Annotated in this window: 45 protein-coding genes and 1 pseudogene (1 of these 46 running past the window's edge); 14 read left to right on the top strand and 32 right to left on the bottom strand. The window is 39.2% G+C overall.

What is annotated here, in order from left to right; all coding sequences use genetic code 11:
- The 11 genes from KHY58_RS06550 to KHY58_RS06500 all read right to left on the bottom strand — a co-directional run.
- Positions 1 to 1,215, bottom strand: partial view of a CTP synthase gene (locus KHY58_RS06550; RefSeq protein ID WP_004695015.1) — the 5' portion only. Its footprint begins 396 nt before the window's first position; 1,215 of the gene's 1,611 nt are visible here — the first part of the coding sequence; the start codon lies at positions 1,213 to 1,215; the stop codon falls past the left edge of the window.
- A gap of 15 nt (positions 1,216 to 1,230) precedes the next feature.
- Entirely contained in the window at positions 1,231 to 2,964 is a 1,734-nt protein-coding gene (gene argS, locus KHY58_RS06545) for an arginine--tRNA ligase (protein ID WP_278472600.1), read from the bottom strand.
- Positions 2,930 to 3,388 (bottom strand): DUF1934 domain-containing protein, encoded by a 459-nt coding sequence (locus KHY58_RS06540; RefSeq protein ID WP_004695011.1) that lies wholly within the window; start codon positions 3,386 to 3,388, stop codon positions 2,930 to 2,932. The genes argS and KHY58_RS06540 overlap by 35 nt, the downstream gene beginning before the upstream one ends.
- Before the next feature lie 51 nt (positions 3,389 to 3,439).
- Positions 3,440 to 3,691, bottom strand: coding sequence for a GIY-YIG nuclease family protein (locus KHY58_RS06535; RefSeq protein ID WP_012864827.1), 252 nt, complete (start codon positions 3,689 to 3,691; stop codon positions 3,440 to 3,442).
- Positions 3,692 to 3,815: 124 nt separating this feature from the next.
- Positions 3,816 to 4,457 carry a peptidylprolyl isomerase gene (locus tag KHY58_RS06530; RefSeq protein ID WP_008602382.1) on the bottom strand — a complete coding sequence of 214 codons (642 nt, stop codon included), beginning with the start codon at positions 4,455 to 4,457 and terminating at the stop codon, positions 3,816 to 3,818.
- Between the two features lie 212 nt (positions 4,458 to 4,669).
- The gene (locus KHY58_RS06525) at positions 4,670 to 5,578 is read right to left on the bottom strand and encodes a DUF3829 domain-containing protein (RefSeq protein ID WP_101928489.1); all 909 of its coding nucleotides are present in this window, start codon (positions 5,576 to 5,578) and stop codon (positions 4,670 to 4,672) included.
- Between the two features lie 136 nt (positions 5,579 to 5,714).
- Entirely contained in the window at positions 5,715 to 6,491 is a 777-nt protein-coding gene (locus KHY58_RS06520) for an HAD family hydrolase (protein WP_004695003.1), read from the bottom strand.
- An 8-nt stretch (positions 6,492 to 6,499) separates the two neighbouring features.
- Positions 6,500 to 6,736, bottom strand: coding sequence for a DUF1653 domain-containing protein (locus tag KHY58_RS06515; RefSeq protein WP_004698254.1), 237 nt, complete (start codon positions 6,734 to 6,736; stop codon positions 6,500 to 6,502).
- 44 nt (positions 6,737 to 6,780) lie between these two features.
- Positions 6,781 to 7,854 carry an iron-containing alcohol dehydrogenase family protein gene (locus KHY58_RS06510; protein ID WP_278472599.1) on the bottom strand — a complete coding sequence of 358 codons (1,074 nt, stop codon included), beginning with the start codon at positions 7,852 to 7,854 and terminating at the stop codon, positions 6,781 to 6,783.
- Positions 7,855 to 8,003: 149 nt separating this feature from the next.
- Entirely contained in the window at positions 8,004 to 9,341 is a 1,338-nt protein-coding gene (brnQ, locus tag KHY58_RS06505) for a branched-chain amino acid transport system II carrier protein (protein ID WP_278472596.1), read from the bottom strand.
- Between the two features lie 204 nt (positions 9,342 to 9,545).
- Complete coding sequence (locus tag KHY58_RS06500) at positions 9,546 to 11,549, bottom strand: molybdopterin-containing oxidoreductase family protein (protein WP_278472594.1); 2,004 nt, start codon at positions 11,547 to 11,549, stop codon at positions 9,546 to 9,548.
- Positions 11,550 to 12,129: 580 nt separating this feature from the next.
- Here KHY58_RS06500 and KHY58_RS06495 point away from each other — a divergent pair.
- The 3 genes from KHY58_RS06495 (at position 12,130) to KHY58_RS06485 (ending at position 16,779) form a co-directional block, all read left to right on the top strand.
- The gene (locus tag KHY58_RS06495; protein WP_004698291.1) at positions 12,130 to 13,269 is read left to right on the top strand and encodes an Ldh family oxidoreductase; all 1,140 of its coding nucleotides are present in this window, start codon (positions 12,130 to 12,132) and stop codon (positions 13,267 to 13,269) included.
- 295 nt (positions 13,270 to 13,564) lie between these two features.
- Positions 13,565 to 15,202, top strand: a complete 1,638-nt coding sequence (locus tag KHY58_RS06490) for an L-lactate permease (RefSeq protein ID WP_008602367.1) — start codon at positions 13,565 to 13,567, stop codon at positions 15,200 to 15,202.
- A 389-nt stretch (positions 15,203 to 15,591) separates the two neighbouring features.
- Complete coding sequence (locus KHY58_RS06485) at positions 15,592 to 16,779, top strand: multidrug effflux MFS transporter (RefSeq protein WP_278472592.1); 1,188 nt, start codon at positions 15,592 to 15,594, stop codon at positions 16,777 to 16,779.
- A 719-nt stretch (positions 16,780 to 17,498) separates the two neighbouring features.
- Here KHY58_RS06485 and KHY58_RS06480 read toward each other — a convergent pair.
- The 8 genes from KHY58_RS06480 to KHY58_RS06445 all read right to left on the bottom strand — a co-directional run bounded on the left by KHY58_RS06480 (position 17,499) and on the right by KHY58_RS06445 (position 30,570).
- Positions 17,499 to 21,755 (bottom strand): 2-hydroxyacyl-CoA dehydratase, encoded by a 4,257-nt coding sequence (locus KHY58_RS06480; RefSeq protein WP_278472589.1) that lies wholly within the window; start codon positions 21,753 to 21,755, stop codon positions 17,499 to 17,501.
- A 514-nt stretch (positions 21,756 to 22,269) separates the two neighbouring features.
- Positions 22,270 to 23,103, bottom strand: a complete 834-nt coding sequence (locus KHY58_RS06475; protein ID WP_008714880.1) for a MetQ/NlpA family ABC transporter substrate-binding protein — start codon at positions 23,101 to 23,103, stop codon at positions 22,270 to 22,272.
- A gap of 371 nt (positions 23,104 to 23,474) precedes the next feature.
- Positions 23,475 to 24,788, bottom strand: a complete 1,314-nt coding sequence (locus KHY58_RS06470; RefSeq protein ID WP_008602314.1) for a DUF389 domain-containing protein — start codon at positions 24,786 to 24,788, stop codon at positions 23,475 to 23,477.
- A gap of 9 nt (positions 24,789 to 24,797) precedes the next feature.
- Positions 24,798 to 25,835: a nicotinate-nucleotide--dimethylbenzimidazole phosphoribosyltransferase gene (locus tag KHY58_RS06465; RefSeq protein ID WP_024060229.1), complete on the bottom strand. Its 1,038-nt coding sequence runs from the start codon at positions 25,833 to 25,835 to the stop codon at positions 24,798 to 24,800.
- 285 nt (positions 25,836 to 26,120) lie between these two features.
- Entirely contained in the window at positions 26,121 to 27,440 is a 1,320-nt protein-coding gene (locus tag KHY58_RS06460; protein ID WP_024060228.1) for a dicarboxylate/amino acid:cation symporter, read from the bottom strand.
- A gap of 197 nt (positions 27,441 to 27,637) precedes the next feature.
- Positions 27,638 to 28,501, bottom strand: a complete 864-nt coding sequence (locus KHY58_RS06455) for a hypothetical protein (RefSeq protein ID WP_278472586.1) — start codon at positions 28,499 to 28,501, stop codon at positions 27,638 to 27,640.
- Between the two features lie 41 nt (positions 28,502 to 28,542).
- The gene (locus KHY58_RS06450) at positions 28,543 to 29,373 is read right to left on the bottom strand and encodes a hypothetical protein (RefSeq protein WP_221741227.1); all 831 of its coding nucleotides are present in this window, start codon (positions 29,371 to 29,373) and stop codon (positions 28,543 to 28,545) included.
- A 24-nt stretch (positions 29,374 to 29,397) separates the two neighbouring features.
- A complete protein-coding gene (locus KHY58_RS06445; protein WP_278472583.1) occupies positions 29,398 to 30,570 on the bottom strand; it encodes an iron-containing alcohol dehydrogenase in 1,173 nt (390 codons plus the stop codon).
- A gap of 147 nt (positions 30,571 to 30,717) precedes the next feature.
- Here KHY58_RS06445 and KHY58_RS06440 point away from each other — a divergent pair, with 147 nt between their 5' ends.
- The 3 genes from KHY58_RS06440 (at position 30,718) to KHY58_RS06430 (ending at position 36,019) form a co-directional block, all read left to right on the top strand.
- On the top strand, positions 30,718 to 32,277 hold the full coding sequence (locus KHY58_RS06440) for a hypothetical protein (RefSeq protein WP_278472581.1): 1,560 nt from the start codon (positions 30,718 to 30,720) through the stop codon (positions 32,275 to 32,277).
- Positions 32,278 to 32,559: 282 nt separating this feature from the next.
- Positions 32,560 to 34,842: a ribonucleoside-diphosphate reductase subunit alpha gene (locus KHY58_RS06435; protein ID WP_278472579.1), complete on the top strand. Its 2,283-nt coding sequence runs from the start codon at positions 32,560 to 32,562 to the stop codon at positions 34,840 to 34,842.
- A gap of 148 nt (positions 34,843 to 34,990) precedes the next feature.
- Positions 34,991 to 36,019 (top strand): ribonucleotide-diphosphate reductase subunit beta, encoded by a 1,029-nt coding sequence (locus KHY58_RS06430; RefSeq protein ID WP_004694963.1) that lies wholly within the window; start codon positions 34,991 to 34,993, stop codon positions 36,017 to 36,019.
- A gap of 382 nt (positions 36,020 to 36,401) precedes the next feature.
- Here KHY58_RS06430 and KHY58_RS06425 read toward each other — a convergent pair whose 3' ends face one another.
- Both KHY58_RS06425 and KHY58_RS06420 read right to left on the bottom strand, forming a co-directional pair.
- The gene (locus tag KHY58_RS06425) at positions 36,402 to 36,860 is read right to left on the bottom strand and encodes a DIP1984 family protein (RefSeq protein WP_004694959.1); all 459 of its coding nucleotides are present in this window, start codon (positions 36,858 to 36,860) and stop codon (positions 36,402 to 36,404) included.
- A 101-nt stretch (positions 36,861 to 36,961) separates the two neighbouring features.
- On the bottom strand, positions 36,962 to 37,378 hold the full coding sequence (locus KHY58_RS06420) for a GNAT family N-acetyltransferase (protein ID WP_004694957.1): 417 nt from the start codon (positions 37,376 to 37,378) through the stop codon (positions 36,962 to 36,964).
- 473 nt (positions 37,379 to 37,851) lie between these two features.
- On the opposite strand from KHY58_RS06420, the gene aroF reads away from it, so the two are divergent.
- From aroF to KHY58_RS06390, 6 genes are all read left to right on the top strand, one after another.
- The gene (gene aroF, locus KHY58_RS06415) at positions 37,852 to 38,865 is read left to right on the top strand and encodes a 3-deoxy-7-phosphoheptulonate synthase (protein WP_004694956.1); all 1,014 of its coding nucleotides are present in this window, start codon (positions 37,852 to 37,854) and stop codon (positions 38,863 to 38,865) included.
- A gap of 74 nt (positions 38,866 to 38,939) precedes the next feature.
- Positions 38,940 to 39,992 carry a 3-dehydroquinate synthase gene (gene aroB / locus KHY58_RS06410; protein WP_024060220.1) on the top strand — a complete coding sequence of 351 codons (1,053 nt, stop codon included), beginning with the start codon at positions 38,940 to 38,942 and terminating at the stop codon, positions 39,990 to 39,992.
- Positions 39,993 to 40,010: 18 nt separating this feature from the next.
- Complete coding sequence (gene aroA / locus KHY58_RS06405; protein ID WP_024060219.1) at positions 40,011 to 41,279, top strand: 3-phosphoshikimate 1-carboxyvinyltransferase; 1,269 nt, start codon at positions 40,011 to 40,013, stop codon at positions 41,277 to 41,279.
- On the top strand, positions 41,269 to 42,363 hold the full coding sequence (gene aroC, locus KHY58_RS06400; protein WP_278472574.1) for a chorismate synthase: 1,095 nt from the start codon (positions 41,269 to 41,271) through the stop codon (positions 42,361 to 42,363). Before aroA ends, aroC begins: the two co-directional genes overlap by 11 nt.
- The gene (locus KHY58_RS06395; protein WP_004698197.1) at positions 42,350 to 43,489 is read left to right on the top strand and encodes a bifunctional chorismate mutase/prephenate dehydratase; all 1,140 of its coding nucleotides are present in this window, start codon (positions 42,350 to 42,352) and stop codon (positions 43,487 to 43,489) included. The genes aroC and KHY58_RS06395 overlap by 14 nt, the downstream gene beginning before the upstream one ends.
- 124 nt (positions 43,490 to 43,613) lie before the next feature.
- Positions 43,614 to 44,849 (top strand): shikimate kinase, encoded by a 1,236-nt coding sequence (locus KHY58_RS06390; RefSeq protein WP_008714852.1) that lies wholly within the window; start codon positions 43,614 to 43,616, stop codon positions 44,847 to 44,849.
- Positions 44,850 to 45,051: 202 nt separating this feature from the next.
- Here KHY58_RS06390 and aroD read toward each other — a convergent pair whose 3' ends face one another.
- The 3 genes from aroD to KHY58_RS06375 form a co-directional block, all read right to left on the bottom strand.
- The gene (aroD, locus tag KHY58_RS06385; protein ID WP_004698106.1) at positions 45,052 to 45,846 is read right to left on the bottom strand and encodes a type I 3-dehydroquinate dehydratase; all 795 of its coding nucleotides are present in this window, start codon (positions 45,844 to 45,846) and stop codon (positions 45,052 to 45,054) included.
- Between the two features lie 159 nt (positions 45,847 to 46,005).
- Positions 46,006 to 47,262 carry an MFS transporter gene (locus KHY58_RS06380; protein ID WP_278472569.1) on the bottom strand — a complete coding sequence of 419 codons (1,257 nt, stop codon included), beginning with the start codon at positions 47,260 to 47,262 and terminating at the stop codon, positions 46,006 to 46,008.
- Positions 47,263 to 47,523: 261 nt separating this feature from the next.
- Positions 47,524 to 47,943: an RrF2 family transcriptional regulator gene (locus KHY58_RS06375; protein ID WP_008602288.1), complete on the bottom strand. Its 420-nt coding sequence runs from the start codon at positions 47,941 to 47,943 to the stop codon at positions 47,524 to 47,526.
- A gap of 146 nt (positions 47,944 to 48,089) precedes the next feature.
- On the opposite strand from KHY58_RS06375, the gene KHY58_RS06370 reads away from it, so the two are divergent.
- Positions 48,090 to 49,457, top strand: coding sequence for an NCS2 family permease (locus KHY58_RS06370; protein WP_278472566.1), 1,368 nt, complete (start codon positions 48,090 to 48,092; stop codon positions 49,455 to 49,457).
- A 248-nt stretch (positions 49,458 to 49,705) separates the two neighbouring features.
- Here KHY58_RS06370 and KHY58_RS06365 read toward each other — a convergent pair whose 3' ends face one another.
- The 5 genes from KHY58_RS06365 to KHY58_RS06345 all read right to left on the bottom strand — a co-directional run bounded on the left by KHY58_RS06365 (position 49,706) and on the right by KHY58_RS06345 (position 53,555).
- Positions 49,706 to 51,013 (bottom strand): hypothetical protein, encoded by a 1,308-nt coding sequence (locus KHY58_RS06365; protein ID WP_278472563.1) that lies wholly within the window; start codon positions 51,011 to 51,013, stop codon positions 49,706 to 49,708.
- A 130-nt stretch (positions 51,014 to 51,143) separates the two neighbouring features.
- The gene (locus tag KHY58_RS06360) at positions 51,144 to 51,905 is read right to left on the bottom strand and encodes a hypothetical protein (RefSeq protein WP_278472561.1); all 762 of its coding nucleotides are present in this window, start codon (positions 51,903 to 51,905) and stop codon (positions 51,144 to 51,146) included.
- 238 nt (positions 51,906 to 52,143) lie between these two features.
- Positions 52,144 to 52,656: a pyridoxamine 5'-phosphate oxidase family protein gene (locus tag KHY58_RS06355; protein ID WP_004694934.1), complete on the bottom strand. Its 513-nt coding sequence runs from the start codon at positions 52,654 to 52,656 to the stop codon at positions 52,144 to 52,146.
- Positions 52,657 to 52,691: 35 nt separating this feature from the next.
- The gene (locus KHY58_RS06350) at positions 52,692 to 53,081 is read right to left on the bottom strand and encodes a MarR family winged helix-turn-helix transcriptional regulator (RefSeq protein WP_229039606.1); all 390 of its coding nucleotides are present in this window, start codon (positions 53,079 to 53,081) and stop codon (positions 52,692 to 52,694) included.
- A 66-nt stretch (positions 53,082 to 53,147) separates the two neighbouring features.
- Complete coding sequence (locus tag KHY58_RS06345; RefSeq protein ID WP_004694930.1) at positions 53,148 to 53,555, bottom strand: polyketide cyclase; 408 nt, start codon at positions 53,553 to 53,555, stop codon at positions 53,148 to 53,150.
- A gap of 281 nt (positions 53,556 to 53,836) precedes the next feature.
- On the opposite strand from KHY58_RS06345, the gene KHY58_RS06340 reads away from it, so the two are divergent.
- Complete coding sequence (locus KHY58_RS06340; RefSeq protein ID WP_155085894.1) at positions 53,837 to 55,279, top strand: amino acid permease; 1,443 nt, start codon at positions 53,837 to 53,839, stop codon at positions 55,277 to 55,279.
- Positions 55,280 to 55,311: 32 nt separating this feature from the next.
- Here KHY58_RS06340 and KHY58_RS06335 read toward each other — a convergent pair whose 3' ends face one another.
- The 3 genes and pseudogenes from KHY58_RS06335 to KHY58_RS06325 all read right to left on the bottom strand — a co-directional run.
- Positions 55,312 to 55,884 (bottom strand): immunity protein YezG family protein, encoded by a 573-nt coding sequence (locus KHY58_RS06335; protein WP_278472559.1) that lies wholly within the window; start codon positions 55,882 to 55,884, stop codon positions 55,312 to 55,314.
- 48 nt (positions 55,885 to 55,932) lie between these two features.
- On the bottom strand, positions 55,933 to 57,057 hold the full coding sequence (locus KHY58_RS06330) for a cation diffusion facilitator family transporter (RefSeq protein ID WP_123138134.1): 1,125 nt from the start codon (positions 57,055 to 57,057) through the stop codon (positions 55,933 to 55,935).
- A gap of 257 nt (positions 57,058 to 57,314) precedes the next feature.
- A pseudogene (locus tag KHY58_RS06325) lies at positions 57,315 to 57,671 on the bottom strand (RluA family pseudouridine synthase); the annotation flags it as partial.

Below are 57,671 nucleotides of genomic sequence, written 5' to 3'. Positions count from 1 at the left end.
GGTTGCTCCTTCCATGCCACATACGTTACGAGCAAATTCCATAACTGCAGATTGCATGCCAAGGCATAGGCCGAGATATGGAATATTGTTTTCACGAGCATATTGGATTGTACGAATTTTACCTTCTACACCACGAGACCCAAATCCACCAGGTACGATGATACCTTCAACACCTTCAAATACCTCTTTAGGATCTACAGATGTATCATCAAGTTCTTCAGAGTCAATCCAACGAATATTCACTTTAGTACCCGTAGCAATACCAGCATGATCTAGAGCTTCAACTACGGATAAATACGCATCATGCAACGCTACATATTTACCAACGATAGCAACTGTAATATCTTTATTAGGATTCAAGATCTTATGAACCATTTCTTTCCATGCAGTCATATCGCAAGGACGATCTTCAAGGCCTAATTTTTTGATAACAATATCGTCAAGGCCTTGATCTTGCATCATCAATGGCACTTCATAGATGGAGCTACAAGTTTGATTTTCAATAACTGCTTCAGGTTCTACGTCGCAGAATAAAGCAAGTTTTTCTTTCATATCATCAGAGATATGTTTCTCACTACGGCATACCAAAATATCTGGTTGAATACCAATGCTGCGCAATTCTTTTACACTATGTTGTGTAGGTTTTGTTTTCAACTCGCCTGCGGCATTGATGTAAGGCACTAATGTAACGTGAATGTAAAGTACGTCGTTACGACCTACTTCTTTTTTCACTTGGCGAATAGCTTCCATAAATGGCAAGCTTTCAATATCACCTACGGTACCACCAATTTCAGTAATAACTACATCAGCATTATCCTCTTTACCTACACGGTAAACATTTTGTTTAATTTCATTTGTAATATGTGGAATTACTTGTACAGTGCTACCTAGGTAATCACCTTTGCGCTCTTTATTGATTACAGACCAATATACTTTACCAGCTGTAATATTGGAACGTTTACTAAGGTTAATATCGATAAAGCGTTCATAATGGCCCAAATCAAGGTCCGTTTCGGCGCCATCATCTGTTACAAATACTTCACCATGTTGGTAAGGGCTCATCGTACCCGGATCGATATTAATGTATGGGTCAAATTTTTGAATCGTTACATTGAAACCACGGTTTTTTAGTAAACGACCCAAAGATGCTGCTGTAATTCCCTTCCCAAGAGAAGAAACAACGCCGCCAGTTACGAAAATATACTTAGTTGCCATGATGCCTCCCACCTATTACATTTTTTCCGGAGCGGAAATACCTAAAATACCCAAGCCTTGACGAAGAACGAGGGCAATCGCTGTAATTAATCCAAGACGAGCTTGTTGTAATGCTGGATCTACGCCAATGATACGACCTTGACGGTAGAACGAATGGAACATGCTTGCCAAATCGTATAAGTACCGAGCAATACGATGAGGTGCACGATGTTCAGCAGCTTGAACGACCTCTTCCGGATATTCAGCTAATTTCTTAATTAATTCTAATTCCATTTCACTTGTAAGCGTTGTGAAATCAGTTTCACTATAATCGCCAAATGCAATGCCAGCTTCACGCACTTGGTTGTAAATGCTGTGAATACGAGCATGAGCATATTGGATATAATACACTGGGTTGTCATTACTACGAGATTTTGCCAAGTTAATATCGAAATCAAGTTGGCTATCCAAGGAACGCATCAAGAAGAAATAGCGAGACGCATCTACGCCAACCTCTTCGATCAATTCATCTAATGTAACACTATCGCCACTACGTTTAGACAATTTAACAAGTTGTCCGTCACGGAACAATGCTACCATTTGTAATAACAATACTGTTAATTTATCAGGGTCATAACCAAACGCCGCCATAGCCGCTTTTACACGACATACATAGCCATGATGGTCAGCGCCCCAGATATCAATCATTTCTTTGAAACCACGATCATATTTATTGCGATGATATGCAATATCTGCCGCTAAATACGTAGGAACCCCATTATCACGAATAACTACACGGTCTTTATCATCACCGTAATCAGTGGATTTTAACCACAATGCACCGTTTTTTTCATAAACTTTGCCAAGGGCCTTTAATGCCTCTACGGAATGATGAATCTCATCCGTTTCATGAACTGTACGTTCAGAGAACCAATTATCAAAAGTAACGCGGAAGTTTCTTAATGTTTCCTCTAAGCGAGCTAATTTTTCTTTTAAGCCCTCTTCCTTAAACAAGGCTACACGATCTGCTTCGTTCATAGCATTTAATTTATCAAAGCCTTCGCGTTCTGCAATCGCTTTCGCTGTTTCAATAATATCTGGGCCACGATAGCCATTTTCAGGGAACACTAAAGCCCCTTCTGGAATATCGAACTCAGGCATAGAACCGTCTTCATTGCGTTTAGGTGGGAATACTAATGTAGCACCTTGTAACTCTTGGAAACGGTACTCAATGGAAATAGCCATGTTGTCGATTTGATTACCTGCATCATTGATATAGTACTCGGATTGTACATTATAACCCGCTGCACGTAACAAGTTTACAAGAGCACTACCGTACGCAGCACCGCGACCATGACCAACATGCAATGGACCTGTTGGGTTTGCACTTACGTACTCTACTTGAATTGTATCGCGCGCACGCAATGGTTGAACACCATACTCAGTACCAGCATTCAAAATGGCTTTTAACGTATCGTACACCATATCAGATTTCAAAAAGAAATTAATAAAACCTGCGCCGGCAACCTCAGCACGTTCAAGCCAATCAAAATTCATATGACTAATCAAAGCTTCAGCAATGGCTCGAGGATTTTGACGAGCTACACGAGCGGATTGCATAGCGATGTTTGTAGAAAAATCACCGAATTCCTTTTGAGGTGGCACTTCGAGAACGATTTCTGGATATTCCCCAGCCGGCAAATCACCGCTGTTAATCGTATCTTGTAATGCCTGTTCAATCCCCGATTTCAGGATTTCCTTCATGTCCATGCTCTATATCCTCCCGCACGTCTATATCTAACTGATTATAAAATTGCCATTCACCTTCAACGGAAATATCATATCCTAAATGAACATGACCTACGCCATCATGAAAGTCTACTGTTAATTCATGAGTATTTACAGCCATATGTAAATCACCATATGGTGTTTCATATACGGCTTCACGTTCTTCACCACGGACGTATTGATGACGCATATTGACAGCCCCTGTTCGGAGCAACACGATAGAATCATCATGAATTTTAATGGTCGTCTTAACCCCATCCAATCCAGTCACACTAGATTCTTCATAACGCACATATTGAGCATTACCTTTTTCATGTGACGTACCTGGGGAAATCAGTTCCACTACGGTATCCTTGCCATCCATATCTCGTTGTACACTCTTTACGGACACTAGAACCCGCTTCATTTTCAACCTCCGTGGTAGTAATTAATCATCATATTATACCATAATCAAGGACTATTTTGCACCCTTAATGAGTCTCAATTTCTTAGTCTTCGTCATCCGTTTAATAGCATATTCCCTGCGTTGTGCTTCTTGTTTTTGGTGAAAGCTTTCAGCATATACCAAGGTCACAGGACGACGTCCTCGCGTATATTTTGCACCGCCTGGGATATGTCCATTGTGAGCATCTATTCGACGTTTGAGATCTGTAGTCCATCCACAATACAAAGAATCATCAGAGCAACGCACTAAGTAAATATAGTGCATTTCTTTTGATTCATCGCCTTGAACACTAGCGTCGTTCAAGATTGTATCACAATCTACAATTATACCTTGTACCTCTTGTGTAGATGCGCATTCACCAGAAAGAGACTCTTGAGAAGTACTTTTCTTATTTGCCATTTTTCGCATCATCAGTAATCGGCTCCAATGTAATGGTATTGATGATTACTGGTTCTACTGGCTTATCATTGCGACCGGTTTTAACCTTGCCGATTTTTTCAACTACATCCATGCCTTGTACTACAGTACCAAAGATGGTGTGTTTATTATCTAACCAATCCGTAGGTCCCAAGGTAATAAAAAATTGAGATCCTCCTGTATTAGGACCACGGTTAGCCATGGCTAGAACGCCCATTTTATTGAAGTGTAAATCATTGGAGAATTCATCAGGAATTGTATAGCCTGGGCCACCAGCACCTGTGCCATCAGGATCTCCACCTTGAATCATAAAGCCTTCGATAACACGGTGAAATGTCACACCATTATAGAAGCCTTTTTTCACGAGATAATCAAAATTTTTGACCGTAATCGGCGCTTTAGACCCTAACAAACGAACCTTAAATTGACCATAGTTTGTATCAAAAATAGCATATTCATCTGCAATTGGCGCATTCGTAAAATTAGGCATCGCCACAGTTTCTGCTTTCACAGTATTACCTTGTGGTTGCTCCCCAGTTTTGGTACTACATGCTGTTGTACTAAGTACTGTAATCCCCAACATTGCGCATAAAGCCAAGCGTTTCCAGTTCATATGTCCCCCAAAATACTAATATTATATTTAACTAAATGTAGATTTAAAATTTACATAGAAAAACCGCTCAACCCATGAGCGGCTCTTTTTTAGTATATCATATTATGGCGCTATTGAGATTAAAAATATAAAAAAATAATATAACAACAAAAAACAGAGCTTCAAAGGAGCTCTGTTTTTGTAGGCCTCAACTAATCACTTAGTTAATTTGATTATTTAGAGTCAAATTGGTCTGGAGTTGTATTATTATAAGACTCAATATAATTATTGAAATTCTCAATCATGTCGTTAAGATTATTTTCATTTGCATCAGTAAGTACTTGACGTACAGAACCAACTACAGAGTTATAAGAGTTAACAAGCACTTCTCCACGATCATTATTTATGCTCTTAAGCAATGTTTGAATTTCATTAAGTTCTTTTTCTACAGCTTGTTTGTCTGCATTTTTAGGAGCTTTTTCTACATTTTCTACAAGAGTAGTCAAGCGAAGCGTAGATTCCATTGCTGCTGCATAGCCTTTTTTACCGTCTTTTTTCAATTTTTCGATTTGTTTCTTAGTTTGTTCAGTGTTAGCTTTGTTAAGAGCATCATTGAACTTCGCATAAGCTGCATCAAATTTTTCTACTTGTGCTACGTATTTAGCTGCTAGTTCTTTACCTTTAGCACCACCATCGTTCATGTAGGCTTTAGAGTCATCATAAGCTTTCAAATCTTTGAATGTTGGTACTAATTCATTAAGAATATTTAATACATTATCGCGTTCTGTGTCAACTTCTTTAAATGTAGAACCTTCTTTTTTAGATTTTTCCAAAGCATCTTTTAAAGTATCATAGTGAGGTTGACGACCAATAGCACCTTCTTGGAAACCACCCTTTAATTTAGCCAAACTATCTGCATAGTTTTGACCCCAAGTTGCATTGTCACCATTGAAGCGATTTGTTGCATCAATAAGTGTATTAAGCTTAGCAGCTGCTTTCTCATCGCTACCGCCATCAACTACTGAGGATACTACGGAGCCAATGCCACCCGCTTTATCACTGCCGCAACCAGAAACAAATAAACCTGCTGTCAATGCCGCTACACAAAGTAAAGTTGAAAATAATCTGCGTTTATTGTTCATATCTTCTCTTCTCCTTTTAACACATAAATATTGAACTAAGCGCATTATACTAACTATACTACACCAATTCTGTAGCCACAGCTACAAAAATAAATCTTCATATAAACTTCACCTGGCTTAGGGGAATTAGCGATAATTAATCAATCCATTTAAAATGCTTACACGCATTATAAATGCCATCTTTATCACAGTCTGTAGTAATATAATCAGCCTTTGCCTTTAATTCAGGGCGCGCATTACCCATAGCAATATTTAGCCACTCAGGCCTAAACATAGACAGATCATTATACCCATCACCAAATACAACAGCTTGATTCGGCTTCATTCCAAAGTGTTCAAGCATATTACGAATACCCAACGCCTTTTCCATAGGCTCATATAGAACACAGCCATCACCATAACGAATGAGCTTATGTGTCATATGCTCGATATCTTTCTCCTCTTCCTCTCCTTCCTTGAAAAACACATAAATCTTATAAAATTCTTCAACACTATGAAAGTCAAAATTAGGGTCTACAGTTGTTTTAAATACATCCCAATTTGGATGCCACTCTAAAATTTCCTTATACGGCGTAATACGACCGAGTTTATTACGGTCAGTTACGGCCCAAGGAATATTATGTGATTCTAAATACTCTAAATATTTAATACATGCATCACGATCCATACCTATCATGGATACCAATTCATTATTAACAGTGATACTGTGACCACCATCTGCTACGAAATCAGTAAGGCCTGCTTGCTCTGCGAAACGCTTAGCATCCACTTGAATACGACCAGTTGCTAAGGCTACACGGTGACCACGACGCTTTAACTCATCTAAACTGTATTGAGCACTTTCAGGGATTTTACCTTCAGGCCATACAGCTAAGGTATTATCGATATCGAAAAAGAAAAACTTCTGCTCCACAGGCCCTCCTAATCACGTCCACTCATCAGCTTAAACCGCTCTTTTTGTTTTACATCTGGATATTTTTCATGGTCCACATCACTCAAAAACATATCTAGTGGTCGTACATATAAGTCACGTTGATCATATAATTTTTGATATACCACAAACTGTTCACTCGTTTCCGAATGAGTTGCAACATCTAACACGTAATAGTACATGCCTTTAAAATGACGATATAAGCCACCCTTTACAATTTCTTGCATTTATAACCTCATCACATAACATACACAAATAGTTACAAACCATATTAATCAAGAGATTCCATATATTGAATAGCCTTAGTCAACATATCTGCTGTAATTTTATATGGAGATACATCAATATCATGAACAGATGTAGCCTTTTCAACAATTTGAGGAATATGCGATGCAGTAAGATCTAATTGTGAAAGTTTAGTAGGCCAACCTAATTCGCGATATACTGGCAACCACCGTTGTAACTCATCCATTTGTTGGTCAACGGTTAACAAAATAAGTAAGCCATAAGCTACTATTTCACCATGCAAATGATTTTCTTCTGTTTCTTTATTAGTAACACAGCCATAACATACAGCATGAGCCATGTTGCTATTATATGCCATAGGAACACAACCTGATACAACACCGGTAGTAAAGATAACAGTCATAGCAATGGTATCAAAGGCATCACTACGTTTATTAGCTTGACTATCTTTATAGGCTTGTATACCATGTGCTAAAATTGGTTCACTACACATAGAAGCTAGAGTAAGGCCTAACTGAGTATTATAGTCTTGCTCGCGATTGCGAGCAGAAAGATGAGTTTCATAGTGTTTTGCAATAGTATCTCCCATTCCTGCCCACAAGTAACGGCTTGGTGCTTCTACGAGAATATCAGCATCAATAAAGCAGTGCACAGGAGGATGATTTACAAAAGCTACGTCATCAAAAGTATGATCTGCCGTGTATACAGCTGCCACTTCTGACGTTGCCGCACAAGTAGATGCAATGGTTGGAATTGTAAAGAATGGTTTATCATCTAACTCTATAGCTACTACTTTTACTGTATCCATGGCCTTACCACCACCAACAGCAAACAAAAAGTCCGCATTTTTTACAGATGCCATTTGTGCAATTTCCTTGCCTCGAGCAAAAGTACATTCTCCACCAAAGTGGATAATATCTAGCACCTTAATCCCCGCTTTATCAAGCACTGGACGAATGTGTGGCAAAGCTTTAGAAAGAGCTGTTTCGCCACCGATGATAGCTACAGACTTGCCATATAATTTTGTAAACTTTGGAATAGCGTCAAATACATCATGACCTCCAAAACTATAACTAGGTAAACAATGAGTACTACGCATAAAATTTCCTTCCTTCTTTTATCATTTATATCCTTATTTATCCTTATTATAGAAACTTCTACACACAAAATCAATTTTATATGACAACAATCAAAACATAAAAAGGCTCTATACTCTCACAAAATGAAAGCATAGAGCCTTTATCTTTATTACTTATTATCGGAAGCAAGACCTTTATGGATAAGACCTACAACGAAGCCTAATACCGCAAAGCTCACCCAGCCCATACCAGCACTTTGGAATGGAATATATTGAGCAAAGAGCTGTTCCAAAGCTATAGGTGCAATACCTGCAGTTTCAAGACCAGTCATGAGGGCAGAAATCATTGTGAAAGCCATAGTCCATGCATATACGCAACGACGACCACCGAACACATTATGAAGAAGTGCCAACAAAATGATTACGATAGTCAACGGATACAAGAGCATCAACACAGGGATTGCTGCACTGATGATTGTTTTCAAGCCAAACATACTGAGGCCAAAGGCCGCTAGAGAGAAAATTACTACATATAATTTGTAGCTAATCTTTGGGGTCAACTTGTGGAAGTATGTGCCGCAAGAAGTGATAAGGCCAATACTTGTAGACAAGCAAGCTAGCAGAACGATGATAGCCAAGATGATTTGACCGAACTCACCAAACAAATAGTTAGCACTTACGGACAATACAGGAGCCCCTGTCTCGAACAAACCAAAACGTTCAACACTTGTAGCACCGATATTAGCGATAAATACATACACGATACCAAGAAGGCCTACCGCAATTGCACCTACCTCCATTACTGTTTTTGTAATCACAGCACGAGATGTAGCACCACTGAGGCGTACAAAATCGATTACAAGAATAGCAAATACTACGGAAGCTAAGGCATCCATTGTATTGTAGCCATCTAAGAAGCCTTGTAACACAGCCGTTGGTGCATCACCATATGCCGGTTGTGGTACCGCATACCCACCAAGTGGAGTAATAAAAGATTTAACAATCAACAACAGAATTACAAGTAGTAAAGCTGGTGTCAAAATATTACCGATACGGTTAACAAGTTTTTGCGGACTAATAGATAACCACAAAGAAATACCAAAGAATAATGCCAAGAAAATTGGTTCCATATTCATATTCATGCTTAAACCTTCAGCAAAAGGTTTAATTGCGATTTCATAAGCTACAGTACCAGTACGCGGCGTCGCAAACATTGGACCAATACTCAAGTATAAAGAAATTGTGTACAACAAGCCATAAATCGGATGCACACGACTTGCAAGTTCTTCAACATCTTTACAGGAAGAGTAACCCATAGCTGCAACCCCTAAGAGTGGAAGTCCTACACCAGTTAATACGAAACCGAGCAATGCCCAACCGACATTATCACCAGCTTGTTGACCTAAGGCCGCTGGGAAGATCAAGTTCCCTGCCCCAAAGAATAGAGCAAATAACATCATGCCTATAGCCAGATAAGCACGGGTCGACAGATTATCGTTACCATTCATAAATGTAACCCCCTTTAGGTTATATAAAAATAATATTACTATTATAATCTAAAGGGGCTTGGGTATACAAGAAAAATATCCTCACTATTCTATATCCGTATAGAGTTATTCCCATAAGTAACAGACTTTAACTTTTACTTATAGAAATAAGTAGATAAATTCCTATTTTACAGTAATCATTACAGACTATTAATTGGTCATTCACTACAAAAGATTTCTTATATGAACTTGTACATCATAAAAGGTGCTCCCCCATCCCTGATCGGTAGGACGAGCTGCGGTAAGCGCATTGATTGCCACGTGAGGATCACTCGATTGAGATTGCCACCATACACCTAGTGTTACCAATGTCCCTCTCTGTACTTCATCGTCGTAGTATGCTTTAATTTTTACACTGCCACGATCGTTATAGATTTCTACCTCAGCACCATCGTTTATGTTATACATTTTTGCATCTTCTGGATGGATGCGAAGTTTCATCAACTCAGGATCATTAAAGTCTAATTCGCAGAAGCTAGAGTCCAAAATTCGAATATCATTACCATTTATAAGCCAAAACGGTGCATTATCACCATATGGAGGCATATACCGAATTAATGGTTCTACATCCTGCGGATTATATAATTCAATTTTTCCAGACGGTGTTTTGAAATCCATCTTATAACTCTCAGGTACCGTCATCTCCACAGGCTCACCATTTAAAATCAACTCTTGGTCCCTCTTGGATATACGACTCGAAGTCCGCACAATTTGTTCAATAAGATCTTTTTCACTAAGGTCAAAAAAATCATCCTCCAACCCCATGCGTTTTGCTAACTCAGCAATAACTTGCCAGTTGGAACGAGATTCACCAATTGGCTCAATCAATTTGTAACCCGTCCCAATTGTGTAATGACCATAAGAATTATAAATATCATCATGCTCCACAGATGTTGTGGCTGGTAAAATAATATCAGCATACTTACAAGTATCCGTAAAGAAACGCTCATGTACCACAGTGAATAAGTCATCGCGCATCAACCCTCTACGTACAACATTCTGGTCAGGAGCTGTGATAGCCGGATTTGAAGAGAAGATATATAAACTATGAACTTTAGTTCCTTCAGGGTTTATAAGCATTTCACCCAGTTTAATCATAGGCATCAATCGTTTAGCTGGCGCATGAACATGAGCCTGTTGCATCACATCTTTGCCAATAAATTTACTACCACTAGCACTCGACAACAATCCACCCCCAGGATATTGCCATGCTCCAACCACAGCAGGCAAGGCATTAATAGCACGGCATGTCATAGCACCATTGCCATATCGAGATAGTCCACTGCCGAGACGAATAAACGGCGCTTTTGACTTTGCATAAGCATGAGCAAACTCAGTCATCCGCTCCACAGAAACACCGCAAATTTCAGCCGCTTTTCCCGGCGTAAAGTCAAGCAACACCTCTTTTACCAACTCATCGTAGCCTTGGACATGCTTCTTAATAAAATCTATATCTGCCAAGCCATCACGATGAATGATATGGAGCATCCCTAAAGCTAGTGCCCCATCACTTCCTGGTTTAACGTAAATATGTTCATGAGCTTGGCTAAAAGTATAAGTTTTATGAGTGTCGATAATCCAAACGCGAGCCCCCTTCTTTTTCGCAATGTTCACATCATGTAAAATATGAACATCTGTGGCTGTCGCATTTATCCCCCACAAGACGATAAGATCACTATGTTGCGCCTCTTGTGGTTTAATCGCTAAGGTATCACCGTAAACAGAACGGAACCCCGCTTGTTTAGCAGGAGAGCAAATACCTCGATCTTGGTCTGTAGCACCAATACAACGGAAAAAATAATCTGCTGCAGGACTCTGAATAACCCCCATTGTTCCTGCATAAGAGTAACGCAAAATACTTTCACTGCCATAATTATCAATAGTTTCTTTGAAATTATTGACAATTGCATCAAGGGCTTCATCCCAACTAATACGAGTGTACTGATCTTCACCAATTCCCTTTTTACCGACACGCTTCATAGGGGACTTCAAGCGCAATGGAGAATGGATTACCTTTTCATAATGTGCCATCTTAGGGCATAGTGTACCTCTTGTGAAAGCATGTGCTCTATCCCCTCGAACAGATATTACTTTATTATTATCGACTGATACAATGAGACCGCATGCATCGGGACAATCGTATGGGCATACAGATTTATATTCTTTCATGATAAGCACCTCGCTTATAAATTGTATAAACTATAGGATGTATATTTATATTATATTATAGTATGACTCGTATAAGTATAACCTTTTGCACATCTTCTGAATTAAAAAGGTTTTAGAAATGATTATTTTATGTATATCAATGCATTCGATTATCACATTACATTTATGACCTCATCATTTATTTTGATATATATAGTTAGACATTTCAAGTTTTATCGATATCTATCCATTATCATTCTTGTCCAATGCCTAAACAGATATACTAATAAGTTCTATAAAAATACCAAAATTCTTCAAAAAAATCATGTAATCATTACTAAAAGTCATAACCATATAGTTTTAGGTATAATCAGACATTTTAATAGTGTCGTATAGATTATGTGACAAAAATCACCGGTACGTATGCGTATTTAGTAATGTCGTTCAGACTGTAAGACTATTCAATCTCACTTGTTTCTGTGCTATACTGACAGTGTCATTTGAGAGGATATAGAACTCACAAGAAATCATTTTGAATTCATGGTTATCTAATGTGAAGTAGCTATATCAGGTACATATTTTCTGAAAAGAGGTTTTAACGATGGCAGACGCAAAAAACACTGTGTTATTCCCTTATGAAACACTAAAAAAATTGAGCATGGACGCTTTCCAAAAATTTGGTTTCTCCGAAAAAGAAGCTGACATCATCCAAGACGTACTTTTGACTTCTGACTTGTTCGGTATTCAAAGCCATGGTATGCAACGTATGGTTCGTTACCATAAAGGTATCACTAATGGCTTGATTAAAATCGACGCTAAACCTGAAATCGTAAAAGAAACTCCAATTTCTGCAGTTATCGACGGTCATGACGGCATGGGTCAATTATTGGGTCATAAAGCTATGGAAATGGCTATCGAAAAAGCTAAAAAATCCGGTGTTGGTATCGTATCCGTACGTAACTCCAACCACTACGGTATCGCCGGTTACTATGCTAAAATGGCATCCGACCAAGGCTTAATCGGTTTCTCTTGTACAAACTCCGAAGCAATCATGGTTCCTACATATGCTCGTAAAGCTATGCTTGGTTCTAACCCTATCGCTTGGACTGTACCAGCTGATCCTGTTGACTTCTTCTTCGATTGCTCCACTACAGTAGTAACTCGTGGTAAACTTGAAATGTACAATAAAATGGGCAAAGCTACTCCAGATGGTTGGGCTGTTAATAAAGACGGCGTTCCTTCCACTGATGCAGCTGAAGTATTGGGCAACATCTCCCGTCATGAAGGCGGCGGTATCCTTCCTTTAGGTGGTGCTACAGAAGTTCTTGGGGGCCACAAAGGTTATGGTAACGGCATGATTGCTGAATTATTCTCCTCTATCTTGTCCCAAGGTGGTACTTCCAACAAATGTATGGTTGGTGGTAAATCCAATATCTGCCACGGCTTCATGGCTATCAACCCTGAATTCTTCGGTGACCCTGCGGAAATCAAAAAACACTTCTCCCAATTCTTACAAGAATTACGTGAAGCACCTAAAGCTCAAGGTCAAGATCGTATCTATACTCATGGCGAAAAAGAACATGAATCCGTTGAAAAAGTTAAAGCTGAAGGCATCCCTGTACTTAACGGTACAATGCTTGAAGTTCAAGACCTTTGCAATGAATTAGGTCTAGACTTCAAATCCTACTTCGGCGATTATGTACCAGAAGCTCCTGCTACAATGTTCAAAGGTAACTACTAATACCTAAACTTAGTAATGGCCCTAACAAGGACTTGTAGTTAGTACAGAAGGGGACATAAACACTGTTTATGTCCCCTCTCTTATGTTTTTGACCTCATAGGCTATGAGGTTAAAAAATTTTATGTACTATATCAATTTTTATGATAAGTATATCTGTTATTTTATTGTAAGCTTTTATTTTAACTGAACTTTTACAAATTAACATCATAGCGATTTATTCATCAATTAAATTGATTAAACTACGTCGTCCTGTTGAGCATATATTTTTGTTTTACTTGAAAGGATGATCTTAGAAATGAGTGCTATCACCGTTCTATTAGCGCTATCTCCAATCATTTGGTTGATTGTAGCGTTATCCATCTTGAAATTACCTGCATGGCAAGCAACAAGTGTTGCTGCGATTGGTTCTTTCATTATCGCTATTACAGCATTCCAAGCTGACCCATTTATTATGGTCACTGGTGCCCTTGAAGGTGCCGCATTGGCAATCTGGCCAATCCTATTAGTTATTACAGCTGCTATCTTCGTTTATAACTTGGTAGTACATACGAAAGCAATGGAAACTATTAAAACCATGCTTTCTTCTGTAACATCTGATACTCGTGTACTTGCATTACTACTTGCATGGGGCTTTGGTGCCTTCATGGAAGGTATGGCTGGCTTCGGTACTGCCGTTGCAATTCCTGCAGCTATGATGGTTGCCGTAGGTTTTGACCCACTTAAATCTATCATCGCATGTCTCGTTGCAAACTCCGTACCAACAACATTTGGTTCTATCGGGATTCCAACAACTACATTGGCATCCTTAACAAACCTTGATCCAAGCCATTTAGGTACATTCATTTCCGTACAATTGTTCTTGCTTAACCTTATCGCTCCATTCTTTGTTGTTATGATTATTGGTGGCGGTATTAAAGCGTTAAAAGGCGTATTCCTTGTAACATTGCTTTCTGGTTTAGCATTAGCAGTTCCTGAAACTGTAATCAACGCTGTAATGGGTCCAGAATTATCCGTAATTTCTGCATCCATCGTTATCATGGCAGTTATCATTGGTTGTGCAAAAATCATGCCTCCTAATGATCCTAAATACGCAGTTAAACAAACTGGCGAAGTCCCTAAAGTTTCTGGTGGCGAAGGCCTTGTAGCTGCAATGCCATTCATCTTAATCTTCGTATTATTGTTATTAACTTCTAAATTGTTCCCTGCAATTAATGGTCCTCTTGCGTCCATTAAAACATCTGTACCTATTTATCAAGGTGCCGGTGCAAAACCTTACACATTCGTATGGATTGCAACTCCTGGTATTATGATATTTATCGCTGGTATTGTTGGTGGTTTCATCCAAAAAGCAAAAGCTGGCGAAATCTTCGGTACATTGGGTAGCACAGTTAAAAACTTGAAATTCACATACCTTACAATCATCACAGTTGTTATGACAGCTAAATTGATGACTTACTCTGGTATGACTGCAGATATTGCAAAAGCAATGGTTGCTGGTACAGGTACATTGTACCCTCTATTCGCACCTATCGTAGGTGCGTTAGGTGCCTTCTTGACTGGTTCTGGTACAAACTCCAACGTATTGTTTGGCCCACTTCAAATTGCTGCAGCCCAAGGCTTAGATCCTACAAACTTCGAAGACCTTGGTTTCTGGTTGGCAGCAGTTAACTCCGGTGCAGCTGGTATCGGCAAAATGTTGTCCCCACAATCCATCGCGATTTCTATTGGTGCCGTAGGGCCTGCTTTGAAAGCATACCTAGAAAACCACAAAGAAATCAGTGCTGAAGAAGCTCATAAACTAGAACATGAAATCGAAGCAAGCGTTATCATGAACAGTGCCTTCAAATACTTCATTGTATTTATCGTAATGCACGGTTGTATTTCCTTCTTCGGTCAACATTTCATCCATGAAATTCACCACTTTTTCTTCTAAGAACTGGTAACAAAAAAAGAACAGCTCTTCACGAGCTGTTCTTTTTTGTTGCCACATATGAGAATACTACATATAACATGGTTTAATGATATTGCTTCTACAGATGAAACCGTAGCTGTCCCGATTACTACTATTGCAGCTAACACAAAACCTTTTAGTTAATATTTCATATAATTCTCCCATCGCCAATAAACACATTGATATTTTTAGATATAATTAATATACTAATTGTAATCTATAAATAGAGATATAGCAAACTCAATATTTCATATAGATATTTTTTCTCAATCATGGTAAAATACATCGTATCAAATAGAAAAAATTAAATGCAGTCTGCGAAGTGCGATTCGCAGACTTTTATTTTTCTCACTTTAGTATAGGAGGGTTTTATGACTCAAGAAAATTCTGCTAAGGTCTCTTTCATCTTAGTAGTATTCCTTTGTCTGTTGACAGCCATCACACCACTTGCAACAGATTTATATTTACCAGCATTACCAATTATGCCTAGTGAACTAAATACATCTGCATCAAATATTCAAATGACCATTGGTGTGATGACTTTTGGTGTTGCATTAGGTCAATTATTTGGAGGTCCTATTAGTGATACTATGGGCCGCAAGTTGCCTCTTATAACAGGCAACTTACTTTGCGTTATCTCTAGCATAATCTGTGCTTATGCACCAAGCATTGAAATACTTTTACTCGGAAGATTTCTACAAGGTTTAACAGGATCTGTGGGCGTTGTAATTGCTAAGGCCATCGCTCGAGATTTTGCATTTGGTCAAGAATTGACTAAACTCTTTGCATTGCTCATGATGGTTAACGGTTTGGCGCCAGTAATCGCTCCGCTCATCGGCGGTCAATTATTACTATTCACTACATGGCGCGTTATCTTCGTTATTTTAGCAATATTTTCTGCTATTCTATTAGCGGGATCTCTTCTCTTCCGTGAAAGCTTACCTAAAGAAAAACGCGTTACAGGTGGCGTTGCAACTGCTACAAAGAACTACATTACGCTTATTAAAGATAAGCGATTCCTTGGGCAAACACTAATCCAATTCTTTGCTTTTGGTGGATTCTTTGCGTATATCTCAGGTTCATCCTTTGTATACCAAAACATCTTCCAACTATCTGCACAAGAATTTAGCTATCTCTTTGGTATCAATAGCTGTGGTATTATCTTAGCTAGTGCCATAAGCGCTAGATTAAGTAATGTAATCACAGTTCGACAATTACTAACATTTGCCCTCTGGCAACTAACAATCGGCTCCTTGCTATTCTTAATAGCTATGCTTTTCGAATGGCCACTTATTCCTGTAACGGCCATTCTATTCTTTACCGTATGTACAGTATCCCTATTTGGCTCTGCCTCTTTCTCTATGGCAATGGCTAAATACGGTAAAATGGCTGGAAGTGCCTCTGCAGTACTTGGCTTTGCTAGCATGTTCTCTGCAGGAATCGTATCTCCATTAGTTGGTATTGGTGGGGAATATACGGGGATTCCCATGGGGATTACAATGCTAGTATGTGCAGCGCTTTCCTTATTGTGCCTATATAGTTTGGTAGAGAAAGAATAATCTCTTTTAAGCATTTGTGTGAGCCCTACAATGGGGCCCCTTTACAACAGCATATTTTAGTATATAAATAAGATACCCCTTTCCTTGCTCAGTACGGCGCTACGCTTCGTAAAATCGCTTTGGAAAGGGGTATCTTATTTATATTAACACTACCCGTAGAGACGTCCCATTGTAGGGCTAACAAACTATATCTAAAATATATTAATTCTTTCTTCCTACAACATTCTAAGCACAATAAAGGAACTCTCCTGTCCAACGGATTATGAGAAAAAGAGATGTGCCATAGGCACATCTCCTCTCCCTATCCACTGTACTAGTTATATATTTTCAATGGGACATCTTCATAACGGTTGTATATAGAAAAAAACACAGCCCTCTCCCCCCATCTCCGTTAGGTGTATTACTAATTTTTTGTAACTAATAAGATAACAAACTCGATGGAGCTATTAAAGATATAGTAGATTGGATTACTTACATTTTATAATGGGACGTCTTCATATCCAGGTGTATATAGAAAAGAATACAGCCCTCTCTGCAGCGATTTTACGGAACGTAGTAACGTACTGAGCCAAGAGAGGGCTGTATTTTTTCTATACTAGTAATATGCAGTTGTATTCGGGCCCCATTATAAAATGTAAGGGACCTTATCACTTATTTACAGTAGCTCCATCGAGTTACACAACTATTAGTTTAGCAAAAATTCGCAATACACTAACTACTTACTCGAACATTGTCGATAGTAGTAGTTTCAATCGGTTTGCTTGGTTCACCGCACTGGAGCCTGGATCGTAGTCGATAGCTGCAATTCGCACGTCTGGGTATGCAGCGGATAGTGTTTTTACCATGCCTTTACCTGTTACGTGGTTTGGTAAACATCCAAATGGTTGTAAACATACGATTTGTTTGGCCCCTTTTTCGATAAGGTCAATCATATCACCTGTGAGGAACCAACCTTCACCACATTGGTTACCAAGTCCGATGAATTGAGCTGCTTCTTTCGCTACTTCTGTCATACGTTGTAACGGGTCAAAGTGTTTTGACGCTGCTACGGCTTTTGCATATGGCAAGCGGTAGAGTTCAAGGGCTTCACGAGCCAATGTACCGAAGAAGCCAGATAGCCATGTACCATCAAGGTGTTTAGCACGGTATGTGCTATCCATTGCACAATACAAGAAGAAATCTAGCAAGCCAGATGTAACAACTTCGCCGCCTTCCTTTTCGATAAGCTCATTAATATGATTGTTAGCACTTGGATGGAATTTAACGTAAATTTCCCCTACGACACCAACACGAGGTTTTTGTACATCTTTATTAATTGGCAAGTTATCAAAATCATGGATGATTTCTTTGATGTACTTATTATATTGTCGAAGACTAGCAGATGTAATATTATCACGTAATTTTTTAATCCAGTAGTCACATAGTGCATCGGTAGAACCAGGATTTGTCTCGTATGGACGTGTGGCAAGAACACATTGCATGAGCGCATCACCGTATACAACGGCTTGAATCATGCGATGCAAGAAGCCTTTTGTCAACTTAAAGCCTGGTTGACGTTCCATATCACTCGCATTGAGAGATAGGATTGGTACTTGTTTCATACCCGCATCAATTAATGCTTTACGTAAGTAACCGATGTAGTTTGTAGCACGACACCCACCACCAGTTTGAGAGATGATAACAGCCGTCTTATCTACATCATATTTACCGGATAACAGTGCGGACATGAGCTGCCCTACAACGATAATCGCTGGGTAACATGCATCATTATTGATATATTTCAAGCCCACTTCAATATCATCGCGTGTTGGAGCTGGCAACATTTCAAAATTGTAACCTTCATGTTGAAGAACAGGCTCTAAAAGGCTGAAATGCAATGGTGACATTTGTGGCACCAAGATTTTATATGTCTTACGCATTTCTTCTGTGAAGACAACGCGATTGTAATCGTAAGTTGGTAATTTTTCTACCACTACTTCTTCCGGCGCCTCAGGATTATGATGACGACGCAAGCTACGTTCCATTACAGATTGTAAGGAACGCAAACGGATTGTCACGGCTCCAAGGTTTGTACCTTCATCGATTTTGAGCAAGGTATGGATTTTGTGATTTGCTGAAAGTATATCTTTTACCTGATCTGCTACGATGGAATCGAGGCCACAACCAAAGGAGTTAAGCTCTACAATTTGGAATCCTTCAGTTCTACTTACGAATTCAGCGGCACGATATAGGCGACTATGGTAGGACCATTGGTCTACAACACGTAAATGCTTGATTTCATTGCCTAATGGTGCAACGCCATCTTCTGTAAGAACAGCCATACCAAGAGATGTGATAAGTTCAGGAATACCGTGGTTAATACCGGAGTCCAAATGATATGGACGGCCAGCCAATACGATTGTAGGAATTTGTTCTACCACTAGGCGAGACACGGTTTTCTTTGTCGTTTCACGGTAAGACGCTTTACAGTTTTCCTGCTCTTCCCAAGCGAGGTCTACAGCCTTAGCAATATCCTTCTTCTTTAAGCCTAAGAAATCCAATGCTTTCACAAGGGCCAGAACAAGGGATTTTTTATCAGCTAGCGGCAAGAATGGTGTGTGGAACGGAGTATCGCCCAATACCTCTTGCATATTATTTTTGATAAGTTCTGGATAGGAAATAACCATTGGACAATGGTAATTATTGTCGCGGCTAAATTCCTTAGGGCCATGTTGAATACAAGGGTACCAAATAAAGTCTACCTGTGCATTCGCTAAATCGCGAATGTGACCATGAACAGCTTTTGCTGGATAGCAAGCCGTATCGGATGGGATCGTATCGATAGCCTTATTGTATTGATCCTTAGTCGTATAATCTGAAAGGATTACTTCATAACCCAAGCTATTGAAGAATGTAAACCAGAATGGGAAGTCCTCATACATGTTGAGAACGCGAGGAATCCCTACACGCATTTTGCCTTCAAACTCTGGAATGTTTTTCTTCAAGTAGTAATCAAAGTAACGACGTAATTTTACATCTACCAAGTTAGGAACTGGCTTACGTTTCTCTTGGATCATATCGCCAGCACCGCGATCACAACGGTTGCCCGTTACGTACGTACGACCATCGGAGAAGGCGTTGATAGTAAGCATGCAGTTATTTGGGCAAAGGCCACAATTGCGCATTGTCGTAGATACTTGTAAAGAATTAAGGCCTTCACTATCTAGCAATGTACTTTCACCCTTTTGCAACTCTTCCGCCGTTTCCGCGGCAAGAAGAGCCATACCGTATGCCCCCATCAAACCAGATACATCAGGGCGAATCACCTCTACGCCCATCAATTTCTCAAAGGCACGCAAAACAGATTCGTTATAGAACGTACCACCTTGTACAACGATATGATCGCCTAATTCTTTAGGGTCTTTCACCTTGAGAACCTTATAAAGGGCATTTTTAATTACAGAATAAGCAAGACCTGCCGCGATATCTTGTACCGTAGCACCTTCTTTTTGAGCCTGCTTAACCTTAGAGTTCATAAATACGGTACAACGAGAGCCTAAGTCGATTGGCATAGGTGCCAATAACCCTTCTTTTGCGAATTGATCGATTGGAATTCGTAGACCAGATGCAAATGTATCAATGAAAGAGCCGCAACCAGATGAGCAAGCTTCGTTCAACACGATATCTTCGATATACCCATCACGAACCTTACAGCATTTCATATCTTGACCGCCAATATCCAAAATAAAGGATACATCAGGACAGAAGAATCGAGCCGCACGATAATGAGCCATCGTTTCTACTTCGCCTATATCGATGCCGAGGGCGCGTTTAAGAAAGGCCTCACCGTAGCCGGTTACGCCAGAGTGTGCAATATAAGCACCTTTAGGCAATAATGTATAAATTTGCTCAATAATTTCACGAGATTTTTCTAATGGTTTACCATGGTTAGGACCATAGTGGGAGAAGATAATTTCCTTATTGCTATTAATGAGTACTACCTTTAGCGTAGTAGAACCAGCATCAATACCAAGATAGCAAGGACCTTGAGCATCCTCAATATTCGCTTTTGGCGTTACCGCCTTAGCGTGACGAGCACGAAATTCTTCTAATTCTTGTTCATTCTTAAATAGCGGATCGACACGGTCTGTAGCTTCCATAGGAATACCGATAAGTGCACCAATTTCCTTTGTCAATTGACCGACAGTGATCTCACGACACTCATCTTTCATCAATGCCGCCCCTAAAGCAATGAACAACTCACCATTCTCAGGGATAATGCGATGCGCTTCATCCAACTCTAAAGTATCGCAGAAGCATTGGCGCAACTCGGATAAGAATGTCAATGGACCGCCAAGGAATGCTACATTACCTTCGATTTTATGTCCGCATGCAAGGCCAGCAATCGTTTGGTTTACAATTGCTTGGAATACGGATTTTGCAATATTTTCATGAGATGCGCCTTGATTTAACAAAGCTTGTACATCTGTTTTAGCAAATACGCCACAACGTGCCGCAATTGGATAAATCGTATCAGCATTCATGGCTAATTGATTAAGACCAGATGCATCTGTCTGCAATAAGGTCGCCATTTGGTCGATAAAAGCACCCGTACCACCAGCACAGGAACCATTCATACGGTGTTCCGCAGTTTGACCTAAATACGTAACCTTCGCATCTTCACCACCAAGTTCGATGATAACGTCTGTCTCTGGATAGAGGGATTTTACAGCTCGCGTTTCAGCAATCACCTCTTGTACGAATGGGATGCGCACCTTTTCGGCCATAGCCATCCCACCAGAACCAGTAATACATACATGAACAAGAGCGTCTTCATGACCAACTTGAGCCTCTTGTAGCAAGGTATATACTGTGTCCAATATGTTTGCATAATGGCGTATGTACTTTTTATACAAATAATTATCGTGTTCGTCCAATAATACAACTTTAACCGTTGTAGACCCCACGTCAATCCCCATGCGTAGCATGTGCTGCATAAATACCTCTCTTTTTAACGACCGTATGACCACCTAAGTGACCATACTTATTTTTGTGAAAGTCTCACATGTAATATGTACAACATATATACTGTACTAAGCATCTAAAATAAAAATTAAATTAGATAAGGATATAATACTTTCACCAAAATATCTAAATTTTTAAATATCCTATCTTTATTATACAACAACAGCAGTTAAAATCTAAGTTATTTCTATATCTAAAATGTTATAGAAAATATGTTAAGATTTAAATTACAAAGTCATATATATAATAGGATGTAAAAAATATTATACCATTTTACAATGAAAAATAACGTAACTTTTGCAACATAACAGGACAAATCAAATATATTAACTGCATTAGACAATATGCAATAGATAAAAACTAACCCCCAAAATGGATTCCAATTTGGGGGTTAGTTCATAAGATAGTATATCTTATTCGTATCTATAAAGTTATGTCATGAGAGAGTATTGTATTAAATACATATATGTTATTAACGATCATTGATTAAAACGCTGGAATAATAGCCCCTTTGTAATGATCTTCGATGAACTTCTTAACTTCTGGAGATTGTAATGCTTTAGCTAATTTTTGAATAGCTGGTTTATTTTCATCACCAGGGTTTACGGAAAGAAGATTTGCATATGGAGAATCCGCTTTTTCTACGAATAAGCCATCTTTTGTAGGATTAAGACCTGCTGGCAATGCATAGTTAGCATTGATTACAGCTGCATCTAAGTCTTGAATGGAACGAGGAATTTGAGCTGCTTCCAACTCTGTAATTTGAATGTTTTTAGGGTTGCTAGTCACATCAAACGGTGTGTTAGTCAAACCAGTTGGGTCTTTCAATGTGACAAGACCTGCACTTTGCAACAAGAGAAGTGCACGAGCACTGTTTGTCGGGTCAGATGGAATCGCTACTTTTGCGCCATTAGGCAAATCTTTCAAATCTTTAATTTTTTGAGAGTAAATAGCTAATGGTTCGATGTGAACTGGTGCAAAGCTTACGAAGTTTGTACCATGATCTTTATTGAAGTTATTTTGGTAAGGCACGTTAGCAAAGAAGTTTGCATCTACTTCATGGCTAGATAATGCCATGTTTGGTTGAATGTAGTCTGTAAATTCAATGATTTGAAGATCTACACCTTCCTTAGCCAATAAAGGTTTAATTTGATTTAAGATCTCAGCATGAGGTACAGGGTTTGCTGCCACTTTTAACACCTCTGCTTTAGAACTACCAGCACTGCTGGAACTTGCGTCATTTGTGGAAGAACCACAACCACTAATCAATAAGGACGCGCCTAGTACGGCCGTCGCTGCTAATGCTAACCATTTTTTCATGTAATCCTCCTATCTACGATGAACACCTACATCTATTGACGAGGACTCATGCGTATACAACACACGTAGATATGTTAATAAATCTATATATTCTTACACTGTATCTACATTTAATTATTTAATAATTTCGATGTGGTTAGTATAGCAATTTAAATCCTACTCGTATAATAGTTTTTATATATCCATGGATATAACTTTAAACTATAGCAAGATAAGAGTAATTACATTTAGCTATGCCAAGTACATAAAAACGGTACTAAGATGATTCCCCGTACTACTAGGTAATATACCTAATAGGTACAATCAAACTTAGTACCGTTATAAATATCGCTCTATATAATAAACAATCTAATCAAAATCAAAAGATTCAATTATAAAGTTGACGTTGTTTGCTCCACAGAAATAGTTACAGGTGCTGATAATTTAGCCTCTAACCAAGCTTTTATTCGTTCCGAATCTGCATCAGATACAGTGGACGCGGTATGGATAATCACCATATAGCGATTCGCTTTAGGCTGTTCTAAATTATCTATCAAAGGCATGCCTTCCACTCTGCTTACAAACGGGAATAACGCCTTTGCTTCAGCTTCTGTCGTTTTCATAGTGTTTATAGTTTCACTTACTAGTTGATAAGTCGGCTGGTACAGATTACTCAAGTTTGTATATTTTTCATGATCCTCCGAGGCTTTATTCAAGCTCGTCTTATCCACAGCAGATTTTTTCTCATCTACACTATTAACAAATCGTACTGCATAAGACTGCAAATACTCGTCTTTCTGTAATTTATCATCCAACTGGGATCGTTCCTCTGAAGTCACAGGAGCTCCTACAACTACTATATCTACTAGCTTATTCACTCGGTCCAATGAATAATCAATCACTAGTCGACGCCCATCTTGATTAATATTGGTCTTAATAAACTGCTCTATATGATTTGACTCAGAATACTTGATGGTCATATCATAGCCTGCATAAATGCTTGGTATAGCCATAATAAGACCAATCACAAGAAATATTAGCTGATTACGACGATTAATCTCTTCTGCTTGCTTATGGGATGGCAAACTATATACACCTTTTAAAACTATAAAAGATGCAAAGAAGATGAAAAATGCATTTATAAAGAATAGATACCCAGCCCCAAAGAAATAATGCCAATTTCCATTAGCCAGTCCATATCCTGCCGTACACAGTGGTGGCATAAGTGCAGTCGCAATCGCTACCCCTGGTATGACATTATCTAAGGTCTTACGCGTTTGACCAATAATCCCAGCTAACCCACCAAATATAGCAATGAATACATCAAAAATATTCGGTTCTGTACGCGCTAATAGTTCAGATGTAACTGTCTGAACGGGGGAAATATAAAAATATAAAGCAGATGCCAAAACAGCAATCGTAATCTGTAAGGACAATCTTAAAATAGCACTTTTCACAACTGTAAAATTAAGCGTAGCGAAGCCAAAGCCAGTTGCTAGAATCGGTCCCATCAACGGCGATATAAGCATAGCACCAATAATAACGGCTGTACTATTCATATTCAACCCAATAGAGGCAATAAACATGGAGAGGATCAGGATAACCAAAGCAGGACCCTTAACCTTAGCCCCACCTATCAACCTTTTAGCAATAGTTGCATCATCGGCTCGTTCAAAATGTATATCAAAGTATTTATTTAGTTCCATTCTTCTACCTCATAATTTCATCAAATCTGCAAAGGTGCCCACATTTACAAACATATATTGTGTAGTCTTTAACATTTGCACCATCAAAATGGCTCCCGTGCCTTCGCCCATCGACATTTGTGCTTGTATAGGAACCATGTCTTGAGTGATTCCCACCTCAGCCAAAGCCAATTCCGTGCCTTTTTCTTTAGACTGATGCGATGGTAATGCATAGTCCACAACACGAGCGTTTATATGTGCTGCACAAGCAGCTGCTACAGCTGTAATAAAACCATCAATGACAAAAGGCTTTTTAAAATCTGCACAAGCTAGCATGGCTCCAAGAATAGCCGCAATATCAAAACCACCTACATGAGCTACGATTTCACGAACTCGGTCTGATTCACTTTCAGAACCAATATTAGCCTTGTGCTTGTCTAATACAGAACGTACAAAGTCAACTTTTCGTTTCATCAAATCTGGTTTATCTGGCCAGGAACCAGGACCCACGGTTTCCGTCGGATCAGCCCCCATCAATGCAGACAACACACACGCAGAGGTCGTCGTATTCCCTAACCCCATTTCACCAAAGGAGAACAGATTGATTCCTTGTTCTACATAATGCTGAACCCGTTCATAGCCAGCTTGAAAGGCTCTATTAAATTCATCGTCAGTCATGGCAGCATGGTGCAAAATATTCTTTGTTCCCCTCGCTACTTTGCGATTTACGCCGATACCATCATCTGAGGCAATGCCTACATCCACGACCTCATAAGGAATATTGTTAAAGTTGCAAAATTGTGTGGCTGACGAGCGACCTAATAACATATTACGGGATTGCTTTTGTGTCACCTCATAGTTATAGCCCACATAGCCTTCTATATTGCAACCATTATCGGCAGAAAATATGATATGCTGTGGTCGAATTTCACCATTAATCTCGCCCCATGCCGTACAAATCTTACGGAAATATATTTCCCATAAACCAAGACCACCTGGGATAAGGCATTTTGGTTGGAGAAATTTATTTAATTGTTTCTCTATCGGTAATACTGACTTATCTTTCATTTTATTCTCTAATCCGCACCTAATGTGCCAACTAGCCTTCTATTAATTCGATATTATTCTATCTGAAAGTATAACATAAAATGTATATCTAGTAATGTGACTATTATTAGTTTTTAGAAGTATAATTTAATTTTGAAATATAGTATTCTAACGGCATTATTTCTAATCGAAATTATCATTACACAATTACAACCACTCTAGTAAATAAAAAAGGTTATCCCCTTACAGGATAACCTTTTTATACTATATAATGATGTATTTCTTACGCTTCTTTTCCCTCTAGAGTTAAGCACCTTGGAATTGAGGCATATCGTCGCCGCTAGAATCGTCCAATTTGCCTTGAAGGTCATGGTCAACCATGGCACATACAGATGCATCAGACCATACGTTTTCAGCGGTTTCAATCATATCGATAATCGTATAGATTGGCAAGATGATACCAAGCAAACCAATTGGTGCACCGATGGAACTCATCAAGGATAAGGTTAAGAAATAACAACCCATTGGAACGCCCGCATTACCAATCGCAGCGAGAACAGCAATAAATAACCAAGCCACCATTGTGCCCATAGTCAATTCCATTCCCGCATTTTGCATTACGAATAAAGATGTGACAAGAATGAAAGCTGCGCAACCATTCATATTAATAGTTGTACAAATTGGCAATACGAAACGAGCTACTGCAGGATGAGCTTTCAAATTATCCTCAGCAGATGCCAATGTAACAGGCAAAGTTGCAGCAGAAGATTTTGTGAACAACGCAACAGCTACGGCTGGAGACATTTTGCGGAATACGTCCACAGGGTTCAAACCGCGGAATAACAAGAACAATGGAATTACGATAAAGAATTGGATCAAGTTACCACCGATAACAACAGCCGTATATTTACCTAAAGCACCAACAATTACGCCCGCTTCAATTTGTGCAGATAATTGACCTGCAAAGGCGAGGATACCGATTGGCAATACATAAAGTAATGCTTTAATCAATGTAAATAGTAATTCTTGTAAACCGAATAAGACTTTCAACACCGCTTCGCGATTTTCAGTACGTGGCATGAACGCAAAGGCTAAACCAACGGAAGCAGAAATAAACATTACAGACAATACATTGGCTTGTAAGTATGGTTGCAAAATATTGTTTGGAATAACAGATAAGAAATGATCATAATACGTAACATTGCCAAGTTTTTCAGGCACTTGAGCTGCACCGGCACCGATTACATCAAGTGGTAAATTACCTGGTGCAATCCATAGGAATAAGCCAAGTCCTACAGCTGCCGCACAAACTGTAGTAAGCAATGTATATACTACAGCATGGCCAAAGATACGGCCTGTATCCTTTTTAGCACCTAGCATGGATAATGTTGTAATTACCGCTAAGGATACGGTTGGAATTGCGATAAATTGGAACAAACGTGTAAAGACCGCTGCAATAAAGTTAAAGAGCTCATTTAAAGCCGGAATATGTTGCCATCCTAAGATAGCACCAATGATGAGTGCCCCCATCCATAAAATGAACTGACGCAATTTACCTTGGCCACGACTTTTTAAGGTAATCTCTTGCGCTAAGGCATCCACATTTTTGTTGTTTTGATCTGCCATAATAACACCTCTCTACAAACTAAACTACTAGAGACTAAAAAAAGAAATCCCAGCCCTAGGGCTGGGACAGTGAATATCCGAGTCTCTCTTTAATTCACATTATAGAGATATGATTTAAAATTGTCAATTCCAATATTTGAACACATTATAATATATTCAAGTATTATTTCAATTTTTTATAGACATTCTAATAAAAACTAATGATACATATCTATATCTACAGTAATCATTCGCGTTCGCTCTGGATTAAACATAAAGTAAATGACTCTAGGCTGGTCATGATCAAAGTTATTGTAAATAACATATACTATATATTTCTCAGCTGATATCCGAGTACTATAATAATCTTCCTTAGGATTATCACCGACACTCTGTGTACCATCAATTACCCAGGGAAATAATTTCCAGTTTTGTCGTTGAACGATAATAATCTCATAATATTCATTCACGTCACTAACTAATAAATTTCTATCCTTTGGATATGTAAATGAATTGAGTGCTTTAAAGGTACTATCATTTTTCCTACCATTTACAAACGAATACCAAGCATGAGATTTAACAGTTTCCTCATACTGTGAAATAGTACCTTCATCACCATCTAATACCAAGCAACTATAACTTCCACCCAATCCAATTACCTCAGCAGAAGAAACCACTTTCAAGCTCTCTGGTAAAGACTTAGGTGTTTGTAATGGAGACGGAATATACCCTGCTTTAGATGAGGGCCATGTAGAGTGCCACTGTTTTGTATCATAATGAGATACCCCTATAGCAGAAAATGCTAAAGTAACAGCTAATGTAGGAAGCATACACAAAAAAAAGATTACATAAAAATATGTTAAAAATCTTTTTCGTATAGCTTTCTCACTATCGATTACTCCACATTTTTCAAACAATAACACAATCGTAGCTACTAACAAAATCAGATAGTATAACCCAGAATATGATATCTCATCCGAAAACAAAAATGTTAGTACCCAAAGAATTATAAAGAACCATATACTTTTTCTATATGGAGGCTCAGTAAACAAATTCTTTAAATACATTAAACACTGTCGCATATACACTCTCCACAATCGAATTTGTAAAAGTCTTAAGTATTTTAATTCGACTGATAAAACACAGCTCGAGTTCCATCATCATTGATTAACAATTCTACAAAATGAGGCCTTTTTATATCACCATTGTCTACAAATACATATAGTCTATGATTACGAACGGAGCTAGTACTTTGATTAACCACCGTTTTTGTTTCTTTTCTAGGTGCAAAGCGCAACCATTCAACAAAATCTCGCTTAGGTAGATTTATTGGCTCTTCATTTATACTTTCAATAATATTATATTCACTCGGATGAGATATTGACGTTTTTCGTTCTCCCGTATTTAAATCGCGTAAAACACCATGCTTATCGATTTGTACTTGATAAGTAGCTTGTGCCTTTGCAATTTTCTCATACTGTGCAATAACTGCAGGGTCCCCTTCTAAAACGGTATATTTCGTAGGATATGCACCCGCCCAAGCTAAGTCATCACCAGATGCTGAGGCTCTAATAATCCCTTCTGGAAGTACACTAGGACGCTTTAATCCTTCTGGTAATTCATCACTATCAGGCCAACCACGTTTCCAATCCATTGTACTAAACTCAAAACCATCAGTTTGATCACGAGTCGTTTGAGTATCATATTTAAGCCAATCAGCTACGAGCCAAGATATACAAAGGGTTATGACAACAAACAAACCACAAGCCAATCGATTATAGGCTCTTTCAGATATAGTTCGTTTCTTAAAGCGACCATATTGCAGTAACACACTCAATACTATAGCTATACCAAAAACCATGTATGTAATAGGCGCTATATTAAATAGGGTTGCCACAACTGCAAACAACATACATAGCATAACCGTTAATAGGCCATAAAATCCTTGAAACAAAACTCTCTCCTATCATGACAATACTTAGAACATTTTCTTATACAACATTTCTATATCTTCCCGACTCACGTCGGCCACTGTATTAGCAATATTCCCGGTAGCTACAACGTATACGTTATCGACGAGCCAAGGAATGTCTTTTTTCGTTAAGCCTAGTTCTGTAAGGTTCGTGGTAAGATCCAGGTCATGTACAATCAAACGTAATGCTTCACCTAGTTCGGAGCCATCTCCATGGTTGAATATACGAGCTAAGGCACCAAACTTATCAGGGTTTGCACTCCATGTATATTCCACTGCAACAGGTTCAATAACGGCAAGGCCTACACCGTGAGTAATATCCTTAAGCCCACTTGCAGGATGTTCCATGCCATGAGCAAGTGTTACACCGGCGGTATTAATAACCATGCCTCCAATTGTGCTAGCCAATGTAACGGACTCCCAAGCTTTTGTAAGTTGAGTTTCGTTGAGAACAGCTGATTTACTTTCAGCCTTTGCTTTCACATGTTTATATAGAGGCACAAGATATTGTGCTAACAAAGTTACAGCATAATGAGCTAATGCATCGGTAAAAGGTTGTGCCGTTTTAGAGGTATACGCCTCGATATTATGACAGAGTGCATCAAAGCCCACAGATGCCAATACATGAGGAGGCATAGTGCCCATTACAGCAGGGTCTACAATGGATACCTTTGGTACGATGGCATTACATCGCAAGGATTTCTTGTCTCCTGTTTCGGGATTAGTAAGTACACCAAAGCCATTACCTTCGGAGCCGGTGCCACAGGTTGTAGGAATTACAATAAGAGGCAACGCCTTATCACTGGTTTTACGATTAAAGATATAATCGTTAATGTCACCTTCGTTAACGGACATAAATGCAATGCCTTTTGCACAGTCCATGATAGAGCCGCCACCGATGGCAATGACCATATCACAGCTTTCAGATTTAGCTAAAGCAGCGCCGTCCAATGCAGTCGTTGTTAAGGGATTAGCATCCACTTGATCAAACAACACATGTTCAATATGTGCCGCATCAAGTTTTGCTGTCACACGGTCATATAGTCCAGATTTTTTAGCACTTGTCCGCCCTGTTACGATGAGTGCTTTATTGCCATAAGGCTTAACAAAATCAGCAACACTATCGACTTTATCCCAACCAAATTGGATATGTACTGGTAAAAAATAAGAGAACTCCATGTGAACGACCTCTTTTCTATAAATACTAGCTCTTAATGTTATTGTAATGTATATTCAGACGCCTGTAAAACCTCATAGGACTTTCACTAGAAAACATGTATACTACAGATAAGAGGGGGCATTTATTTTTATAAAGGGAGAGAATCTATGAAATCTGCAATTACACATTTATGGTTTTCGCTGCGTGACCTAGCAACGCAGTCACCTATATTACTGGCATTAATTGCCGTATTTTCATGTACACCGTTTTATCTAGAGCAAGATTGGTTTGCCGATATAGACCTTTGGTTCTATGGGCTGTATTTCTTCATCGTCATACTACAATCATATATAACACGAGATCGAAAGTTCTCCATAGTATATACATTATTAAGCATAGGTATCAGCGTTGGTCTATATACGATTCATGAAACGTACCATCACATACGAGGCATCGAGCTAGCCACAGAAAACATATCATATCTATGGCTGTACTCTATGATTGCTCTATATTTTACATCGCCTGGAGAATACTACATCGGCGAAATCATCAATCGCCTGAAACGGATTGGTATTACCATTGTTACATCAACACTGTACAATGTCGTCATAATCATGACTCTATGGTTTTTCTTCATCATTCTGAACAAACCATTTACCTTTGATGATCTAATCTTTAAAGTACTAGCCGCTATTAATATTTTTATCTGTATGTCCATGCTGTGCACTTACAAAGAGGAGCCTGATGGACCACCAGAACCAAATACATTCTATAATGTTGTTTTTGGAATCATACTACCAAAAGCTTCCATCATTACAGGTATTCTAGCTAATATCTACTTGGTATTGATCCTCTTAGGCCTCCGTGAAGATGCACGGTTCCTTTACACATATTATCCGTATGTAGCCATTTTCTATCTATTTTACTTGGCTAGTTTCAGGTCTAGTGAAAGCAGCAAGACACAAAGGATCCTATGTTTCTTATTTATTACGATTACAATATTGTGTTTAATCCTGATTGGCAAGCGCGTAATAAATGAGCCCGTACTCTGGCTCAATACGATTTACGTAGCCGCATTCAATCTAATCTTCTTAGCACATAACGTATATTCCTTTGTAAAACGTTTGACTCCATCGATCCATACAACGATTATGGCACTCGCCCTAGGCACAGTCCTTTTAATGCCTTTTATCGGTTACACATCCCATCGAGAGTTTACAAACTATACGAAAATTGACGGTCAATGGCACGTATACTTGCCTATTACAGAAACATTTAACCCTGATTTTACAGATTACGGCAGGACGATTATACAGGGGGATTCTTCAAAATCAGGAGCAACGGAAATATATAAGGAACGAAATATTCAGTTTATCAGCTTTACGGCCGTTGAAGAACCGCATGTTATTTCGCTTGTAGGATATAATAAATTCATTTCTAACATCGAATTAGAAGTACGTGAGCCTGCTGATAGTACAGCTGACATACCAACAGCATCCTATGAATCTATCAATTTTAGATTCATCAATGAAGGTCTTGATTTAGAGGTATCTCTACCCAATGGTGTGACCGAAGTTCATCATATATATGAAAAATTCCTCACTGTTCCAAAAACGGCTTCAGATTCAGTCATTATAGAAGGCACGGGATACAAACTCTTAATCCACTCCTACTACGCATATCAAGACAGCGCACGAAGAATTATTTTTAGCGTATTATATAATTAATTATGAAAGCTAGTAATTTAAGGCATCTTCAGCCATATCGACATTTTTTGTAAAACTATATTAAAAAATTTCCAAATGTCAATATTGAATATATAGATTTTTTTCGCTATAATCGTAACATAATGTATAAGCCAAATAAGAAAACTACCATATATAGTAGTTTTCTTATTTTTCTGATTAGACTCAACTTAAAGATAATTTATATAATTCATTCTAATCTTATATATGCTTATACGACTATATTAACAGTTTTATGACTTTTTGCTCTCAAGGGGAACAGTAATGGAGATTATGATCAAGAAACGGGATGGCCATTTCGAGCCGTTGTCCGTTGAAAAAACGAAACGAATGATAGCCTTCGCATGTTTGGGGTTAGATTCTTGTGATCCACTAGAATTGGAAATGGATGCGAAGTTGCAATTCGTTGATGGCATGACTACTAAAGAAATTCAAAAGACTTTAGTCCAAACAGCTATCGAAAAAGTTATATCTAAAAAAGACGACGGCTTCGGCAACCAAGTTAATAAAATGAACCAAGATTGGCAGTTCGTAGCAGCCCGCCTATTCTTGTTCGATCTCTATAAAGAAGCCGCTATTACTCGTCGTTACAAAGCATTTGGCTACGGAAACTTCCCAAATCTAGTCAACATGCTTGTAAAAGAGAAAAAATACACAGACTTCTTCGTTACAGAGTACACCGCTGACGAATTGCAAGAATTAGGCGATTACATCAAACCTAAGCGCGACTATCTCTTCAACTATGAAGGTCTCAAATTATTGGCTGACCGTTACTTGGTAAAAGGTTTTAACAAAGAAATCTTTGAATTACCTCAAGAACGTTTCATGGCTATCGCAATGCACTTAGCTCTTGTAGAAGGGAAAAACAAAGTAAAATATGCTAAGAAATTCTACGATTTGATGAGTCAACTAAAAATGACGACAGCTACCCCTACGTTGGCAAATGCGGGCACGCCATTCCATCAACTGTCCTCTTGCTTTATCTCTGGTGTAGACGACAACTTATGGTCTATCTACGACGTAAACAGCAAGTTCTCTCGCGTATCTAAACACGGTGGTGCGCTTGGTATCTACCTTGGCAAGGTTCGTGCATTGAACTCCGATATCCGCGGTTTTAAAAACTCCTCTGGCGGCGTTATTCCTTGGATCCGCTTGTACAATGATACAGCTGTTGCGGTAGACCAATTGGGTAAACGTAAAGGCGGCGCTACAGTAACACTTGATATTTGGCATAAAGACTTCTACGAATTCGTAGAACTTCGTACAAATAATGGTGATGATCGTCGCAAAGCGCACGATATCTTCCCTGCTATCTCCGTTCCAAATATCTTCATGGAACGTATGTTAGCTCGTGAAAACTTCACCCTCTTCGACCCTCATGAAATCTTGGCTGTAAAGGGCTATTCCTTAGAGGACTATTACGATACTGATGACAATAAGGAATTCACAAAACGTTACCTCGAATGTGAACAAGATCCTAACTTACACGGCATCGAAGTACCAGCATTAGATATGATGAAAAAAATCATGCGCTCCGCTGTTGAAACTGGTACACCATTTATCTTCTTCCGCGATACTGTAAATGCTGCAAATCCTAACAAACATGCAGGTATGATTTACGCATCCAACTTGTGCCACGAAATCGCACAAAACGTTGGCTTCACTAACCTTGCTGAAGAAATCATCAACGAAGACGGTACTATCACTACTAAAACAAACACAGGCGATATGGTTACATGTAACTTGAACTCCATCAGCCTTGGCCGTATTACGGACGAAGAATTAGAAGAAAACATTGCCCTTCAAATTCGCATGTTAGACAATGTTATTTCCATCAACCAAGCACCAGTACCAGAATCTCGCATGACTTCTGATAAATACCGTGCTATCGGTCTTGGTACGTCTGGTTACCACCACTACCTCGTAAACCACGATATCCAATGGGAATCCGATGAACATATCGAAGTAGCGGACAAATTATTTGAAAACATCGCATTCTATGCGATTAAAGCTTCCATGGAGCTTGCTAAAGAAAAAGGTGCGTACCCTGCGTTCAAAGGTTCCGAGTGGGAAACTGGTGAATATTTCACACGTCGTGGCTACACATCTGATCGTTGGAAACAACTCGCTGCAGATGTTGCAAAATACGGTATCCGCAACGGTTACTTGATGGCCGTAGCTCCTACAGGTTCTACATCCAACATCGCTAATACAACAGCTGGTATCGACCCTATCTTCAAAAAATTCTTCATCGAAGAAAAGAAAGGTTCTTTCACACCAAAAACGGCACCAGATTTAAACGACAAAACATTCTGGCTCTACAAAGAGGCGCATACAATCGACCAACAATGGTCCATCAAAGCTTGTGGCGTGCGTCAACGTCATATTGACCAAGCACAATCTTTCAACTTGTATATCACGCCTCAAATGAAAGCGAAAGAAATTCTTGACCTTTACGTAGAAGCCTACAAACAAGGAATCAAAACTATCTACTACATCCGTAACCAATCCCTTGAAATGGATGAGTGCACTAGCTGCTCCTCCTAATATTGAAAATATAATTGCTATATTTTGCAAAACCTATTCACTATAAATAGAGAGTACCGATTTCGAGAAGGATACTTTCACCAGCACTATAAATCTGATGACGACCTATAGCCGTATAGGTCGCATCATTGTATAAAGGAGTCCTACTATGGAGAAAAAACTGATTTTCAACGAACATGGTGAACGTGGCACGCAATCTATGATTGGCGGCAACACAACAAACCTTCGCGAATGGAACCGTATCAAGTACGACTGGGCAAATCAAATGTACCGTACAATGCTCAACAACTTCTGGATTCCAGAAGAGATTTCCTTGAACGAAGATGTTAAACAATTCCCATACTTAACAGATTACGAGCGTCGTGCCTTCGATAAAATCATTGCGTTCTTGAACTTCCTTGATTCCATTCAATCTGAAAACTTGCCTAATTTGAGCCGTTATATTACAGCATCTGAAGTGGCATCCTTATTGAATATCCAAGCATTCCAAGAAGAAATTCACGCTCAAAGTTATTCCTACATTTTGGATACTGTAACAAATCCGATTACACGTGACAAAATCTATGACGAATGGCGTACAGACAAAACATTGCTTGAACGTAACCGCTTCATCGCCGATGCATACCAACGTTTCAGCGATGATCCTAGCGAAGCAAACCTTATTCATACAATCATCGCTAACTATATCTTAGAAGGCATCTACTTCTACTCTGGCTTCAGCTTCTTCTACACATTAGCACGCCAAGGTAAGATGACAGCTACATCCACAATCTTCAAATACATCAACCGCGATGAAGTAACTCACCTCGTATTATTCCAAAACATCATTCGCGAGTTACGTCGTGAACGTCCTGACTTGTTCACACCTGAACTAGAAGCGAAAATTACGGACATGATTCGCCAAGGTGCAGAGAACGAAATCGCTTGGGGTCAGTACATCACTGATGATAAAATCCTCGGCCTTAACAATGTTCTTATCGAACGTTACATCAAATACCTTGCAAACATCCGCTTAGAAGCAATCGGCTTGCCTCATCTATATCCTGAAATCAAGGAAAACCCTATGGAATGGATTGAAAGCTTCTCCAACTTGAATAGTACAAAAACTGACTTCTTCGAAGCAAAAGTTACAAACTATACAAAAGCGGCAGCATTTGACTTTGACGATTTAGAATAATAGACGTTATAAAATACAATATCTAGGGACGTACGGGCCAATAGAAAAGAGCTAATAGCTATAACGCTATCAGCTCTTTTTTCATGATTTTTTAAACCTTAGTTATGAGGAATTGCTGCAAGTTTAAACAGCTCTCTCCTATTTATCTCTAAAAAAACAAAATACTATCATATCAGTGTATATGTTGCTAGAAATATAGTCCCCAAACGCCACCCTCGTTTTTACAGTTGACACATGGTTATACATTGTAAATTGTATCAATACATTTGTGCGCAAATAGGCCTACACCGTAGATTTTCATTCGCCCCATGAATGTATTCATAATAAGCTTGGTAAAAGCAAAAGTTTTTGTGTCCACCCTGTTTCAAACTACCAACTATTATTAGCTTTCAATCAATTCAGTTGTCCAGTTAGCAGACTGCAATAGATTGTCTAATAAGCGGACTTGTTTTGCGATATGATCAGCTTCTTTTTGGACGTCTGCCACATTCACGGTCGGCATTAGCTTAATCTCAGACCCTCTCGCACGGAAATTAATACTACCTGCGCTAGATGCCAATGTTCGATAAGCAGTTAGGCGCAAAGCAGCGCAATCTTTTTCGGCAATGATTTCAGTAATAGATCGACCTTCTATAATAGTTTTGCAATTTGTTAAATTAATATCTGCAATTAATTTTTGAAGTCTATTTACACATTGTTCTAATGTTTTCAAAAGTTCTTCAGGGTTCTCATTCGGTACTTCCCCTTCTTGCACTAAACTATTTTGAGTTAAGCGAAGCTCTAAATCGCTTATTTTATAATTTAAATCAGATCGTTCTTGTAATGCTTCTGCTAGTTTCATAAACTCTCACCTCTCAAAAAGATATATCAATTTACTTATAAAATACTATGTACAATAATAATATATCCATCAATTCTTATTATACAACACTATTGAACGGCTTATAATACTTTCCGCATCATCACATGCGGACAGCCTTCATCAAGGTATTCGTCCCCTTCAGCACGATATCCAAGGGATTCATAGAATGGTTTGGCCTGTACTTGCGCTGACAAGGAGCACGTCTTAAAGCCGTCACGACGAATAGCATTTTCGGCGGCCATCATGATCTTAGTACCTAAATGTTGTCCACGATACAACTTGCGTACCGCCATACGCCCAATATGTGCATCTCCAGCTGTGTCACTGGGAAAATATCGACACGTACCAGCCGCTTTACCATCAATGGATAAGAGCACAAACTTTGCAGTCTCATCGATTTCATCAAACTCGTCTTCAAACCCTTGTTCTTTTATAAATACATCGACACGAATTTGTTTTATTTCCTCTGTTATATGATCTAAGATTTGAATAATCATAGGTGCCCTTTCTGATTATAAGCATATTTATAAGAATCGATTTAGGCGTATTACGAAATATCCTATAAGCAATAAAAGCTTCTTATTTTTATTATATCAAAAATACGCTTAATACCACAAAACGTCTCAGTTCCTGTTAATTCCCATATCAAAAATATTTTAAAACTTCCATGAAATTCATTTTTAGGTATTGCATAATTTTATCATTTGGGTTTATACTATACCCAACATTTTAGAAAGGAGCAACCAAAGATGACTAACCAAATTAGCCTCACAGCAAAACAATACTTTTATTGGTTCTTTATCCAACGTACGGGTAAGGAACTATTTGTGATGCGCTAATAAAGGATTATTCAACATTAGTTGCTTAGAATAGTAAAAGGGCTACCCGTATTAGATTACGGGTAGCCCTTTTTGTTTGCTATCCGTATGGTCAGCCCAACTATTCACTGTAGTTACAAGGAGGAATTATCATGATTATTACATTGAAACAAAATGCAGCAGCAGAAGAAGTATCTCGTTTACGCAGTGAATTAGAGGCTCAAGGATTTGTTATCCACCCAGTAGAAGGAACGCGATACAATATTCTAGGTCTGATTGGTGATACTGCATCTCTTGATGCGCGTCAAATCGAGTCCCTAGATTTCGTAGATAAAGTAACTCGCATTCAAGAGCCATACAAAAAAGCAAACCGCAAGTTCCATCCCGATGATTCTGTAATCAATGTAGGTGGTGCACTTATCGGTGGTGGTCACTTCGCAGTAATGGCCGGTCCTTGCTCTGTAGAGACACCTGAACAAGTATTAGCCACTGCTAAAGCTTGTAAAGAAGCTGGTGCCACAATCCTTCGGGGTGGCGCTTTCAAACCTCGTACATCCCCATATTCCTTCCAAGGCATGGGCCCAGAAGGCTTAGAATTGTTAGAGCTTGCTAAAAAAGAAACAGGTCTTCCTATCGTTTCCGAAGTTATGGATATCTCCCAATTACAATACTTCGATAATGTAGATATGCTTCAAATCGGCGCTCGTAACATGCAAAACTTCACGCTTTTAAAAGAGGTGGGCAAATTGAATAAACCAGTTCTATTAAAACGGGGTTTATCTGCCACATACGAAGAATGGTTGATGGCTGCTGAGTACATCATGTCCGAAGGCAATGAACAAGTTGTATTATGCGAACGCGGTATCCGCACATTCGAAACTAAGACTCGCAATACCTTAGACGTAACAGCAATTCCTATGATGCATGAATTATCTCACTTGCCAATTATCATGGATCCTAGCCACGCAGCAGGTATGAGCCGCATGGTTCGCCCGCTTTCACTTGCATCCGTAGGCGGCGGTGCAGACGGACTTATGATCGAAGTTCACAATGATCCTTCCAAAGCATTGTGCGATGGCCCTCAAGCATTGCGTCCAGACCAATTCACTAGCCTTATGAAAGAAATTATCGCATTGCGCCAAGCATTGGTGGAATGCACTAAATAATCTCAAATATCACACAAATAAGCTAGTATCCGTTATAATAGATACTAGCTTATTCTTTTATGAAAGGAACCATCATGACTCGCATCCATATTAACGCATCCACACCGTATGACGTTGTCATCGAGGAAGGCGCTTTACAACGCATCACCGATTATATTAAACCATTAAAACCAAATTGTCGTGTTATCATCGTCAGTGATAGTAATGTAGCGCCCCACTATTTGGACTCTGTGAAAGCTAATATGGAACATGCGGGTTATGTTGTTTGTGATTATGTGTTTCCTGCTGGTGAAAGCTCCAAAAATGCTCATCAACTCATCGATTTAGTAGAATACATGGCGGGCCAATCATTGACTCGCAAAGACTTGCTCATCGCCCTTGGGGGCGGTGTTGTAGGCGATATGGCGGGCTTTGCAGCAGCAACCTATTTACGTGGTATCGACTATGTTCAGGTTCCTACATCTCTATTAGCCGCAGTAGACTCCTCTGTAGGTGGTAAAACAGCGGTCAATCTCGAAGCTGGGAAAAACCTCTGGGGTGCTTTCAAACAACCTATCCTCGTCCTCTGCGATCCAGCTACACTCAATACATTGCCTGATATGGAATGGATTAATGGATGCGGTGAAATTATCAAATACGGCTTCCTCGACGTACCTGGTTTATTAACCCAACTAGAACATAAACCATTAATTAAACATCGCGATAGTGTTAGTACTGTCATCGCTCGTTGCATTCAAGCAAAAGCGGATATCGTGGAACAAGACGAACGCGAGTCTGGCGTTCGTGCCCTCTTAAACCTCGGTCATACCTTTGGTCACGGCATCGAAAAAGCGAGTCATTTCAAGGTACATCACGGTTATGCCGTTGCTATTGGTATGGTGCTCATGGCACAAGGTGCTGTCAAACATGGAGAATTAGATGCGGAAGCTTTAGAGAAATTAAAGACCCTTATCAAAGCACACGATTTGCCAATCACAACAACGATAAGCAAAGAAGAAATTCTAGCTGCCGCTAAGCACGACAAAAAAAGCGAAGGAGCAACCATTAAAATCGTAGTACCTACTAGCTATGGTCACAGCGAGCTCAAAGTGGTAACACACGATGAACTTGCAACCTATTTAGACTGAGATATAAAGGAGATTTATATGCATTCCGTAACGAACGCCATCCCTACAGGGACTATCGCGTCCATTCCTGCAAAAGCTCATGCGCACCGTGCACTGATTTGCGCAGCTCTCGCAAACTCGCCATCTACCATACTACTGAGCCGCACCTCTAAAGACATCGATGCAACTATGGACTCCTTGCGAGGCTTAGGCGCACACGTTGTGTATGAAAACAAAGTTGTCACTGTTATACCAGGTCCTGTGCCAACAAAGGGCAATGTAGTTCCCCATGAATCCGGTACCACATTGCGCCTCTTATTACCAGTGGCAGCGTCCATTTGTAATGAGGTAGCCGTGGATGCGAAAGGGCGTTTACCAGATCGTCCTTTAGAGCCCATGCTCGGTCAAATGAAAGCTCACGGCGTAACATTCTCCCAAGATAAACCACCATTCACTATGACAGGTCGTCTACAAGGCGGTGAGTTTGGTATGGTTGGAGATGTAAGTAGCCAGTTCTTCTCTGGATTATTATTAGCAGCGCCACAATGTGGAGGTGCTACAATCACATCTACTACACCACTTCAATCTAGCGACTATGTAACATTGACGACTACAACAATGGCAAACTTCGGCGTAACAGTCGACCATACTCCCGCCTCTGACACAGTCCAAGAGTCCTTTGCAGTAGCGGCTAATACTACTTTTAAAGGTCAAAGTAATTACCAAATCGAAGGCGATTGGTCCAATACGGCTATTTGGATGGTAGCAGCGGGCATGACAGGTAAACCAATTACCATTACGGGTATGAACAAAAATTCTGTGCAAGCGGATCGTCGCATCATGCAGATTATGATTGATACCGGTTGTGATGTAGTATGGGATGGCATGAACGTAACCGTTATGGGTCGTGCAGTAAAACCAATCCATGCCGACCTCGAACAAATGCCCGATATGTTGCCAGTTATGGCAGCCCTCGCTTGCTCTATCCATGGTGAAAGCTCCTTTGTTAAGGGTGCACGCCTACGCTTGAAAGAATCCGATCGCCTCGAAGCCGTTGCTAATCTGGTCAGAGATTTAGGCGGTACGGTTCGTGAAGATGGTGATGACCTATATATCATCGGTAGTGGTATACTAAAAGGAGGACAAGGTGATTGTGTTAACGACCATCGCCTTGTTATGGCAGGTACATTGATGGCACTCATCAGTGAAAATCCTGTAACATTAAAAGATAGCGAAGCTATCACAAAATCCTATCCAGACTTCTTTGAGGACTGGAACTTACTAGGAGGTAATGCTAATGGCATCTAATTTCGGTAAAACCATACAAGTATCTACCTTTGGCGCGTCTCATGGGTATGCCATCGGTGGTATCGTGGAAGGCCTCCCTTGTGGACATACCATCGACATCGATGAGCTACAAACCTTCTTAAAGCGCCGTGCGCCAGGTCAAAACCAATTACAGACGCAACGTAAAGAAGCCGATATACCTGAATTCTTAGCAGGTATGGTAGATGGCATGCTCAGTGGATCTCCATTGACATTTATGATTCGCAATACCTCTCAGCACTCTAGCGATTACAATAATTTGCGCGACATACCTCGTCCATCGCACGCAGACTTTACGGCTCGCATGCGCTACGGTGACAAGGTAGATATGCGAGGTGGCGGCCACTTCTCAGCGCGTCTAACAGCACCTCTTTGCGTGGCTGGTGGCATCGCCCTTCAACTACTACGTGAAAAAGGTATCGAAATTCACGGTCATTTAAAACAAGTTGGTACAATCCAAGATGCCCCTATCGATATGGTTCATCCAGATATGAAAGCACTTTCTGAAATCGCTACAGAACCTATCGCTATGGTCGATGCAGACAAACGTTCTGAAGTAGAAAACTTAGTCATGAAACTCAAAAAGGACGGTGACTCCACAGGCGGTATCGTTGAGGTTGTGGCTACGGGATTACCAATCGGTCTTGGCAATCCAAACTTTGACGGCATCGAGAACCGATTAGCTCGTGTTATCTTTGGCGTACCTGCCATCAAAGGTGTGTCCTTTGGAGGTGGCTTCGACATGTGTTCTCGCCTTGGCTCCGAGGTGAACGATGCTTTCACCATGGACGGCGATACAATCACAACAACTACCAATAATAGCGGTGGCATTCAAGGCGGTATCACCAACGGCTTACCCCTCATTATGCAAGTGGGCATTAAGCCTACTCCGTCCATTTATAAGGAACAACATTCTGTGTCGCTTTCACAAAAAGAGGACATATTACTCACCATCAAAGGTCGTCACGACCCATGTGTAGCACTTCGTGCAGTACCTGTTATCGAAGCCGTCACGGCCCTCGTCATTCTTGATTTCTTAGGAGATATTGACCATGAACTTAGATGAAGTACGCGTTAAGATTAACGATATAAACGACCAAATGCTCGCCCTCTTCAAAGAACGTATGGAACTCTCTAAGGACGTAGCGGCTGCAAAAAAGGAAATGAATAAGGCCATTTACGATGCCAAACGAGAGCGCGACATCCTCGACAAGGTAACAAAAGATGCAGGTCCAGACCTCGATCTATATGCACGCCGTTTTTTTGAGGCATTATTTAGCTTAAGTCGTACCTACCAATCCGAACAACTATTCCAAGACAATGAATTTACTTTAAAAATGAAAAAAGCCATTGAGCAATCCCCTACTTTACCACCTCAACGGGGCAGTGTAGCTTGCGCCGGCGTATTTGGTAGCAATGCTCAAATGGCGTGTGATAAATTATTACCTCTTAGCCAAATCCATTATGTAACAGGTTTCCGTTCCGTATTCGATGCCGTCGAGTCAGGTGAATGTCAATTCGGTGTATTGCCTATCGAAAACAGCTCCAATGGTTCCGTAAAAGAAGTATATGACCTCTTAGAAGAGCGCAAATGTTATATCGTTCGCGGCACGCGCCTCTGGATATCTCACGACTTGCTCGTGAAAAAAGGCACAAAACTAGAAGATATTCATACCATAATTTCCCACCCTCAAGCGTTGGGCCAATGTAGTCACTTCCTAGATAAGTTAGAAGGCGTAGAATTACGCTCCTATGACAATACGGCTCGAGCTGCACAGCTCGTAGCAGCTAGTGATGACCCTGGAGTAGCGGCTATCGCAGCACCTCAATGTGCAGACCTATATAATTTGTCTCCATTGTTGAGAAATATCCAAAATAGCGATAACAACTATACGCGCTTTATCTGCATTAGTAAGGATTTCCACGTATACCCAGGAGCCAATAAAATCTCAGTAGTAACGACTGCAAGTCATGCTCCAGGCGGGCTTGGTACATTGCTCACCAAGTTTGCTAATATCGGTGTGAACCTTACAAAACTTGAGTCCCGTCCGATCGTAGGACATAACTTTGAATTCTTGTTCTACCTCGATTTAGAAGCATCCTTGGCAGATCCAAAAGTACTTTCCGTATTAGCAGAGCTCCACGCATCGCAAGATAAATTCCGCTTGCTCGGCAATTATCCTGAAAATTGATATTTTCCTTTATGGTAGTGCTTATTAATGGCATATATAGTACAATGGATATAGTTTTAAAACTCCAATGGCTAATAGGTGACAGCCTATTAGCCATTTTGTGTATATTGACCTAGGAGGTCCTATGAAATTTGGTTTACTTGGCCGTACGTTGGGCCATAGCTTTTCCCCACGCATCCACAATGCTTTGGGAAATACTAATTATGAATTATTTGAACGAGAACCGAGCCAACTGCAAGAGTTCTTTGCAGACCAAGAATTACAAGGTATTAATATTACCTTCCCTTACAAGGTTAACGCCCTTGAAGCTTGCGATGTAGTAGACCCTCGCGCAGAACGCATTGGCTGTGTAAACACGATGGTTCGTAAAGACGGCAAATGGCATGGTTACAATACAGATTACGATGGTTTCGTATTTACTCTAGAACACGCTGGTATAAATGTATCCGGTAAAGAATGTATTATCCTTGGCGATGGTGCCTCCTCTGCTACGGTTCACGTAGCTCTTGAAGACCTAGGTGCTAAGAGCATCACGCATCTATCCCGTAAAACGGCTCCGCTCTATACTGATGCGCCTAATTACTATGAAACAGCACAGATTATTATTAACTGCACGCCTATCGGTATGTATCCGCATAATCCAGCTAACCTCATAGATATTATGCAATTTTCTAAATTAGAGGGCGTTGTAGATCTCATCTACAATCCGCGCCGTACAGTTTTGCTTTTACAAGCAGAAATGATGGATATTCCGTACTGTGATGGTCTACCTTTCCTCGTGGCACAAGGTGTTGAGGCGGCTAATCATTTTCAAGGTGAAAGCTTTGGTACCAAAGAGATAGAACAAATCTTGCGAGATATGCGCCGTGAAAAGGAAAATATCATCCTCATCGGTATGCCTGGTGTTGGGAAAACAACAGTGGGCAGAGCAATCGGTAAAGAGATGGGCCGTACTTGGCTTGATGTGGATCACGAGCTAGAAAAAGAAATTGGCAATGTTTCTACCTATATTACAGAACAAGGGGAGGCTACGTTCCGTGAAAAAGAGGCAGAAATGATTGCAAAATTAGGCACTCAAACAGGCCTTGTCATCTCCACTGGTGGCGGCTGCGTAACAGTACCTAAAAACTATGCACACCTGCGCCAAAATGGCCGTATTTACCAATTAACACAACCTGTAGAAAAACTATCTACTTCAGGTCGTGTTCTATCTAGTGGCGGCATAGGACGTTTACGTGAACTCGAAGAAACTCGCACTCCAATGTATGAAAGCTTTGCACAATGCATCGTGGAACATAATCGCAATGCACCAGAAACAGTGGCAGCTATTCTCGAAGACTTTGAATCAAACTTATTGTAAGAGTTTATATAACGGTATTTATAAGATTGTTTCCTCTATATAAGTAAGGGCTTCTACATCTTTAGAAGTAAGAGCATTTACATCTGTATTTCTATATAAAGTCATTAATAAAAACATATATATTTTTTATATTCGCCCTTCAAAAATGAATATACTACAAGAAATACAAAACATATAAAAAAGTCGGCTTTCGCCGACTTTTTTAATGTACTTTTACCCGTTTATGTTGTTGTTCATCAAATACGCCATCTACGTCGATGGTATCTAGAATTCGTTTTAAAGCATGTACATCGATTTGCCCTGGCGCCGATGCTTTGCCAGCAGAGGCAAAGGTCATGGCATTTCCAAATAGAGCACCTGCAGTGCGTGTAACAGCACCTAGTTCTCCCATTGCCATCGTAATAATTGGATCCGAAGGATACAAAGCCTTTACTTCGGCTGTTGCTTCAAGGAGCGTCAATACATCACCAGTTGTGTGAGGCATAACGGCAATCTTTGGCACATCCGCTAAGAACTCTTTCATTTGAATGAGCCGATTTACAATGACTTCACGACTCGGCGTACCATGGAAATCATGGTTACTCATGATAATAGTGATTCCATGAACCTTAGCAAACTCTATCGTTTTAAGCATTCTATCTTGATCAAAGAATAACTCAATATCAATAGCATCCACCAATCCGGTAGGAATCAAACGTTCTAGCATTGTAAAGTAATCTTGTGTGGAAATCGTTCTTTCCCCACCTTCACCTTTTGTACGCCATGTAAAGAGCAACCCACGACCTTTCAGTTGTGGCTTGATGAGCATTAATAATTCAATGATAGCGTCAATGGAGTGGGCCCGCTCATAATAGTCAATGCGTAGCTCCACGACGTGACACGGTGTATTACATGCTACCGCAGTGGCATCTAGAATTTCTTTCATTGTTGTGCCCACAATAGGCACACATATTTTTGTACACTTTTCGCCGAGTACAGTATGACCGATACGGACCATAATAACTCCTTTCTGTCCCACACGGTGAGACTAATGACTTACCTTAAACTAACTATATACCAATATTTTTGTAAAAGCAATCAATCCACCCATATTGGATTGCTATTCACTAAAAGTGTATGAAAGCCTGTTATTATGCACTAAAACAGTATTCTTAGATTAACGATTAATGTCATTTTTTGTTATATCATGTCGCACGGATAGTTTCCGTGATTGGAATCCCATATAGAGTAATAACAAACCTGTAATACTAAATACATAGGATATCCCAATGTAGGTAGATACAATACTTGCGAACACAGGCCCTACCATAGAACCAAATTGTTGAGCTGTCGTCGTCATACCAAACATGCGACCTCTAAAGCTTGGATCCGTATTGAGAGTTACGGCTGCACTCAAAGATGGGTTGATGCCCACAATACAAGAACCAATTAGCACTTGTAGTACACCAAACCACCAAATACCTACTGGTAAACTTTGAAGTAAGAGAACAACACCACTACCAAGCATACAGTAGGAAATGGTTCTAAAGTAGCCACGGTGCTCACCAAGGCGCACCCATAAGTTAGTCGTTAAAGAACCAGCTAAACCACCGATACTAAGAATTGTACCCGAAATGATAGCAGCCCCTTCCATAGTGCCTTGCATATCACCTACATAAAGCGCCAAAATAGGCTGTAGCATCATGATCACACATTGCATAAAGAAGTAAATCCATAAAAGTCTTACTAATACAGGTTGTTCTTGAACCAACTTAAAATCTTCTCGCAAGGATGTAGCTTTTACCGGCTGTTTGGACTGCTCCTTAGAAGTTGTATTTTCAACTTCTAGTTTTGGTTCTTTTACAAAAAACAATACTGCCAAGGTAGCAATGAATACGGCTATACCAGATATATAAAATACAGGGCGCATACCTACGACACTTTCAACGGCACCACCTAAAAATGGGCCGATGACATTGCCTAAAATCAGACCTGTTTGGAATATGCCGAGGGCACGGCCCACCTGTTTCTCATCTACACTGAGGGAAACCATGGTCATCGCTGCAGGATAGAAACCATTAGCGAACCCAACTAAGGCACGCCCCATCAGCAATTGATACTGATCCGTTACCATGCCGATGAGAACATAACTGACAGCAATGGCAAAACCAGCGCGCAAAGCCATCCGCTTTTTCCCTTTATTATCTGCAATTTTGCCCCAAATCGGCGCCATAATACCAGCGATAAGAAAGGTAATACCAAAGACGAGGCCTGACCAAAGTGCTACATCATCCTTAGGAACACCGAGTTCTAATAGATATATAGGGAGAAAAGGAATTATCATTGTGTAACATATGGCTAGCACAGTCATACTAGCCGTAATAATCCATACGTTTCGCATGCCACCGCGAGCATCATATACACTTGTACTCATAGTACCCTCCCTTCCACATAAAATCGTTTAGATAAACTAATATACACATAAATCACTTTTAATTACAGTTCCATTTAAATTACAGTCCTACTTAGATTTCAATCTATGTTACTATTCATAAAATGTTATTACATTTTAATTTCATATATAAAGAAGAGCCGCATACGAAACGCGACTCTTTCCATAAAAAATACCTAAAATATAGGTATACAATGTAGTAATCCTCAAAGATCATTCAAACTAAAGTTTTCGGACTATCAATTATTCCGTAGGAAATTTATGATCCATTACATCTTGCAAGGAAACATGTTCCATAACATGTCGGAACTCATCTTGTAAATACTGCCACAATGGAGCTGTCAAGCAGTCATTAAACATAGGACACGGTTCTACATCATCTTCTAAACAAGACACGAGAGCAATGGAGTCCTCTGCGGCATATAAAATTTCATATACATTATATTCAGATGGATCTTTCACCAAACGATATCCACCGTATTTGCCACGTCCACTTTTAACGAGGCCCGCGGAGGATAATCGAGATACAATCCCCTCTAAATATTTATCGGAAAATCCTTGGCGTTCTGCAATCTCACGAATTGGTACATTTTTTTCTACCCCATGTTCTGCAATATCCGCCAATATCCGTAAGGCATAACGCCCTTTTGTAGATATTTTCATAAGTTAACCTCTATATCATTCATAATATATTAATAGTATATCACAAATTCATACAAAAAATGGTGGGAAATATGATACACTATACATATATCGAAATATCTTTATTTAGGTATGATTTTAATTTCATATAGGGAGGATTTTATCTAATGTTAGATAAATTATTTCAACTCAGTGAACGTGGTACAACCGTTAAAACAGAAATTTTAGCAGGTATCACTACGTTTATCACGATGGCGTACATCCTATTCTTGGCGCCAAACATTCTTAGTCTTGCAGGTATGGATAAGGATGCGGTCCTCATTGCCACAGCCTTAGGTGGAGGTCTTGTGACGATTGCTATGGGTTTATTCGTAAACTACCCAATTGCTCTCGCTCCAGGGGTTGGCCTCTTGGCATTTTACTCCTTTACCGTAGTTCTCGGTATGGGCGTATCTTGGCAAACAGCATTAGGTGCGGTATTCATTTCTGGTCTCGTTTTCCTCGTATTAACATTGACATCAATACGACAAATGATCGTTGAAGGTATCCCAGCCTCCATGAAAATTGCCATTACCGTTGGTATTGGTCTTTTCATTTCTATCATCGGTTTGAAGTTATCCGGCTTGATGGCCATCTCCATTAGTTTGTCTCCAAACTCCTTAGGTCAGGTTGTACAGACACATGGTAATTTAGTCCCTCCAGCATCTGAGGCACTCTTAACGCTTGGTAATTTGCACAGTGGTGAAACATTGTTAGCACTATTCAGCCTCATCTTTACAGCTTTATTGATGGCTCGCAAAATTCAAGGTTCCCTCTTGATCGGCGTTTTAGTAACAACAATCATCTCCTATGCGACAGGCCTTTCCACAATGCCTGAGAACTTCACTGTATTGGCAGTACCTGATTTCTCTAAAGCAGCATTCTTGCAATTAGATATTCCTGGTGCTCTTCACATGGGCTTAATTACGATTATCTTCTCCTTCACATTTGTAGAATTATTCGACTCTATGGGCACTTTGATTGGTACCGCTACAGAGGCGAAAATCGCAGATCCTAAATCTGGTAAATTCCCGGGTCTTGGTAAAGCCATGACCGTAGATGCTATCGGTGTTAGTGCCGGTGCATTGCTCGGTACTTCTACAATTACGGCTTTCGTTGAAAGTGCGGCAGGTGTAGGGGCTGGTGGCCGTACAGGTTTAACAGCTGTCACAACAGGCGTACTTTTCTTAATTTGCTTATTCTTGGCTCCATTGGTATCCTTGGTTCCAAATGCAGCCACATCTCCTGTTCTTATCATCGTAGGTGCCCTTATGTTAGGTGCCATTCGCAATATTGACTTCGATGATTGGACAGAAGGCTTCCCTGCATTCCTCGTTATCGTATTGATGCCGTTCACATACAGCATCGCTAACGGTATCTCTGCAGGTCTTATTGCATACCCTCTACTCAAAATCATTGCAGGCCGTGCAAAAGAAGTTAACTGGATTATGTACGTATTGTCACTACTTGTTATCATCCGTTATGTATTCTTCTAATTAACGTATGCCCATAATTATGCTATTAGTGAAAGCTACTTTATATTCGATAGCTATACAATCACTAATACCTAAAAACAAAATATATGTAAATTACATCCACTAAAAGAACCTATCTCCAAAGATATTACCCTAATATCTAGGAGATAGGTTCTTTTTATTATGTGTTATTTTATAGTAAATACTAATATCGTATAGCCTCACCAAATTATGATGCTATAGTTATAGTTTCTTATTACTGTTTCTTATTAACGAATTGTTTTTACACCGATTAAGTCTGTACGACTTAAATCAATATCTTTTAATGGTACTACATGATCTTTATAAAACTCTGCTTCAGATGCTTTCACAGGCACTTGGAAGAACAAGAAATATGCCATGTTATCTTTGCTCCACGTAATACTGCGAACTAAGCCCTTATCTACATTACCTGTATACTTCACATCACCTGTTGGCGTAGAGTCAATCCACTGTACGTCATGGTATTCCGTTGGAACATATTCTTTAGGCCATACCGTATCCATAGAGTAGCTCATGCGAAAGACCATCGTATGATTTACCCAACGCCCGCTGCGTTCTTGATATTCTTGACCTTCCTTCCAATATACAGTTTCTAATACATCATTATCATAAAAATGTGTAGCATAGTATGTATAGCCAAGAGGCAAGTAACTTGGTACAGATACGTTATAGGACAGCTTACGAGATGCATCAATTACACCGCTAGGTAAGCCGATGGATTTACTCGTAAGTATAGGCCACTCAGAATTCGTATGTGTACGCAGTGACAAACCAATAGTTTCAAAATGAGGTCTATCTTGTTCACCATTTTGTTTAACACTTTGCGCATTACTTCGTTTAATATTTTGCTTATCATTTCGGTCACCACGTAATCGAGTATTATTAGCGGCTACGTTAGTAAGAGGCCCTACAGAGTCTACAATTTTGCTTACATAGTTTTGGTTTCTTGAAGAAGCAAAGTAAAGCATATAAACTTTGTTATCTTTTTCCCAATAAGCAATTTGAACAGAATCGTTGCTAGAGCCTAAAGTATGTACAGGGATTCCATTAGGGGTAGTAAAGCTAACGACATTATCAGCATTGTATTTTGTCTTTTCCAATATAGGCTTTACTACGGTATCGATAGCCCACCCCATACGATACACAATATCTGTATTAGAGAAGGTTAATTTCTGACCATATTCTCCATTATGGCCCGTTTCCGTATACACGATTTCTAATACGTCATGATCTCTTGACTTTACATCGCGTACTGCATAATCTTCAGGCATATAAGACGGAATTTGTAAATTATATCCAAAATAATTAGTAGTTGCCTCAATATTACGCTCTAGGATATCACCATTATCAAGTTGATCATACCACCGATAGCGATTCATTAGTTCTTTATTCTTTTCCACTGTATCAGTGGTAACTGTATGTCCATTTTCATCCACTAAAGGAGATAACGCACTAACTGATTGTACTCCAAAGCTGCCTATCACGGTAGCTAATATTCCCATGGCTAATAATGATTTTGTTATTTTCAATCTCATAATTTCTGCTCTCTCTAAATTTAGATATTTATAAGTATATATTACCGAAGTAATCATTTATCTATTACATTTTTTAACTCACATCACTGACTTTCAAGAGTATTACGTACCATTAATAAATCACACCAGTCTATGCTTTCATAGGCACTACATGTTCCTCTTTTATTTCTTCAATTGTTTTAGGTGTTGTCGGATAGTTACCAACTAGTTCATAACGAGAGCTATCAATACTCTTCAACGGTACTACATGCTCTTTATAGAATTCCGCATCAGCCTCTTTCACCTGTTCTAAGAAGAATAGAGAATAAGCCATGCCATCCTTCGTCCACGAAATGCTGCGAACCATATGTGTTTCAGGATTACCTGTATAATAAACCTCACCAGAGTCACCTGGTTTAGACCATTCAAGATCGCCATACTCAGATGGAATATATGGCGTATCTCTCACGGCATCCAAGGAATATCCCATTCTATAAGCCATAATACTGTCTATATATTTTTTCCCATCCCGATAGATAGTCACACCTTTTTTGTAATATACAACCTCTAATACATCATTTTGATCTTGACGCGCTGTATAGAGTTGATAACCATAAGGTATATAACTAGGTGCCTTAACCTCATACGGCAGTTGCTGTGCAGCTTCTACTATTCCTTTCCAATTACGAGCCCCTTCTTGCGTTTTCATAGGCCACTCTAATAAAGTCTTTCTTGGTAATGCTTTGATTGCTGAATCAGGATGAACTCTAGGCATATCAAATGTAACGGCAGCGGAAACACCAACATTATCGGTAGATATTGAATCATTAACAACATCAGCTGAAACATATCCTGCACACAATAATCCTACAGCCATAGCAGACAAAGCGGACTTAAATAGAAGCTTCTTCATGATCTCTCCTTTTATAAAAAATTGATATATACTTTACACATATAATGATATATTTTCTTATTTATATCAAAAACATGCTGCCGATTCTGTTGCCCTAGCTACTTCATAAAACTTTTATCTTTCCTATTGTGAAAGTATAGTTATGAGCCATTAGCTGCTTTAATTCTAACTAGTTATACATAATAAAACATCCTACTAAACGCTATATTACAATAGAGTTCAATAGGATGTTTTGTTATTATTTAGTTAATGGAGGCATAATAATATCTTGTTCAAGCTGTCTTCGTCTCTTTGCGGTATAGTCTACAACTTTAATTTGAACGACGCCCACAGAGTTTACCATGGCATCAGTAAAGGGAAATTCTCGACCAGTCTGATGCTTCATTAATACTTGTAAACCATGATCCTTTTCATCAACACGCTCTAAGTAGGTAGCCTCTCCTCGGCCCATCACACTAGAATAAACTGAGCTATATTTACAAGGAATATCTCCACCTGATACGAGGGCCTCATCATTACCGTCAATTTCGATAAATACATGGGGGTTCACTTTAATCAAATTAAACTTCTTCCCCTCATGATAGCCATGTACATAGATGTAGAGTATATCATCTACAATTTCATAACCGAAATGTAAAGGTACCACGTAAGGATAATCACCATCCATCATACCTAAGTGAATGATGCGAGTGCTACTTAAAATGCCCTTAATTTCATCTATATTTGTAACCATACGATCTTGACGTCTCATAATAGCCTCCACAAGAATCGGAAAATTAATACACCTTACTCTTCATGTAATCTGCCAAGAAGATGTTTAAATTGAGCCTCATCACTATTCAGCTTTCCGAAAAAGATTTCATCAATCTCTTCAACTAATGGGACTGCCTTTTGTAATATTGCACCGCCCTCTTCATTTAAAAGAACAGCTTTCGCACGTGTATCTCTAGAGTGCTCTTTTCGCTCTACAAAACCACGTTTTTCCAATAAGCTCAATATTTGAGATACCGTCATAACATCTATCCCTGAAAGTTTTGAAATCATAACTTGTGTAACTTCGTTATCATGTTGTGATAGATAAGAAAGAGACGCTAAAACAACAAATTGAGGATGTGTTAAGTTCAACTCTTTTAACGCTTGTTTTATAGTAAAATGCCATTTATTGTACACCCTCATGAACAATAATCCTGTTGATTTTTCTGAATTGTCTTTATATTTTGATGTAAACAAACAGCAATCACCTTATCTTTCTAAACAATTTTTTAGAATAAATATAGATTGAGGAACATCCGAAAAAACTTGACTTAAAAATTCCAAATGTTGCTTATCTTCACTTTCTAAACTTACAGTATGTTTTACATTTACACTTCCGTCATGATTATCAATTATTTGATGTCCGAAAAGAATAGCACCAAATGGAGTTTCAGTCTTATCCCAAAACTCTTCAAAAGGTTTTACAAGAGTAAGTTGATATTCCATAGGTGGTATACCTTCAAGCTCCATTGTACCACATGAACCGGTCTCAAATTTACCGTTTAATGTAATATTTTTTAGATCCTCTTCCCAGTCATACCATTTTTCGATATTCGCATAGTACGCCCACACAGCTTCTTTTGTTGCTTTTATTTTCAAACTAAAACTAAATTCCATTTTATATCCTCCTTTTATTATAAGTGTACTTATTATAAATTATTTTATATTATTCGTCAATAAACTTCATAAAAAAAGAATATTCTTTGCTTTTATCAATATAAGGATATACTCTATCAGAAAATCATATCATCTTTTGTCTACTGTAAAAATACATTTGACTTTTTAGAATAGATACTGTATTATAAAAAAATAGTTTTAAAGATTCTATAGATTGTTAAAGCTGTGGTAATCCATAGCCTTTATGTTTATAGATAGTTTGTAGAAAAGAGGTCTTTATTATGTCTGATACTCATCAGTTAAAACGGGGTCTTAAGAACAGGCATGTACAGTTGCTCGCTATCGGCGGTGCTATTGGTACAGGTTTATTCTTAGGCTCCGGCCGCGCCATTCACTTGGCTGGTCCATCCATTATATTCGCCTACCTAATAACAGGTGTTATTTGCTTCTTTATTATGAGAGCACTAGGCGAATTACTGTTATCTAACCTAAACCACCACTCTTTTATCGACTTTGTAGAAGATTACTTAGGGGATCGAGCAGCATTTATCACGGGATGGACATACTGGTTTTGCTGGCTTTCACTAGCCATGGCAGACTTAACGGCCGTAGGCCTCTACATGCAGTACTGGATACCGTGGCTACCCCAATGGATACCCGCCTTACTCGTTTTAATCGTCTTGTTGTTAATGAACTTGACAGCTGTAAAACATTTCGGCGAAATGGAATTCTGGTTTGCCTTGATTAAGGTAATCGCTATTATCTCTCTTATCATCATCGGTATCATCATGATTGTTACAGGTTTTACTACAGATGCTGGCGTCGCCGCCTTTAGTAATATGTGGAATTACGGAGGATGGTTTCCGAATGGAACGATGGGCTTTATCCTATCATTCCAAATGGTTGTATTTGCTTTCACAGGCATAGAACTCGTAGGTTTAACGGCTGGCGAAACAGAAGATCCTGAAAAGGTTATTCCAATGGCCATAAACAATATTCCATTGCGTATTATTTTATTCTATGTAGGCTCTTTAGCCATCATCATGAGTATTTACCCTTGGACTGCCGTTAACCCTGCTGCAAGTCCATTTGTGGCTGTATTTACCGCCGTTGGTATTACAGCCGCTGCAGGTATCGTAAACTTCGTTGTTCTTACCTCTGCAGCATCTGCTACAAACTCCGGTATCTTCAGTACTGGTCGTATGATTTACGCCTTGGCAAAACGCGGTCACGCCCCGAGTTCGATGCGCCGCTTGACTCACAGCAGTGTGCCATACCAAGCAACGATTTTCTCGGCAGCCGTATTATTGATTACGGTTGTACTCAACTACGTAATGCCTGAAGCAGTATTCGTTATGATTACATCAATCTCTACGTTCTGCTTTATCTTTATTTGGGCCATGATGGTTATTTGCCATCTCAAATATCGCAAAAAAAATCCTGATGTAGTGGCACAGTCTAAATTTAAAATGCCTCTATACCCAGTAATGAATTACGTTATCCTCGCGTTCTTCGTTTTCGTTTTAGCCATTCTAGCCTTAAACGAAGATACGCGAATTGCCCTCTTGTTCACACCAATTTGGTTTATTATTCTTTGGGCCTTCTACTCCATGCTTAACACGGACGATGAAGATGCTCTTGGAGAAGAACTCATTGAAATGGCTGGTGTAAAAGAAATTTACAAAAAACCTAAAAAAGATGATTCCGACGATTACGTAATCTAACAAAAAGCCCGTGCATAGCACGGGCCTTTCTATTACTTCATAGTCGGGAAGTTTTCTTGTTCATATTGTTGCTGATACGCTATTAGATTACTTATATTTTCATTGTAATTAAAGATAGTCTTAATGCGATAGCCTTCTTGAGTGATGATGATATCAATAGAGGAAGGTACTTCTTGACCATTCTGTTGCAAGTGATTAACTAATTCTTGCAAGGCCTCTGTTTGATGTAAAGAACCGGCCATATATTTACCCTTGGATAGACCTGTATTTCTAATGACTTGGCCATTGTATACTTGACCTCTATTATCTTTGTAATAAAAGCGTACAGCATCCTTATCTCCCGTAGGAACAGCTTTAATATAAATGGTCTTCCAATTCTTTTTAATCATCACTTTTGTAGCTTCTGCTAAATTATTAGACAAACGTCGTGTTTCTTTATTTGTTGATTTAGACACACCATTAACCTGTTGAATTTCATCATTCATAGGCATATCAATAGGTGCCACTACTGGATCTTGTTCTACCTTTTTTGCATCTGCAGGCTGAACCGCGAACATACCAACAACCGCCATTACAGCTAATGCGGTAAGAGCAATTTTTTTCATTCCATCTCTCCTTAGAGAATTTATCAACACAAATTACATTTTATAAAATTAGTTACTAAAATCCGTATCCACAATAGCGAATTGTGTATAGTCAGGGTACCGTTTTTGCATTTCTGCCTTAATTTTTTCCAATGTGCCATGCGGATCTTCTTCGTCAAAGTCAAAGATAATATCGTAGTAGATAACCTTCTTTTCTTCTTGTACGTAGAAGGCATGTACTTGTACTACATGTGTATATAAACTAATAACTTGATCAAGAGCTTTTCTAATTTCAAGTACTTCTACACTTGGTTTGTTTTCAGCATATACACCAACGGTCATATTGATGCCAAACTTTTTATAAAGATGAACCGCAATGCCCTTTGTTAGAGGATGGACTTCTGCCATTGTCATAGAATCTGGTACAGAAATATGAACGGAACCGATTGTTTCTCCCGGACCATAGCTATTTAATACCAAGTCATATACACCACCCACATTTGGATGCTGTGCGATAGTTTCTTTAATATTACGGATTAAATTATCATCTGCTCGAATACCAAGCAAATGATTGTACATTTCACGTAAAATATCATACGCTGCTTTTAAAATCAAAACAGAAATAACAGCGCCCACATAACCTTGAATATCAAAGTTAAAGAAAAAAACTAAGCCTGCAGATACCAATGTGGCAAAGGTAATCACTGCATCAAAAAGGGCATCTATACCAGATGCTACGAGTGCATCGGATTTATATTTCTCACCTTGTGCCTTGATATAACGACCCATCACTACTTTCACCACGATGGCAACAGCGATGATAACAAGACCTGGAATATCAAATGTAGATACCTCAGGGTGGATAATTTTATCCACAGATTCCTTAAGGGATCCAATACCTGCACCGAGAATGATGAAAGCTATGGCCATGGTAGTCATATATTCTATACGACCGTGGCCAAATGGATGCTCCTTATCAGCCCCTTTGGCGGCTAATTTCGTACCCACAATAGTTAATACAGAGGACAATACGTCTGTTAAGTTATTTACCGCATCAAGGATAATGGCGATAGAATTAGACGCAAGGCCCACAATCATTTTAAAAATAACGAGAACGACATTACCTATAATGCCTTTTATACTGGCAAGCGTAATCCCCCGATTACGTGCTGCACTATTATCTTGTAAAATCATACTACACCTCTTACATTCTGATTTATAGTTTTTAAATTGAACTATATCGATTTACTTATAATCCTATTATAGCTTATCGATTATCATTTGTCATTATTTTTCTTGAAAAATATTTTTAAACTTATTGATTTTGCTGAGTTATCAATAATTCTCATTTCTCAATTAGATTGTTTTAGGTATTGTGACTTCACAATATATAATACAGACCTATTATCAAACCAGTACTTAGGCTCGCGTAATGATTTAAGGAAATCAGATTATGCCGTAACCGTAATACGCTCGCCTGTGCGCATATGTGTAAATACTACCTTTTGAGCCCGTAATTGGAATGGCTGTCCCGTAGGTTGTGCACCGTATAAGATATCTCCTACAAGAGGGTGCCCTATATGGCTGAAAGCTACTCGAATTTGATGTGTTTTCCCTGTGTACAAACGAACTAAAACCTCTGTATATCCACATTTATTGGACTTATACACAGTTTTGTCCACATTTTGACTACTTTTATCAACATCTCCTAAGTTTATATCCACATTTTTTAGTCCTATATCCACAGAATTTTCAGACTTATTCACAGAGTTATCCACAGGCTGGGAAGAATGTCTACATAGGACGGA

Origin of the sequence: Veillonella parvula (genome assembly GCF_018366295.1) — a bacterium.
Classification (GTDB): Bacteria; Bacillota; Negativicutes; order Veillonellales; family Veillonellaceae; genus Veillonella; species Veillonella parvula_P.
The sequence above is the reverse complement of the archived record's forward strand: the minus strand, read 5'-3'. Positions and strand labels throughout refer to the sequence as shown.

What these genes read in the sequence shown, in the direction of transcription:
- argS (WP_278472600.1), bottom strand. Translation starts at nt 2,964, where the DNA reads ATGGACATGAAGGAAATCCTGAAATCGGGGATTGAACAGGCATTACAA.
- KHY58_RS06540 (WP_004695011.1), bottom strand. Translation starts at nt 3,388, where the DNA reads ATGAAGCGGGTTCTAGTGTCCGTAAAGAGTGTACAACGAGATATGGAT.
- KHY58_RS06535 (WP_012864827.1), bottom strand. Translation starts at nt 3,691, where the DNA reads ATGCACTATATTTACTTAGTGCGTTGCTCTGATGATTCTTTGTATTGT.
- KHY58_RS06530 (WP_008602382.1), bottom strand. Translation starts at nt 4,457, where the DNA reads ATGAACTGGAAACGCTTGGCTTTATGCGCAATGTTGGGGATTACAGTA.
- KHY58_RS06525 (WP_101928489.1), bottom strand. Translation starts at nt 5,578, where the DNA reads ATGAACAATAAACGCAGATTATTTTCAACTTTACTTTGTGTAGCGGCA.
- KHY58_RS06515 (WP_004698254.1), bottom strand. Translation starts at nt 6,736, where the DNA reads ATGCAAGAAATTGTAAAGGGTGGCTTATATCGTCATTTTAAAGGCATG.
- KHY58_RS06510 (WP_278472599.1), bottom strand. Translation starts at nt 7,854, where the DNA reads ATGCGTAGTACTCATTGTTTACCTAGTTATAGTTTTGGAGGTCATGAT.
- brnQ (WP_278472596.1), bottom strand. Translation starts at nt 9,341, where the DNA reads ATGAATGGTAACGATAATCTGTCGACCCGTGCTTATCTGGCTATAGGC.
- KHY58_RS06500 (WP_278472594.1), bottom strand. Translation starts at nt 11,549, where the DNA reads ATGAAAGAATATAAATCTGTATGCCCATACGATTGTCCCGATGCATGC.
- KHY58_RS06495 (WP_004698291.1), top strand. Translation starts at nt 12,130, where the DNA reads ATGGCAGACGCAAAAAACACTGTGTTATTCCCTTATGAAACACTAAAA.
- KHY58_RS06490 (WP_008602367.1), top strand. Translation starts at nt 13,565, where the DNA reads ATGAGTGCTATCACCGTTCTATTAGCGCTATCTCCAATCATTTGGTTG.
- KHY58_RS06485 (WP_278472592.1), top strand. Translation starts at nt 15,592, where the DNA reads ATGACTCAAGAAAATTCTGCTAAGGTCTCTTTCATCTTAGTAGTATTC.
- KHY58_RS06480 (WP_278472589.1), bottom strand. Translation starts at nt 21,755, where the DNA reads ATGCAGCACATGCTACGCATGGGGATTGACGTGGGGTCTACAACGGTT.
- KHY58_RS06475 (WP_008714880.1), bottom strand. Translation starts at nt 23,103, where the DNA reads ATGAAAAAATGGTTAGCATTAGCAGCGACGGCCGTACTAGGCGCGTCC.
- KHY58_RS06470 (WP_008602314.1), bottom strand. Translation starts at nt 24,788, where the DNA reads ATGGAACTAAATAAATACTTTGATATACATTTTGAACGAGCCGATGAT.
- KHY58_RS06465 (WP_024060229.1), bottom strand. Translation starts at nt 25,835, where the DNA reads ATGAAAGATAAGTCAGTATTACCGATAGAGAAACAATTAAATAAATTT.
- KHY58_RS06460 (WP_024060228.1), bottom strand. Translation starts at nt 27,440, where the DNA reads ATGGCAGATCAAAACAACAAAAATGTGGATGCCTTAGCGCAAGAGATT.
- KHY58_RS06455 (WP_278472586.1), bottom strand. Translation starts at nt 28,501, where the DNA reads ATGCGACAGTGTTTAATGTATTTAAAGAATTTGTTTACTGAGCCTCCA.
- KHY58_RS06445 (WP_278472583.1), bottom strand. Translation starts at nt 30,570, where the DNA reads ATGGAGTTCTCTTATTTTTTACCAGTACATATCCAATTTGGTTGGGAT.
- KHY58_RS06440 (WP_278472581.1), top strand. Translation starts at nt 30,718, where the DNA reads ATGAAATCTGCAATTACACATTTATGGTTTTCGCTGCGTGACCTAGCA.
- KHY58_RS06435 (WP_278472579.1), top strand. Translation starts at nt 32,560, where the DNA reads ATGGAGATTATGATCAAGAAACGGGATGGCCATTTCGAGCCGTTGTCC.
- KHY58_RS06430 (WP_004694963.1), top strand. Translation starts at nt 34,991, where the DNA reads ATGGAGAAAAAACTGATTTTCAACGAACATGGTGAACGTGGCACGCAA.
- KHY58_RS06425 (WP_004694959.1), bottom strand. Translation starts at nt 36,860, where the DNA reads ATGAAACTAGCAGAAGCATTACAAGAACGATCTGATTTAAATTATAAA.
- KHY58_RS06420 (WP_004694957.1), bottom strand. Translation starts at nt 37,378, where the DNA reads ATGATTATTCAAATCTTAGATCATATAACAGAGGAAATAAAACAAATT.
- aroF (WP_004694956.1), top strand. Translation starts at nt 37,852, where the DNA reads ATGATTATTACATTGAAACAAAATGCAGCAGCAGAAGAAGTATCTCGT.
- aroB (WP_024060220.1), top strand. Translation starts at nt 38,940, where the DNA reads ATGACTCGCATCCATATTAACGCATCCACACCGTATGACGTTGTCATC.
- aroA (WP_024060219.1), top strand. Translation starts at nt 40,011, where the DNA reads ATGCATTCCGTAACGAACGCCATCCCTACAGGGACTATCGCGTCCATT.
- aroC (WP_278472574.1), top strand. Translation starts at nt 41,269, where the DNA reads ATGGCATCTAATTTCGGTAAAACCATACAAGTATCTACCTTTGGCGCG.
- KHY58_RS06395 (WP_004698197.1), top strand. Translation starts at nt 42,350, where the DNA reads ATGAACTTAGATGAAGTACGCGTTAAGATTAACGATATAAACGACCAA.
- KHY58_RS06390 (WP_008714852.1), top strand. Translation starts at nt 43,614, where the DNA reads ATGAAATTTGGTTTACTTGGCCGTACGTTGGGCCATAGCTTTTCCCCA.
- aroD (WP_004698106.1), bottom strand. Translation starts at nt 45,846, where the DNA reads ATGGTCCGTATCGGTCATACTGTACTCGGCGAAAAGTGTACAAAAATA.
- KHY58_RS06380 (WP_278472569.1), bottom strand. Translation starts at nt 47,262, where the DNA reads ATGAGTACAAGTGTATATGATGCTCGCGGTGGCATGCGAAACGTATGG.
- KHY58_RS06375 (WP_008602288.1), bottom strand. Translation starts at nt 47,943, where the DNA reads ATGAAAATATCTACAAAAGGGCGTTATGCCTTACGGATATTGGCGGAT.
- KHY58_RS06370 (WP_278472566.1), top strand. Translation starts at nt 48,090, where the DNA reads ATGTTAGATAAATTATTTCAACTCAGTGAACGTGGTACAACCGTTAAA.
- KHY58_RS06365 (WP_278472563.1), bottom strand. Translation starts at nt 51,013, where the DNA reads ATGAGATTGAAAATAACAAAATCATTATTAGCCATGGGAATATTAGCT.
- KHY58_RS06360 (WP_278472561.1), bottom strand. Translation starts at nt 51,905, where the DNA reads ATGAAGAAGCTTCTATTTAAGTCCGCTTTGTCTGCTATGGCTGTAGGA.
- KHY58_RS06355 (WP_004694934.1), bottom strand. Translation starts at nt 52,656, where the DNA reads ATGAGACGTCAAGATCGTATGGTTACAAATATAGATGAAATTAAGGGC.
- KHY58_RS06350 (WP_229039606.1), bottom strand. Translation starts at nt 53,081, where the DNA reads ATGAGGGTGTACAATAAATGGCATTTTACTATAAAACAAGCGTTAAAA.
- KHY58_RS06345 (WP_004694930.1), bottom strand. Translation starts at nt 53,555, where the DNA reads ATGGAATTTAGTTTTAGTTTGAAAATAAAAGCAACAAAAGAAGCTGTG.
- KHY58_RS06340 (WP_155085894.1), top strand. Translation starts at nt 53,837, where the DNA reads ATGTCTGATACTCATCAGTTAAAACGGGGTCTTAAGAACAGGCATGTA.
- KHY58_RS06335 (WP_278472559.1), bottom strand. Translation starts at nt 55,884, where the DNA reads ATGAAAAAAATTGCTCTTACCGCATTAGCTGTAATGGCGGTTGTTGGT.
- KHY58_RS06330 (WP_123138134.1), bottom strand. Translation starts at nt 57,057, where the DNA reads ATGATTTTACAAGATAATAGTGCAGCACGTAATCGGGGGATTACGCTT.